We start from the raw sequence: 43,796 nt of genomic DNA, 5'->3' as shown, positions 1-43,796 counted from the left end.
CACAGGCGGACATTACTATTGAGCCATTACAATATGAGTGCGCATAATGTATATTATGTTAAATGCATTGTCTTACTCAATAACGTCGTATGGCTTTTAACAATCACTTCGCCCACTACAGCCTCTTCTCCTGTGTATCAACCAGGCCTTTATCAGCCACAGACGTGATTCTCAAAAAGGCGCCAGCATCGTTTACGCACTCGAATGGCGAGTTCCAATCGTGTCCATAAACAGAAGCGCCAGCTGAAGTTGAATGGTGTACTGAAGATAAATAGCACCTTCGCCCAACGCAGCCGGATTCCATGTTGACAGGTTCTATCGCAACTGCCCTTTCCCTTGTATCTAATAGTTTGCGTTGATTAGCTACCACCAGGGAGCACCTGGCCACAACATATCGCAACTCCGTTCTTCACCGAAAGCATAAATGCTCTCTCGGGCATTTATGCTTTTATATCGCGGTCAAATAGATTTGTTATGTTTAATCTATGAATGATACTCGTTATCCTTTGTGGCCACTATTCATCCAGCTGAATTGCGTATACTTTTACAGATGAATAAAACGCACAGTGGGTTAGCTTTCACGCTTTGCCATCATCAATGCCAGGTCAACGAGACGATTAGAGAATCCCCATTCATTGTCGTACCACGCCAGAATTTTGACCATATTACCGCCAATCACCAGCGTTGATAGGCCGTCGATAATCGACGAGCGTGGGTCTCCCTGGTAATCGCTGGAGACGAGCGGTTCATCGCTATAACCCAGGATCCCTTTCAAAGGTCCCTTTGCGGCGGCTTCGCGAAAAGCATTGTTCACCTCTTCGACCGTCACATCTCGCTCAAGCGTGACGGTCAGGTCAACAATGGACACCACCGGCACAGGGACGCGTAGCGAGTAGCCCGTTAAACGGCCATCCAGCTCAGGAATAACTTTACCCAGAGCCTTCGCTGCGCCGCTGGAGTAAGGAACAATCGACAATGCTGCGGCGCGAGCCCCGCGCAGATCTTTTTCCGGCTGATCGTGCAGCGCCTGACTGTTGGTGTAGGCATGGGTGGTGTTCATCAGACCATGTTTAATACCGAAATGCTGGTGCAGGACCTGCGCAGCAGGTGCAAGACCATTGGTGGTGCAGCTTCCGTTGCTTATCACGTAGTGTTTATCCGGGGAGTAGAGACTCTCATTAACGCCCATCACAATGGTTAAATCATCGTTTTTACCAGGGGCAGAGATAATCACGCGCTTCGCGCCACCGCTGTGGATATGTACAGCCGCCTTTTCACGGTCAGTGAATAATCCTGTAGCCTCAATAACGATGTCAACTTCACGCTGACGCCACGGAATACTCGCCGGGTTGCGTTCACTGAATACGGTAATGGGTTTACCATCAACAACAAGCCCCCCTTCACCAGCGGTGACCTCTGCATCCAGCTTACCGAGCAGCGAGTCATATTTCAGCAGATGCGCCAGCGTTTTGCTGTCCGTCAAATCGTTGATTGCCACAATTTGAATATCCGGATTATCCAGTGCTGCGCGCAGTACATTGCGTCCGATACGGCCAAAACCGTTAATACCGACCTTTACCATAATTAACTCCTTATCTATTATCTCTGGAGTCAGATTAGGACGGATAGGTTTTGGCGTAAATGACAAAAAAGGATCACTTTACGCCATTTTACGGCAGTGAAATCGTTGACGATATTCACCTGGAGTGAGGTTAAGCTGTTTTTCAAACAATCGTCGCAGGTTAATGCTACTGCCAAATCCCGTTTGCTCGGCGATACGATCCAGCGTCTCGTTAGTCTGCTCCAAACGCTGCCGTGCGGCGGCCAGGCGGGCTTCCGCGACGTAGCGCGCCGGGGAAGCGCCGGTTTCCCGGGTAAATACGCGGGTGAAATTTCGCGGACTCATGGCGACTTTTTCCGCCAGCTTATCTACGCTGAGGTCGGCGGTGAGGTTTTCGAGCAACCACGCCAGCAGATCGTTAATCGGCCCCTGGGAGGTGGTCTGCTGCAGGTTATAGCGGCTAAACTGTAGCTGGCCTCCGGGGCGACGCAGATACATGACGAAGTCCTGGGCGATATCGCGCGCCAGGCTGAAGCCGTAATCTTCTTCAACCAGCGCCAGCGTAAGATCAAAGCCGGAACTGACCCCGCCAGAGGTCCAGATATGTTCGTCCTGAATATAGAGCGGCCCGCCCTCGACGCGGACCTGCGGGAATTCCGCCTGCATGGTTTCCAGCAGTTTCCAGTGGGTAGTGGCCCGTCTGCCGTCCAGCAGTCCGGTTTGCGCCAGCAGCATCGCACCGCCGCAAATGGAGGCTATGCGGCGGGCATGGGGAGCGGCAAGGCGCAGCCAGTCAACCACCGCCATCCCTTCCTGCGGGTTTTGACCTCTGCCGGTAATCATGATGGTATCGCGGGGTTCACGCGGGTCAATCTCATGCAGGCGATGATCGGCCAGAAGATTTAAACCGGACTGACCATGGATAACCTGATGCGGTTGAGTTGTCGCTAGCTTGACCTGGTAGCAGATTTCCCGGGCACCTTCCGGGTGCAGGCGGTTGGCCTGCATCAAAATGTCAGCAATACCGGCGGATTCAAACAGCATGCCGCCATCGGGTACAATAATAAGTATCTTTTTCATGTCATGAAAAGTAATCTTTTTACAGAATAAGTCAACACGACAAACTCAAAGAATAAATTTTACTGTCGAAAGCACTGGGTTCTGATGGATGTAAAAATCTGAAGGCTCGGAAAGAGTGGTTTGGATATGGCTCCTTCCATCACCTGCCGCTCTCAATGTGATCCTTTCCCGACAAACCGCACGCCGCGCTTTCTCCGCCCTAAAATGTCCAGATGACAGCTGCTGTCAGTGCCGCCTCGTTACGTCGTAACACGATCGGGCTCTCATTTGCATGCTCCCCAAGCCAGGTATAGTCAGCGCTCAGGAGCGTGCCCCAGTGGGCATCAAACTGGTGACTCCAGGTCAGACTGTTGTCTATGCCATAAAATCCCCCCGGTGCTGAATAGCGGCTATAACCTGAGCGCTGGCTCTGCTGCGGATCCACCCCATACCAGGTATTCAGGTAACGGTTGTCGCCAAACAGGGCCGCCGTCTGAAAGGCGACCGTGTCATGGTCAGTTTGTACAGGGAGCAACGTCAAGGATGCCTGGTAGCTTACCCCCTGGCTGTCCGTTAAAGGCAGCGTCGCTTTACCTTCAACACTGAGCCACGAAAGCGCCTGCCAGCCGACGGCAAGGGCCGTGTTCAGGGAGGCGTCAATGTCTCCCATCCCTTTCAGATTATTTGCCCCTGCCCGCCAGCTGGCGTTTTTATCCGCCCTACCCAGATCGTATCCCAGCGTATGTTCGAAGTACCAGCCGCTGGCGTTCTGCAGGTCATATCCCACCCCTTTCTGCGTATCAATAAAAAATGCGCCGTTACGCCCCTGAAGTACAGGAACCACCTGCCATACCTGCTTGTCTGAACCTGAATATCGCGGAGTGTAGTGGCCTCCCAGCCCAATGGTGAAGGTGCCGGAGGAAGTGTCATCATTTGCTTGTACGCAGGATGTCATGGCCGTCAAAAGCGGTACGGTCATATACAGGGCTTTTTTTATCGCTATCATACTGTTCTCCTCACAGACGCCGGCTTCTCCTGAGGCAGGAGCTGCCACAAAATGTTGGCGCAGTATGATTTGGCAAAATCAATGAATCGTCGGGATAGTGTTAAGAAACGGTCAAGGTGAACGGATGTTGTCCAGAAGAGTGCTGATTATTGAAGATGACGCCGATGCGGCTGGCGTGCTCGAAGCCTATTTACGCCGTGAAAATTACGATGTCGTCATTACCGGAGACGGTCTTTCCGGGCTGGATATGGCGCACCGGTGGAAACCCGATCTGATCCTGCTGGATGTGATGCTTCCGGGGCTTAACGGCACCGAAGTCCTGGCTGGCCTGCGCCGTAAAAATGATGTTCCGGTGATCATGGTGACCGCCATGGGAGATACTCCCGATCGTATTGGCGCCTTGCGCTATGGCGCTGATGATTATGTTGTTAAGCCTTACCATCCGGGAGAAGTTGTGGCTCGGGTGCAGGCGGTACTGCGCCGCAGCAATCAAACAGAAACAAAGGAAGAGATCCTTCGCTGGCAATCGCTTGAAGTGAATGTTACGGCCATCGTGGCGAGCATTGTCGACGGGGACACCACACCGCGCACGTTGGATCTGACCCCAACCGAATTTTCACTACTGACCACGCTTATGCGCTCTCCTTCACGTCCTTTTTCCCGCCAGCATTTACTGGAGAACTGTTTGCCGGAAAGTGAAGCCCTGGAGCGCGTGGTGGATACCCATATTTATAACCTGCGTAAAAAACTCGAGGCGGCGGGTATTTCCGGCGTGCTGGTTAACGTTCGCGGCGTAGGCTACAGGTTCAGACAACCATGACAAAAACCCGCTACTCCTCCCTGTGGCGCTGGATTTGCGCACGTATATTAGCGCTGGCCATCGGAAGCGTAATTGTCATTGCGACCTGTATGTGGCTACGTTATGCGGTGCAGAATTACTGGAACATAGGCAGAATGCCGGCATCGGTCCGACAAGAGTTTCTTGCGCTCAGCCAGAACCCGCAGGCGAACCCGGCGCGCTTCCATCAAATCGTCGATACCTGGTGGGGGTTGAGTTATTCAACCCCATCCATCGCCTCGGCGGACTGGGTCACCGTGGCGTTACTGGTCCTGGTCATGATCCCTTTTATTGTGGTGATGGGATTGAGATACGCCAGGCCACTGGCGCTGCAGTTCAGCCGACTGCGTGATGCGGCAAAGGACGTCGCCGAAGGGCAATTTGGCCGCCAGGCTGAGCTCATCAGGAATGCGCCGGCTGAAATGGTCAGCTTTGCCAGTGACTTTAATGCCATGACGGGGAAACTGGCCCGCTATGAAAAAGAGTTACGTACCTCTCATGTGGCCATGGCGCATGAGCTTCGCTCCCCCCTGACTGCCGCTATCGGACGTTTGCAGGGCATGCTGGATGGTGTGTTTGATGCCAGCCCGGAACAACTGGCAATGGTAATGAAACAGCTTCAGCACCTGAATCGCCTGACCGATGAACTTCATCTGCTCTCGCTGTCTGATGCCGGGAATTTGGTGCTGGAAAACGAACCCTTTCGTCTGGATGAGCTGCTTAAAGAACGGGCGACATGGATCATGCCCCAGGCTGATGCACATCGTTTTACAATCAGGCTTCATCATTCTCAGGCGTGTCCCTTCAAAGGCGATACGTTCCGTATGGGCCAGGTTTTCACCATTCTTATGGAAAATGCCCTCCGTTACGGGCGTGATGGCGGTTATCTTGATGTCACGCTGCACTACGCCAGCGGGCAATATTGCCTCGAATTTCGCGATGACGGCCCGGGGGTATCCTCCCAGTTCCTGCCGGAAATGTTCAACCGTTTTAGCCGGGAGGAGCAGTCGCGTGCCCGCCACTCCGGCGGCAGCGGTCTCGGTTTGTCGATCGCTCGCGCGATTTGTCAGGCCCATGGTGGCAGTATCAGCGCGTCGTTACCTGAAACCGGCGGACTCGCAGTCAGCCTTTTGTTACCCTGGACGTCGTCTGAGATGGAAAATAGCCGTTCTTGATAATACCTTGACGAAACGTCGAATCTTTCTCGACTAAGCACGCATTTAATAACGCCATCACCTTTATGGAGCGGCGTTATGTCAGATGAATTTTTACTCTCCCTCCGCCACAGTCTGCACCATTTGTACGACGTGGCGCGCACCCTTTCCTGGCTGCACTTTCTCCCCCTGACCATTCTTTCGGTAGTGATTTTTCTGCTGCCCGGATGCGGGGACAACCAGGGTAATACGACTGATCCTGTGCGAACGGTGCGCTACGTTGTTGTTGGCTCAGCGCAAACCCTTCCCGCGCTGGAAAGAACCGGAGAGATCCATGCGCACGATGAAACGATTCTGAGCTTTCGTACCGGCGGCCGGATAGTGACGCGTAGCGTCGATATTGGCGATCGGGTCAATGCAGGGCAACTGCTGGCCACGCTTGAAAATACAACCAGTCAGAATCAGCTCGATGGCGCACAGGCTGATTATGAAGGAGCCAAAGCCTCTGCTCAGGTTGCTGCACTTAACGTCAACCGAATGCAAAAGCTCATGCCAACAGGCGCGATTGCCCGCACGCAGCTCGATACTGCCCGCGCAGACTGGCTTGTCGCCCGCGCGCGTTTAAAAAACAGCGAGTCCGCGTTGCGTAATGCCCGGGAAAGCCTTGGCTGGACGCGTCTGATTGCGCCGCGAAGCGGCGTGATCACCGAAGTAAGCGCCTCTGCGGGTCAGGTGGTCAATGGTGGTCAGTCGGTGTTGACGCTGGCGACCGGTGAAGCCCTCGATGTGGTGTTTGATATCGCTAAACCCGAGGCGATCCCGCCACAGGAACAGGCTGGCTTGCGAGTTTCCCTCCTCAGCGACCCGTCGGTGCAAGCGTCCGCCGCGGTAAGAGATATTAGCCCGCAGGCCGATCCTCAGACCCGCACATGGCGCGTCAGGGCGACCCTGCAAAACCCACCGCTGGCAATGGCGCTGGGCGCCAGCGTCACCGTCACGTTACCCGCAACGGGTCCGCATGGATACGCCCTTCCCGCTTCAGCGCTGAGCCGCGTCGACGACAAACCGGCGGTTTATGTGATTAACCCACAGTCGCAGGCGCAGCTTCGCGTGGTGGTACCAGCATACTATACCGCCACCTCGGTCATTATCTCCGGCGGCCTTGAACCAGGCGACCGGGTGATTACCGCCGGCGTGAGTAAATTACGCTCCGGCGAGCCGGTGATTGCCGGGGAGTGCGAATCATGAAACCCGTATTGAATGAGAAATTTAACCTGTCCTCCTGGGCGCTAAATCATCAGCAGATGGTCAGTTTCTTCATGCTACTGATCATTGCTATGGGCGCGTTCTGTTATGAGAACCTGCCACGTAACGAAGATCCGGCGTTTACGATTAAAACGGCCGTTGTTTCTGCGCAATGGCCCGGGGCATCCGTAACGGATACCACCCGACTGCTGACCGATACGCTGGAAAAAAAGCTGCAGGAAACCCCCTGGCTTGATTATCTCGAAAGTGAGACCCGCGCCGGGAGCTCCGTTATTCATGTCAATCTTCGTGACGATACCCCGCCGCAAAAGGTGCCGGATATCTGGTATCAGGTACGTAAGAAAATGCAGGATATTGCCCCCTCTTTGCCAGAAGGCGTTCAGGGCCCCGCCGTCGACGACGAGTTTGATGACACGTACGGTACGATCTATGGCTTTATACCTGAGGGCTATACCCTGCGGGAGGTCCGGGACCGTGTTGAGACAATCCGCCGGGAACTCATGTCGTTACCGGATATCGGAAAAACCAGCCTGCTGGGTGAGCAGCAGGAACAGATAGTTCTCTCTTTTTCTCCAGCGCGTCTGGCAGGTATGGGGTTGAACATCCAGCAGGTAGCGGATGCCCTCAGAGCACAAAATGCGGTTGTCCCGGCAGGTATGATCCGCACCGGACAGGAAAATATGGCGATAAAGGTCAGCGGGGAACTGACTTCTGAAGCGAGCTTACGTGCCGTCACGCTGCATATTAACGATCGTTACCTTCCTCTGACGGATATTGCCACCGTTAGTCGGGAAAACGCCGAGCCTCCCCAGCCGGTTTACCGGGTCAACGGCAAACCCGCCATCGGGCTGGCTATCTCGATGGCGCCGACCGGTAATATGCTGCGTTTCGGCGCCGCGCTGAATGCAAAAATGCAGGCCATCAGCGTCACGCTGCCGCACGGTATTGAGATGGTCAAGGTTGCCGATCAATCAGCGGTGGTCAGCGACGCCGTAAGCGGGTTTATCCGGGTGCTTATCGAAGCCGTGGCGATCGTCCTGGCCGTTTCGTTTGTCTCTCTGGGTTTACGAGCCGGACTGGTAGTGGCTGCGGCCATCCCACTGGTTCTGGCCATGACCTTTACGGGAATGATGCTGGCAGGAATAGGTCTGCAGCGTATTTCTCTCGGCGCATTGATTATCGCGCTGGGTCTGCTGGTCGATGACGCCATGATCACCGTGGAAACCATGGTCTCTGGTCTGGAAGCCGGGGATTCCCGCCGGCAGGCGGCGACCCGGGCTTTTAAAACGACCGCATTTCCGATGCTGACGGGCACCCTTGTGATGATTGCCGGGTTTATTCCCGTGGGATTTGCTGCGTCCAGCGCCGGTGAATATTGCTTTTCCCTGTTTGCCGTGGTGCTCATCGCCCTGCTGTGCTCATGGGTTGTCGCGATCCTGTTTTCACCGTTAACCGGGACGTGGCTGTTATCTGACAACATCAGACAGAAGGCGAAAGGTCCTGGACGGATGGCCCGCGGATACCAGTGGCTACTGCGCAAGGCGTTGCGTCACCGCTTCGCCACCGTGTGTCTTGCTCTCATTGCGCTTGGTCTGTCCGTTTACGGAACAACCTTTATGCAGGGGGAGTTTTTCCCCGCCTCCGACAGGCCAGAATTGCTGGTAAGCCTGACGCTACCGGCAAATGCCTCGCAGTCGGAAACGCAAAATACGGCTGAAAAGCTGGAGAAGGCCCTGGCAGGCAACCGCAACGTTGAGCGCTTTTCGACATACGTTGGGTCGGGAGCGATCCGTTTTTACCTGCCTATGGATGTGCTTCTGGCAAATGAAAATATCGCCCAGATGGTGGTGGTGGCTAAAGATCTTAAAGCGCGGGATCGTCTTCATCGGCAGTTAAACAGGATACTGGCTACGCGCTTTAGCGACATCATCACGCGCGTATCGCCCCTGGAACTTGGGCCTCCCGTCGGCTGGCCAGTCAAATACCGGGTGAGTGGGCCAGATTATCTGAAGGTCAGGTCGATCGCGAACCGCCTGAGCGATGTCATTGGCCGGTCCCCCTCCTCTCGCGAGGTTAATCAGACGGCAGGCGAACCGGAGAGAGTCATTACCCTCAAGGTCAATCAGACCGCAGCCCGGGCTGCGGGCGTGTCGTCAGAAAGTCTGGCCCGGATGCTCAATACCGTCTGGTCCGGCAGTATAGTCACGTCGGTTCGCGATAATGACCGCCTTGTCGATGTGGTGCTCCGGGCCAGGGACAATGAGCGTCTTAACCTTGCCACCTTCTCTTCGCTGACTATTCAGGGGAATGACGGTAAACAAATCCCCCTCAGCGCCTTTGCCACGCCAGTCTGGGGCGTGGATGATCCGGTTATCTGGCGTCGACAGCGTTTGCCTTTCATCACCGTGCAAACTGACCTCGCCCCGGGACTTCGCGCCGAAGCAGTATCCGCAGCGTTGCGACCTGCGGTAGACAGGTTGCGCGCGGAACTGCCTGAAGGCTACAGCATTGAAGAAGGGGGCGCGGTTGCTGAGTCTGAAAAAGGTAATAGTTCGGTCTATGCGATTCTGCCGGTGACACTGGTCATCATGCTCTTGCTGTTGATGCTCCAGTTGCGCAACTATTCCCGTATGGCGTTGGCTATACTGATGGCCCCGTTTGGTTTACCGGGTATCGTGCTGGCTATGTTGCCTGGCGGAACACCAATGGGATTTGTCGCTCTTCTTGGCGTGATTGCGCTCGCTGGCATGATCATTCGTAACGCCGTCATACTGATTAGCGAGGTTGACAGCAATCTTGCTCAGGGAATGGCAAGCGATGCCGCTATTATTGCGGCCGCAGAGCATCGTGCGCGCCCCATCTGCCTGACTGCCTGTGCCGCCATTCTGGGAATGATCCCCATCTCTCATCAGGTATTCTGGGGACCGATGGCCTATGCGATTATCGGGGGACTACTGGTTGCCACGCTGGTTACACTGACCGTTTTACCGGCATCGTTTAGCCTGTTGTTACACCTGAGAATGACGTCCTCAGGCGAGTTTACTGCTTCTTCGGCAGCAGAGAGCGAGGAGAAATGCCGAAGGCTTTGCGGAAGGCATGGCTGAAATGAGAGAAATCAGAGAAGCCGAAATCCAGCGCCGCCTGGGACACGCTACTGACTCGTCCGCGTTCGATAGCCTCTCGGCTCGCCTGCAGCCTCTCCTGCCAAATCACTGCCATCGGCGTTTTTTTATGGCGGGCGAAAGCACGCGTGACGGTGCGAACGGAAACGTGGTGCGCCCGTGCCAGGCTTTCGATGTTCAAATCGGGATCGACAAGTTGCCGCCGGATGTAGTTCATCATCCGGGAATACAGATCGCGCTCAACACCAACGTTGTTCAGGTCCTGTAGCTCCAGGCTCAGTACCAGTAGATCCAGCAACGTCTGGGAGAAGCGGCCGGAGATATCCGCTGTGTTCAGACAGGCGGGCATCGCTGCCGCCTGACGCAGCATTTCGCGCAATGGGATCACGCCCGGGCGGCGGTCGTCGAGCACCATCGCGGTGAGGTGTTCGACCCCAGGTAAATGACAGCTCAGCAAATGGCGGGGGATCCGCACCAGATGATTATCGCGCCCGCCAAGACTGAAGCGGAATGTCTGGGCGGCATCGTAGAGCACCAGACTGTCCGCTGCCAGCGTCGCCTTGCGTCCCCCCTGTTCAAGCTGACCGTATCCATCCTGCATATACCCCAACCACAGATCGTCGTCGGGGCCCTGGCGCAAATAACGTGCCGTGCGATCCCAGCTGTGTAGCGGCGCGGACAGTGAACACATATCCACCAGACCCACTCCACGTACCGTCAGCCGTGCATCAAAGTCGACCCCAGCCAGAGGGGCGCTGGCGGCTGGAATACAGTGGCGTAACACTACGTCGTTCCAGTACTCGAAGCGGCGCGACTCGGTAACGCCAACGGTTGAATAGTGGAGACTGCCCGCAGACTGCATGCTATTCATCATCATTCACCTCGCGCCGGGTATTCCGCCAAAACGACAGAAACGTTTCCGCAGACAGCAACTATCATGCCAACGAGCTAATACACCCTCTTTCAGTTACGCCGATCGGCGCTAAGTTACCGGGAACTATCACTGAAAATCCGCGCCCCCCTTTTCTGCTGGCATATAGGGCGTCGAATAGCGGAACGACAAAACGTGGAACCGCACCCTAAACGTGCGGCGTCTGCACTATGGCGGACCATCACACGACGAGGGGCAGGCCCGCAACCGAATGTCCCTTCCAGCCAAACGACTGTCCTGCTGAAGCAAGTACGCCGCAAATTTCTCCCTAGTATCAGTAAGCGTAAGGTCTTCCGGCCACACCGTGCTCCGGACATAACACGACATCAGACAAGAGGGGGAACGTCATGACTTTCAGTAACGCTACGTTTCGCACCAGCCTGGCCGCCTGCACACTGTGGCTGGCAACCGGCCCGGCCCATGCGGTCGATCTCAATTCGCAGGACCTCATTCCCGCCCCCGCCGGCACCGATGCCGTTCTGGGATATTTCACCTACGCGACGAGAGATAGCTTCACCCCCACCGGGGGCGGTGAACTTAAGCAAGAGACCGGGCTCGACTCCTTCGTCAGCATCTTTCGTTACGTTCACTACATGGACGTCGGTGGCTTTACGGTTGCGCCGCAAGTGCTGCTGCCTTACGGACGCCTTTACAATGGCTCACTAAACGGCGTTCGACTTGATTCAGCCAGCGGCCTGGGCGATCCCATCCTTGCCGCGCCGGTCTGGCTGGTCAACAACCCCAGCACAACCTTTGCCATTGTGCCTTACCTGTACCTCCCCGCGGGCTCCTACGACGCCGGACGCACGCTAAACGTCGGTGAAAATCGCTGGAAGTTCGACCTTCAGCTCGGCGGCGTGCAGCAGCTGGGTAACGGTTTCGCCACCCAACTTTCCACGGACGTGATGTGGTATGGCGTCAACGACGACGCCTCGGGCATCGGCACCGGTCGACTCAAGCAGGACAACACCTATCAGTTTCAGGGCTGGGTGACCTGGACGCCGCCCGCCGATAAGAGCTGGACCCTGGCCGCCGGTTATTCCCAATACTGGGGCGGCAAACAGCAGCTTGACGGTATCGAGAACGGACAGGCGACGCGCGTCGATCAGGTCAGGCTGGAATTATCGAAATTCGTCACCCCCACGGTGCAGGTACAGGGTCTGCTCCAGCGCGACCTCAACGTCGATGGCGGTTTTAAGGAAGATCTACATACCACCCTGCGCGTGATGAAACTGTTCTGATGCGAATCGGCACAGAGACATCCCCAGACTCACTACTCACCCGCAACGGAGAAATCCATCATGACCGATCAGCAGCAAAAACCCACACTTTATGAACGTCTCGGTGGTTATGACGCCGTTTACGCTTTCGCAGGAGAAGTGTTGAAGACCTGTATGAAACATCCCGATATCGGCCATATCTGGGCGCACGTATCCGAATCGTCGTTCCAGAAAGAGCATATCAACTTTGTCGATTTTCTGTGCAAGCACTGGGGCGGCAACACGGTCTACCGGGGACGAGATATGGTGACCGCGCACCGCGGAATGGGGCTGACCGAAGTGCACTGGAAAGCCGTATTCGAGGCTATTGATGAATGCTACGAGAACTTCAACGTTCCGCAGGATATCCGTGAAGAGGTTACCGCATTCCTGACCCAGTTCAAACCCGCCGTCATCGGCAGCCCTTCATACCGGGATGTGGTACTCGCGCACCCTGACATGGACGTCACCAAAGGGATGAAAAGCGTCGGCATTCACTGGCCGAAAACAGATAAACCGTCTTAACCGAGGAAGGACATCCGCGCAACAGGCGGGTGTCCGTCTCAGCCAAATGACTGACCTGCACAACCATGTAGTAATGACATTTCGGGCTTATGTTGAAGGCAGGTTGCATTGGCAAACACCATACAAAGGGAACTCCATGGCTATTGAACGTCCTACCATTGAACAGCTGCAAGCGCTCGCCAGTCGGCTAAACATACGATTGACGCCTGCACAAGCCGAAGAATATCTGGCGCTGATGCAGGCCAATTTCGACGCCTATGATCTCATTGACGCCCTGCCCGACGAGATCCCCGCGGTGCACTACCCACGCGCCGCCGGCTATCGTCCTGAAGGCGACGAAAACCAGCTTAATGCCTGGTATTACAAGACCGAGGTGACAGGTGCAGCAACCGGTAAACTGGCCGGCCGCACCGTGGTGCTCAAGGACAACATCGCGCTGGCTGGCGTACCGATGATGAACGGCGCCTCGACGCTGGAAGGTTTCGTCCCCCTCTACGACGCCACCGTTGCCACCCGACTGCTGGATGCCGGCGCGACTATTCTCGGCAAAGCCACCTGCGAGCACTTCTGCTTGTCGGGAGGCAGCCATACCTCCGATCCGGCGCCCGTGCATAACCCGTTGCGCCACGGCTACTCGGCCGGTGGCTCATCTTCTGGCAGCGCCGCTTTGGTCGCTTCCGGGGAAGTCGATTTGGCCATGGGTGGCGATCAAGGGGGCTCTGCGCGTATTCCCGCCGCATGGTGTGGCCTCTATGGCCTGAAACCGACCCACGGTCTGGTGCCTTATACCGGCATCATGCCGATCGAAGCCACTTTCGACCATACCGGGCCGATGACCCGCAGCGTAAAAGACAATGCCTTAGTCCTTGAGGTCATTGCCGGCGCGGACGGATTGGACCCACGTCAGTATGCTCCCAAAGTGGAAGCCTATACCGAGGCGCTCGGTAAGGGAGTCCGTGGCTTAAAGATCGGCATTATGGCCGAAGGTTTTCAGTTGCCGAACCTGGATGCGCGAGTCGCGGAGAAAGTTCGCGCTGCCGTCGCCCGTCTGCAGGAATTGGGCGCGACGGTCGGCGAGATTTCGGTACCGGAGCATAGCCTGGCGGGGGCGCTCTGGTCCCCTATCGGCTGCGAGGGGCTGACCGCGCAGATGATGCATGGCAACGGCATGGGCTTTAACTGGAAAGGACAATATGACGTAGCGCTGCTGGACAAGCACGCCCAGTGGCGTGACAACGCCGATGCGCTTTCCCCATCGCTGAAGATATGCATGTTCGTCGGCCAGTACGGGCTGGAACGCTACCATGGCCGCTACTATGCCAAGGCGCAGAATATCGCGCGTCGCGCGCGTGCGGGCTATGACCGGGCGCTGGCGGACTTCGACCTGCTGGTGATGCCCACTGTACCGCTTGTCGCTCAGCCATTACCGGAACCTGACTGCTCCATTACCGAATACATCTCCCGCGCATTTGAAATGATCGGCAATACCGCGCCGCAGGATATTACCGGCCATCCGGCAATGACTCTCCCTTGTGGGCTGGTCGACGGCTTACCGGTAGGAATGATGTTGGTAGGACGCCACTTCGCCGAAAGCACCCTTTATCAGGCCGCCGCCGCATTTGAAGCTTCCGGCGACTGGCGGATGTTTTAACCCTTAACCATCGGGAACCATAAAATGAGCCATCAACACGACCACGACCATACTGAACCGCCGGCGGACATCGAGCTACGCGTCCGGGCGCTGGAATCCCTGCTACAGGAGAAAGGACTGATTGACCCGGCGGCACTGGATGAACTGATTGACACTTATGAGCACAAGGTCGGCCCCCGTAACGGCGCGCAGGTGGTCGCTAAAGCGTGGAGTGATCCGGAGTATAAACGTCGGCTGCTGGCGGACGCCACAGCCGCCATCGCCGAGCTGGGTTTCTCCGGCGTGCAGGGTGAAGACATGCAGGTAGTGGAGAACACGCCGGACGTGCACAACGTGACCGTCTGTACATTATGTTCCTGCTACCCCTGGCCGGTGCTGGGTCTGCCACCGGTGTGGTACAAATCGGCCCCCTATCGTTCGCGTATCGTTATCGACCCGCGCGGCGTTCTGGCCGAATTCGGGGTAAACATTCCAGAAAGTAAAGAGGTGCGCGTCTGGGACAGCAGCGCGGAACTGCGCTATCTGGTCCTGCCAGAACGTCCGGCGGGTACCGACGGCTGGAGCGAAGCGCAGCTGATCGAACTGGTCACCCGCGATTCCATGATCGGCACCGGCCTGGTCGCCGCGCCATAATAAGAGGAGAAAACCATGAACGGGATACATGATCTGGGCGGTATGCACGGCCTCGGGCCGATCCTCAACGAGGAAAATGAGCCGTATTTCCATCATGAATGGGAGCGCCGGGTATTTCCGCTGTTCGCCTCGCTGTTCGTCGGCGGACATTTCAATGTGGATGAATTCCGCCACGCCATTGAACGCATGGATCCAGCCCACTACCTGGAGGCGAGCTACTACGAGCACTGGTTGCACGCATTTGAAACGCTGCTGCTGGAAAAAGGGGTGATCACCGCCGATGAACTCTGGGGTGGCTCGACCCCTGCCCCCTGCGCTCCGGGCACGCCTGTGCTGACGCAGGACATCGTGGCGATGGTTGTCAGTACCGGCGCCTCCGCGCGCGTCAGTCACGATATTGCTCCCCGCTTTAAGGCCGGAGACCGGGTTCGGGCAAAAAACATCAACCCAACCACCCACACCCGCCTGCCGCGTTACGTGCGCGGGAATATCGGCCGTATTGAGACCGATCATGGCGTGTTCATCACGCCGGACACCGCGGCGCACGGTCTGGGCGAACATCCTCAGCACGTCTACAGCGTCAGCTTCACCGCGCTGGAACTGTGGGGCACGCCGCGCCCGGACAACGTGTACATCGATCTGTGGGACGACTATCTGGAGGAAGCATGAGCATTGCGACACAGCATGATTACGCCGCCGTCGGGTTACCCCGCGACGAGGAGGGGCCGGTTTTTGATAAGCCCTGGCAGGCGAAAGCATTCTCCCTGATCGTCCATCTGCACCGGGCGGGGCTGTTCCCGTGGGCAGAATGGGTACGGACGTTCAGCGAAGCGATCAAGGCGGCTCCGGCGCAACCCGGCGAAAGTGTGAACGATGCCTACTATCGCCAGTGGGCGACAGCAATGGAGAACATGATCACCGCCCTCCACCTGACCGCACCGGATGACATTGGCCGACGGACCCAGGAATGGCGACTGGCGTATATCAACACGCCGCATGGTCAGCCGATCGTCCTGGCCAATGCCAGCTGTCCGCCGGCGCATAACCACCACTCGCTTCCACTCGGCGTTCCGGTCACGGTGAGCCCGGCACAATCTTCCATCAGCCAAATTAACAACGGAGTCACATCATGAGCGATATCACCCTTACCACCAACACCCCGGCCACTCCGATACCGGTCGCGGCGCTGTTGCCCTGGGCCCTGTTCACCACCCTGCTGGCGCTGTTAGCGATCTATTTCGTCGGTGCGGAACAAGGTGCGACGTCGATGTTTTCCGGCACCCAGGTGCATGAATTCTTCCACGACGCACGCCATCTGCTGGGTTTTCCCTGCCACTGAGGAGGCGGACATGATTGGGAAACTATTATTCAAAGGGATGATAGCAGGCATTCTGGCTGGACTGGTGGCATTTGCCTTTGCACACCATTTCGGCGAGCCGCAGGTCGATCGCGCTATCGGGATTGAAGAAAGTCTGGCCGCTCATTCACACCAACACAGCGCGTCGGCTGACGGCGGTGAAGAAGCGGTGTTTAGCCGTCAAACCCAGTCCGGGATCGGGCTAATGGCCGGCATGGTGCTGTTCGGCGCAGCGCTGGGCGGCGGTCTGGCGCTGAGTTGGGCCTTTAGCTATCAGCGCTTCGGACCATCGAACCCGCGTCTGTTAGCGTTAGGCCTGGCGCTGGTCGGCTTTCTGGTCATGAGCCTGATGCCTGGTCTGAAATACCCACCCAATCCGCCCGCGGTCGGTAACCCGGAGACCATCGGCTATCGTACCGAACTGTACTTCGTCATGATGTTGCTTTCCATCGGCATCGTCATCGCGGCCGCGTGGTTATCACATCAGCTAATACCGCGCCTCGGTAGAGGGAATGCGATGATGTGGGCAACGCTGTTCGCGGTGGCGCTGATGCTCGTGGTTTGTGCCCTGATGCCGACAGTGAACGAAGTGCCCGAACACTTCCCGGCGGACCTGCTATGGCGTTTCCGTATCAGCTCCTTCGGCACGCACCTGGTGCTCTGGAGCGTCATCGGTGTGGCGTTCGGTGCCTTAGCCGAACGCACGCCGGCGACAGGTGTGCAGCGCCCAGCCTTCCGCCGCGGTTAACACATCATGAGAGCGTCGCTAACGTTGATTTGTCAGGGAGAAACGGCAGCGTCCCGAGGTTCACATTTCCCCTGTGATGACCCTCTGGAGGCGCGGGAATGGCAGCGGGCGCGTCAGTTACAAAGCCGTGTCGCCCGTTGTCACCGCGTCTGGATCTCCCCGGAGACCGCCGCCCGACAAACTGCCGCAGCGCTCTCTTTACAGGGTACCCCGGTGATGGAGCTGGCGGAACCCGACTACGGCATCTGGGCCGGTCGGCCAGTACGTGAGGTGATGACGCAAGACGCCGACGCTTTCCTGGCCTGGCTGGAGGGCGATCCGCCGCCGGGCGGAGAGTCACGTGCTCAGTTGCTGGCGCGCTGTGGCCGTTGGCTGGCAAAACACGTCGATATTCCAGGCCGACACGGTGTAATTGCGTCGGCCTCCACTATCCGTGCCATGCTCCTCAACGTTCTCGGCGCCCCACTTCACTCATTTGCACGTATCGACGTTCACCCGCTCAGCATCACCGAGTTGCGCAGTGACGGACGGCGCTGGAATTTTTGTTTATTAAGAGATGATATAAATGGCGAATGTTCGACGGTGTCCCGCTGAAACCGTCAGCCAGTAAGCGCTTGGCCATTGATGGATCCGTCCACTGGTCTTGCATCGCTAAACCCAATGCCATAGAACCGCTCAGCGCGCTTCACGCCCCGTCCTGCGTAAAAAAGTAAATCTCCCTGACCATGTTTATTTATACTCAGAAAACATGTCATTAAGAAAGGAAGCTATGCGTTGAAATGGGTAACCTGGTTAAAACGTATCGTGTTGTCCCTGCTGCTGTTGATCGTTGGCGCTCTGGGACTACGCCTTTATGACATTCAGCGCGGACCCGAGCTGCAGCTCTGGCATACCTGGGTTCCGCATGAGATGGACGCGGATGAAATCGACAATGCTGACTGGAACGATTACATCAACAAAGAGAATGCGCTCTTCAGTGAGGTAAAACGCCAGGTTACCGATAAGCTGGACGCTGAGCAGCAAACCGAACTGAATCGTTACTATAGTCACAGCCCCATCTATCCGGACTCGTTTCCAACCAACTGGAATCGGTCATATATCATGATGCCGGATGGCAAACCGAAAGGCGCCGTGGTGTTGCTGCATGGTCTGACAGATACCCCCTACAGCCTGCGGCATATCGCTGAAAATTACCGGCAACAGGGGTATGTCGCCATCGGTATCAGATTACCGGGCCATGGGACGGTTCCCGCCGGGCTGACCGATGTGGACTGGCAGGACTGGCTTGCCGCCACGCGCCTTGCGGTGAGAGAAGCGAAACGACTGACGGGTAATGATGTGCCCCTGCATATCGTCGGATTTTCCAACGGCGGCGCGCTGGCAATGAAATATTCGCTGGACGCGCTGGATAATGCCGAACTGGCAAAACCCCAGCGGGTGATCCTGATTTCTCCGATGATCGGTATTACCAGCTTCGCGCGTTTTTCCGGCCTCGCTGGCTGGCCCGCGTTTCTTCCCGCCTTCTCGAAAGCCGCATGGTTAAACATCATGCCCGAGTTTAATCCGTTCAAATATAACTCGTTCCCGACGAACGCCGCCCGGCAGTCCTTCCTGCTGACCAAAGCGCTGCAAAAGCAGATAGTGACTGACTCGAGAAATCACAGACTTAACAGCTTACCGCCGGTATTGACCTTTCAGTCCGTTGTGGATTCAACGGTCAGTACGCGGGCGATCGTGACGGCGCTGTATAACCGTTTGCCGGAAAATGGCAGTGAAATTGTCCTCTTCGATTTGAATCATGCCGTCAGGTTTAATTCATTATTACGCCGGACGTCTTACACCGCGCTGGCGCGGTTGCTGCCCGCGCCGCCACGCGCTTATCAGACCACGATCATCACTAACGCGAATTCAGCCAGTACCGATATGGAAATCCGCACAACACCTGCCGGGAAAACAGACACCACAGTGGAAAAGCTGCAGGGAATGCGCTACCTGCCGGACGTATACTCCCTTTCTCATGTCGCGCTCCCTTTCCCGTTAAGCGATTCGCTGTACGGGCGCTATCCCCATCCGCTGAATCAATATGGGATCAGCCTCGGCACGTTTGCTGCTCGCGGCGAGCGTTCGGTGCTGGTTGTGGGTCTGGACTCGCTGATGCGTCAGTCTTCCAATCCGTTCTTTCCCTATATGATCAAGCGCATTGACGAAGGGATCGACACTCGCCCGGCTCTCTCCGGGAAATAACTCTTCTCTGGATAAGTGGCCACCACGGCCACTTTTTCCTGAGGATGCGGTACTACGCTTTCGCCGACGTCGACAGCCACTGATATACCGCTGACAAATCCTCTCCGGCATATCCCGCGTCCGCCGCCTGCTGCCACAGTTCGGCAATGTTATCCAGCCCCGGCATGGTGTGCGGCTCGGCCAGGGATAGCGCCAGCCGGGCATCTTTCAGCGCATGCGCCAGTTGCATCTGCGGCGCGAATTGCTCGCTGGCGATGGCATCCAGTTTCACTTTGACATACGGTGCGGCCAGCGGGCCGCCTTCCAGAGCGCTCCAGAGCTGGTCGGGGGTAAAGCCCAGCGTCTTCGCCAGCTGGGCGCTTTCCGCGATGCCCTGCATCATCGAAATCAGCCAGGCATTGAGGACCAGCTTCATTTTCTGGCTGTTGCCGGCCTCGCCAAACCACTGCGTCCCGCGGGAGATAGCCGCAAACACCTGTTCGGCAGCGGCACACTTTTCACGATCTCCGCTGGCGAGCACCAGGATCTGCGCCTTCTCCGCCGGGGCTTTGGTCCCTGAAACCGGGGCATCGACGAAGGTCATCGCCGGCTGAAGCGCCCGCAGCAAGGCGATAGCCTCCTGCGTCTCCGGCAGGCCAATGGTGCCCATCTGACAATAGATCGCCTGCGGCTGACAGGCAGGCGCTATTTGCGCCAGTACCTCGAGGATAGCCTGACCGTCGGCGAGCATACTGATGATCACCTCGGCATCAGCGACCGCCTGCTGCGGCGTGGTATGCAGGGATAATCCCTGCGCCTGTAAATCTTCGCCGCGTGCTGGCGAACGGTTCCAGCCTGCGACGGTAAAGCCCTTCTTCAGCAGATTGCTGGCAAAAGCATGCCCCATGGCGCCGAGTCCCAGCACCGCGACCTTTGGTAATGTACTCATCTTGTCTGTCCTGATTCGCGTGTTAATAAATGTCGGACGTCTACTATCGCATCTCTGACACGGATGTCAGTAGCAATAACCGCCATAAAAAGTGACACTGTCACTCATGGTCTCACGGCTGTCGGAGCCACGCCAGCAAACGGCGCATCGCTGGCGTCAGCCGGGCGTCATCCTGATAACACAGGCACAAACGGCGCTGCGCCCAGCGGTCCTGTAACCCGATGACGGCAAACCGGTAGCGCTGCTGGTAGCGTTCGGCAATGACGCGGGGCAGGATCGCCCCGCCGGCGCCGTGCGCCACCATCTCGCAAAGCCCTTCAAAATGGCTCATTCGGACCCGGACGTTTAGCGCCTGGCCGAGCCCGGCGGCATGTTGTTCAATATGCTGCTGCAGTGCGCTGGTCTGGTAGAGGGCGACCAGCGGCTCGTTGATGACCGCCGCAAACGCCACTTCATTCGCGCCGGCCAGAGGGTGAGTCGGCGGCACAATCAGCACCAGGGGATCATCGGCGACAGGATCCAGATGCAGCGGCCCGGGGTCGACCGCATCGGACACCACTCCAGCCTGCGCCACACCCGCCAGAATGCTGCTGACGATATCCGCGCTGGTGCGCTCTTCGGTGTCGATCTGCACCGCCGGATGCGCTGCCATCCAGGCGGCGAGCTTGCCCGGCAGAAAAGCCGACATCGCCGAGGTGTTGGCGAACAGCCGCAGCGTCCCCTGCTGACCGCGGGCGAAGGCGCTCATCGCCTGGCGCAGACGCTGCTGCTGCGCAAGAAGCGGGCGTGCATGGCGCGCCAGTACCTCCCCGGCCTCAGTCAGCGTCACGCCGCGAGCATGACGCTGCAACAGGGGAACACCGACCTCTGCCTCCAGCTTGCGCACTCTTTCGCTGGCGGAGGCCAGGGCGAGATGGGCCATGGCGGCCCCACCGGTAATACTGCCGCTATCCACGATGGCGATAAACAGTCGCAGATCGGCCAGATCCATCCGCATCACACCCTCCCCACCCTTCGGTTTTCCCGTAGTCTTAGGGCAACATACCGCATTGTGGCTTTAGCCACCAGTGGTTTCAATGTCCCTTTCTATCCTGAAAAGTGAGCCATGATGTTCGATCTCCACATCTTTTATTTACTGCTGATCTTTATCGCCGCCGGACTGGTCAAAGGGGTGACCGGCATGGGATTACCCACCGTGGCGATGGGCCTGCTTGGTCTGCTGATGCCGCCGCAGGCCGCAGCGGCGCTGCTGGTACTTCCCTCGCTGTTAACCAATCTCTGGCAGTTGCTGGCTGGCCCCGCGCTGGCGCAGATTGTGCGCCGCCTCTGGCTTATGATGACCGGGATTATTATGGGAACGCTGGCGGGGTCGTCACTGCTGATCAACCTCAATCCTCGGTGCTCAGCGCTGGCGCTTGGCACCGTGTTGATAGCCTATGCCGGGTATGCGCTCTGTGGCCCGGCGTTGCAGGTTTCCGCCCGCGTGGAGAAGTGGCTGTCGCCGCTCATGGGCGGTCTGACCGGCGTTATCACCGGGGCGACCGGGGTATTTGTTATTCCGGCCGTTCCCTGGCTGCAGACGCTGGGCTTTCGTCGAGACGAACTGGTGCAGGCTCTGGGGTTGTCGTTTACCCTCTCCACCCTGGCGATGGCGGCCGGCCTCTCCCTGCACGATGGCTGGCATGCTGATTCGCTGCTGCTGTCGGGGCTGGCGCTGTTGCCCGCGCTACTCGGCATGTGGCTGGGACAGTGGATCCGCTCGCGTCTCAGCCCGCGACGCTTTCGTCAGGGCTTTCTGCTGTTCCTGCTGGTGCTGGGAATGGAGCTGATCGCCAGGGGATGGCTGACCTGAATCCGCTAGCGGCGGGTAATGTGCTTCACGTTGTACTTACTGGTGTTCTGGTAGATCTCTGAGAAATCGACGATCGCCCGGTTTTGCGCATAACTCACCGATTGCACCCGCAGCAGGAGGCTGTTTGGCGCCACCTGCAGCAGCTCGGCCTGCTCGCGGGTCGCCAGCACCGGCGTATAGCTGCGGTGGCTCTCGATGATGGTGATATGACACTCTTTTTTGAAATAGTTGAATTTAGACTGCTCGAGGTTACCCACGCTGAGCCAGGGAAAGGTGGCGAATGGAATATAGCTGTTTTCCACGAGGATCGGGACCTCATCAATCAGCCGCAGCCGCCTGACGTAGTAAACTTTTTCCCCCGGCTGGATCTTTAACTGCTGGGCGATGGCCGGAGGAGCATCAAGCAGCGTGAATTCAATGACTTTGTTACGGTAGTTGGTGACGCCTACCACCTGCATCTGGTAGTTAAAGCCCTCCAGTTCTCCGCCGTGATAGTTACTTTTACGCACAATGCAGGTTCCGCTGCCGTGCCGCCGCGCGATCAGCTTTTCCTCCTCCAGTAGCGCCAGCGCTTTGCGCAGCGTCATCACCGAGACCTGCAGCTCCGCAGCGAGCGCTTTTTCGCTGGGCAGCATATCGCCCACGGCATAGTCGTCGCTGTTGATGCGGGCCTTCAGTTCAGTGGCAATCTTTTTATAAATCACTTTTAGATGTCTCGATAAGGTGGCGCTCGTCAAACAGCTAAGCGAATAATTTAATGTAAATAAAAGATTATTTTTACATTTCAGCGAAAATTTCAACACTAACTCATCTATAAATCTCGCCATATTTATATATCTGTCCGACAACAATATATATGACTTTCATCACAGATGGCCCTTTTCCTGCTCGGGATCCCGGTGGTCTGCTCCTAGTCTGATAAGCCTATTCATCAGGTCTGCGAAGACGAGAGGACAACCATGATTGGCGTGAAAAAGCTTCAGGACTTTTCCAGGGCAATGATCGGGCCGGTGCTATATCTGCCGGCTATCGGCCTGTTGATCGCCCTGTTCAGCATGACCACCAACCGGCTGTGGGTGGATGAAAGCAGCGCGCTCTACCTGTTGGGGAAATTCGTCTCCAGCATGCTCTGGGCGCTGATGAACCATCTCGGGTTTCTGTTCTGCCTTGGGCTGGCCAGCGGCCTGGCGAAAACCCGCAAAGCCGAAGCGGCCTTCGTGGCGGCGATGACCTGGCTGGTGTATCTGGCGGCGAACAATAGCTGGCTGACCCTGACCCATCGCCTGGCGTCCGGTGCCACCAACGCGCAACTGTACGGCAGTGGACAAACCTTTATCTTTGGCTTTCAGGTCATTGATATGGGCGTGTTCCTTGGGATTATCCTTGGCTGCGCCGTCGCCTTTGTCCACAACCGCGTGGTCGGCATTGAGTTTCGCGGCGCGCTGTCGATCTACGGCAACAGTAAGCTGGTGCTGATCGTGATGCTACCGCTGGTTGGCCTGTTTGCTATCGCCACCGTCTATCTCTGGCCGGTGGTTGAGCTGGGCATTTCGGCGCTGACCGGCTTTATGAAATCCTTTGGCGCCATCGGGGTCTTCCTGTACGGTTTTCTCAACCGGTTCCTGATCCCGACCGGGTTGCATCATCTTATCTGGTCGCCGTTTGTCTTTACCTCCATCGGCGGACAGCTGCTGATTGATGGTCAAACGGTTATTGGCGCCAAGCCTATTTTCCTTGCCGAAATCGCCCGTCATCCCATCGGGGCGCTGAGTGATTCCGCCCGGTTTTTAACCTACGGGATGGTGAAGATCTTCGGCACCGCCGGCATGGCGCTCGCCTTCTACCGTACGGCGAAACCGGAGAATAAGCAGCGGCTTAAAGTCACGCTGATCCCCTTAATTGTGACCTCCGTTCTGGTGGGGATCACCGAACCTTTTGAGTTTCTCTTTATCTTCACCGCCCCGCTGCTGTGGCTTATCTACTCCCTGCTGGACGGTTTGTTCCAGATGCTGGCCTGGCTGCTTCACGTGCGGGTCTGCGCCACCAACGGTCTTATCGATTTTGTCGTCTATAACCTGCCCGCCGGCGCCAGCGTGACGCGCTGGCCGGTATTTGTCGCCCTCGGCCTGCTGGAGACCGCCACTATGTACCTGGTCGGCACCTTCTGTATTACCCGTCTGCGGATGCTCACCCCTGGCCGTGAAGCGGCTGCCGATGCGGAGCCTTCCGAGCAGACGGGCCAGGCAAGCGAGATTGCCGATAAAGGTACGCTGGTGATTGCGGGACTGGGCGGAAAAGAGAATGTCTGCGTAGTGGAAAACTGTTTTACCCGTCTGCGGGTCGATGTGCGCGACCCCGCCCTCATCCAGCAGTCGCTGTTGAAAGAGAGCGGCGGGAGCAGCGTGCTGATTAAAGGCAACCATGTCCAGGTGATCTATGGCCTGGGGGTTAACAAAATTCGAACGGCGGTCAACGCCAGTCTGGGTGTTACTGAATAACGAGGTGGTAAATGAAAGATAACTTTGTGGTCACGATTGCCGGCGGCGGCAGTACTTATACCCCTGGGATTGTGATGATGTTGCTGGAAAATATGTCGCGCTTTCCCCTGCAGGAGATCCGTCTGTACGACAACCATCACCAGCGTCAGAAAACGATCGGCGACGCCTGCGCTATTCTGGTGGCAGAACGCTTCCCGCAGGTGCAGTTCAGCTATACCACCGATCCGCAGGCGGCCTTCACTGACGTCGATTTTGTGATGGCGCATATTCGCGTCGGTCTGTATGAAATGCGGGAAAAGGATGAAAAGATCCCGTTAAAATATGGCGTGCCGGGACAGGAGACCTGCGGTCCGGGTGGGATTGCCTACGGCATGCGCTCCATTGCCGGGGTGCTGGAGCTGGTCGATTATATGCAGCAATACGCTCCGAACGCCTGGATGCTCAACTATTCCAATCCGGCGGCCATCGTCGCGGAAGCCACCCGTCGCCTGCGACCCGACGCGCGCATCATCAACATCTGCGATATGCCGGTGGCTATCGAGGGGCTGTTTGCCGACATCCTCGGCCTGCCGTCGCGCAAGGCGCTGAACGTCCGCTACTATGGCCTGAACCATTTCGGCTGGTGGACCCGTATCACCGATAAAGCCGGTAACGATCTGATGCCGGCGCTGAAGCGTCACGTGGCGGAACAGGGATACAGCAGTCCAAAAGAAGATTTTCAGCATAAAGCGCCAAGCTGGATCGAAACCTTTAAAAAGGTGAAGGATGTGTTTGCCCTCGATCCGTCGACACTGCCTAACACCTATCTGAAATACTACCTCTATCCTGACTATGAGGTGGCGCACGCCGATCCAGACTTTACGCGGGCGAACGAGGTGATGGCCGGACGTGAAAAAGAGGTCTTCGATATGGCCCGGGAGATTACCCGTCGGGGCACGGCGGAAGGCGCGCATTTTCATGCCGGGGCCCATGCCACCTTTATCGTCGACCTCGCCTGCGCCATCGCTTTTAACACCCAGGAGCGGATGCTGTTGATCGTTGAGAACAACGGGGCGATCGCCAACTTTGATGAGACGGCGATGGTGGAAGTCCCCTGCCTGGTGGGCGTCAATGGCCCGGAGCCGCTGGCGATGGGGAAAATCCCGTCGTTCCAGAAAGGGTTGATGGAGCAGCAGGTGGCGGTCGAAAAGCTGGTGGTTGACGCCTGGGTTGAGGGTAGTTACCAGAAACTGTGGCAGGCCATTACGCTATCGAAAACGGTGCCCAGCGCCGCGGTGGCGAAAGCCATCCTCGATGAACTGATCGTCGCCAACGAAGGCTACTGGCCCGCACTGCACTGATCTTTTTCGTGATGGGTAAAATGCAGAGGATCCCCCTTCTCTGCATTTTTACCCAGCGTTCCCGCCGGCCACACATTCATCCTATAACCTCCCCCACGGGCTTTCTTCCCCTCCAGACCGTTGCCAGAAGGCCGCCATCCTCGTTTTACCCTGATCACAGTAATGAAATATAAATTCTATTCCAGGATATTATGGCGTAAAAATGTGATCTGCGTTGTATTCTTTGATTTACATTAACCTACTGAAAACAACATCATTATTACCGGCCTGTAAATTTAACCTGGTTTTCATGGGGATATGCTCCCTCCATCCTTTGTGATTGGCTTCATGCATTTACCATTCTGCAACACCAATTTGAAATTAAATTTTCATAATGTGATCTTGTAGCATGCTCATTCCATTTCTTTGTGCCATATTCTTATCACGATAAATCGCCGCAACGACAGCAACGTGCCACACCAGGGCGCTGTCCACCGGCAGACGTCGGCGCTGCCGACGCACTGAAGACCGCTAACCCGAAAAGGAGAACGGATATCGACTACATCCATGTCAACACCAAGCCGTAAACCTCTTTGACCGCCATTGCTGAGCGTACCCTGCCATGTGCTGAGCAATTACACAAAGAAGAAAAATCATTTAGTTCAGTTAGATACGACAACACAGGCGTAATAAATCCTGACTGGGGAGATGTATTTTTATCTTGTGTCGTTCAATAAAATAAAGGGACTACCATGTCATTTATAACAAACCTGAACCAGCAACAGAGAAAACGACTTCATCAGATCACCTTAGTGGCCACCTTCGGCGGCCTGCTTTTCGGTTACGACACCGGCGTTATCAACGGCGCTTTTTCCTCACTGAAGCAGTACATGGCGCTGACCCCGACTACCGAAGGGCTGGTGATGAGCGTCCTGCTGATCGGCGCCGCGCTGGGCAGCGTGTTTGGCGGCAAGTTTGCCGACTTCTTCGGCCGGCGCAAATATTTACTCTTCCTCTCTTTTATTTTTCTTATCGGCGCCCTGCTTTCCGCCGCAGCTCCCGATATCACCACCCTGCTGATTGCCCGCGCCCTGCTGGGCTACGCCGTCGGCGGCGCGTCGGTCACTGCCCCCACTTTTATTTCGGAAGTGGCGCCTACCGAGATGCGCGGTAAGCTGACCGGCCTGAATGAAGTCGCCATTGTCATTGGCCAGCTGGCGGCGTTTGCCATCAACGCGATCATTGGCATCATCTGGGGCCATCTGCCGGACGTCTGGCGCTATATGCTGCTGGTACAGGCCATTCCCGCTGTCTGCCTGTTTGTTGGCATGTGGCGCGCGCCGGAAAGCCCGCGCTGGCTGATCAGCAAAAATCGCCACGAGGAAGCGCTGCATATTCTCAAACAGATCCGCCCGGCGGAACGCGCGCAGAAGGAGTATGACGACATCTCCACCCTGATCAAAATTGAAGCCGGCAATAAGTACAGCGCTCAGGGCACCTTCACGACTATCCTCAAAACGCCATGGATCCTCAAAATTTTGCTGGTCGGTATTACCTGGGCCGCGTTGCAGCAAACTACTGGGGTTAACGTCATTATGTACTACGGCACGGAAATTCTGAATGCTGCCGGCTTCTCAGAGCGTACCTCGCTGATCTGTAACGTGCTGAACGGTGTCTTCTCCGTCGGCGGTATGCTGATTGGCGTGCTGTTCCTTGTCGACCGTTTCAAACGTAAGACGATCATTATCTACGGCTTTGCCATTATGGCCACGCTGCACCTGATTATCGCCGCTGTCGATTACACCCTGGTGGGCGATCTGAAAGCCACCGCCATCTGGCTGCTGGGCGCGCTGTTCGTCGGTGTGATGCAGGGTTCCATGGGCTTTATTACCTGGGTGGTATTAGCTGAGCTGTTCCCGTTGAAATTCCGCGGGCTGTCGATGGGGATCTCGGTATTTTTCATGTGGATCATGAACGCGGTGGTCAGCTACCTGTTCCCGCTGCTGCAGGCGAAACTGGGCCTTGGGCCGGTCTTCTTCATCTTCGCAGCCATCAACTACTTAGCGATTCTGTTCGTGGTCTTCGCCCTACCGGAGACCTCCAATAAATCGCTCGAGCAGTTAGAAGAAGAGCTGTCAGCGAATCATGAGGGTAAAAAATCTACGCGTCTCACCAGGGAGATTGGCTATGATCGATAACATCACGCTGGATAATCTGCATATCGGCTGCAAGGCCAGTAATAAAGCGGAAGTGATCGCTATGATTGGCGCGGAGTGTAAAGCCAAAGGATATGTGAATCAGGAGTGCGTTCACTTTCTGCTGGAGCGTGAACATCAGGTTTCCACTTTTTTGGGGAATGGCATCACCTTGCCACATTTGCCGAAATCCGCGACGGATATCATTCTCAAAACCGGCATTGAGATCTTTCAGTTCCCTGATGGCGTTATCTGGGATCGCAGCAACGTGATGTTTATTGCCATCGGCGTCATCGCGAAAGAAAAAGAGCATATTGATGTGCTCAAAGAAATTGCCTCGATATTTAGCGATGAACTGATCGCTAACGCGCTGTCATTAATTTCAGACAAAAAGGACTTCCTGAAAATTCTGCAACATAATGCCTTGCCTCATTAGGTATGACGCCAGCCGGAGCCTTGGCTCCGGCTGTTTCAGACCACTCCCGCAAGCGGCCAGCGGTGAATAGTGAATAGGTTTTAATTTAGCTGGTGATAGAGCCACATAAAATAATAACAATGGAAATTACCGTCATATTGTTAAATGGGCCATGGAGAATATTTCACTGCCACAATAAATTTTAAAAAACACCTATAAAAACAAGTGATTTCGTTTTTTTTACCCACCATTCTCTACGCCTTTCCATTGCCATGCTGCGATCGCTGCATGCCAGTGATTACTGCGCTATTTCATAAATTTTGATTTATATCAATACCTCGTCGGGCATTAAACTGCATTTTACAGCGCGATTATTTTGGCAAGGTGTATACGACATTGGTTTTACGACTTGGATATTTCTTTAGCCGTCCCTCAAGCCTGTGGGGATGGTTGATGTGTAACGCGCTTAACGGCATCGCGATTGTGCTTTGCTTTCGCGCGATAAGCATCGTGACGGGCTTTAGCGAAGTGGTCTGGCAGGTCATCATCACGCTGGCTATTATTATATCAACCTGGTACAGCGCTAATTATTTCGCTGCGCTGGAAGCTCGACGCGATAAACGACGCTTTATGCTGCTGGCCTGGGTGGTCATCACCATTCTGTTAAATTTCATTCACCTTGGCGGTGGTTAACGCTGTTAATGCAAGGATCATCTCATGACGCTGGCGATGCTGTGGGTGCTTATCAGTCATCATAAAGGGCTGACGCTGTTACTGATCGTGGTTATTGCGCTGGTGCTTATTGCGCTCATCCCGCTGGTAAAAAGGCTGTTGCGTAGCATCAACGGCGATCCCTGACCGTGTCCTGATGGCCGCCGACAGGCGGCCATGTATCCTGCGTTTTCGCTTCGCCCCCCCACCAGCCCCGTCCGGTATCCCACGCAGATCCAAAGCGCACAAAAGAAATGAGAACCATTATCAAACAAGCTGTGTTACCGTGTCAGCCCAACAAAATGACAGCTCAAAGAATACAGGGGGTTAGACAAGGTGAAGCGGAATTCAAGGAGCATCCGGGCGCGCGGGCTGCTGACGCTGGCGGTTGGCGTGCTCTTCTACAGTAGCGGTAGCACCGCCCGACCGGATCTTCAGCCGCTGGGGCCAAACATCGCCGATAAAGGGTCAGCGTACTATCATTTTACGCAACGTCAGTATGACTCCGCCGATGGCGAACGCCACTACCGGGTGTGGACTGCCGTGCCGGACAAAGCCCCGCCCGCCGCCGGCTATCCTGTGCTGTATATGCTGGATGGTAACGCGGTGATGGATAAGCTTAACGACGCCCTTCTGCAGCAGCTCTCCGCCGGCTCCCCGCCGGTGATCGTCGCTATCGGTTACCAGACAACGCTGCCCTTCGATACCGCCGCCCGGGCCTGGGATTACACTCCTCCGCTAAAGGCCTTCAAACCGCAAGTCGGGAAACCCGCGCTGCCGCCGCGAAAAACCGGAGGTAATGACCTGTTTCGTCAGTTGCTGACCGAAACAATGGTGCCGCAAACGGAAGCTCACCTGAAAATAGATCCCCACCAGCGCGCGATCTGGGGCCACTCCTACGGCGGGCTGTTTGTGCTCGACGCGTGGCGGAAGACCTCGCTGTTTCATCTCTATTATTCGGCCAGCCCGTCACTGGGCCAGGCGCAGGAATCTCCTCTGAAGGGCAGCGAAGCCTTAAGCGCCACCGCCTTCTCCGGGAAATCGCTGTATCTGCTGGAAGGTGATGGCAAAGCTGCCCGGGAACCCACCGGCCACGTGGCTTCCCTGAGTCTGTTGCGACACACTCAGCAGCAGCTGGCCGACAAAGGCCTGACGGTGGCTTTCTGGCGCTACCCTGGTATGACGCACGGTCAGATGTTTGACGTCTCGCTGCAGTCGGCTCTGCTGCATCTTTCCGGGCAGGCTCCGCTGGCGCATCAGTAATGACGCAGCGCCCACCCGCAGCCGGTGGGCGTATCAGGACGACGGAGGCAGGTGTTTAATATCCACCGGCTCGCCGAACAGAAAGCCTTGCATCTCGTCACACCCTTCCTCTTCGAGGATCTGCAGTTGCCCGGCGGTTTCCACACCCTCGGCGATAAGCGGCGTATTAATTGAATTTCCCAGCGAAATGATGGCCCGCACGAATGAGCGGACCTGGGGATTACTCTCCACATCAAGCATAAAACTTCGGTCGAGTTTAATCACGTCGAAATGGAAATCGCGCAGCATGCTCAGGGAGGAGTAGCCGGTACCGAAGTCATCGAGTGCGATGCTGATCCCCATTTTTTGCAGATGATGCAGGACGCTAAAGGCCAGCTGCTTATTGATGATGAACGCCGTCTCCGTCACTTCAAACTCAAGCAGGCTGACCGGATAGGCGGTACGCATCAGGATCTCGCGGACTTTTTCAATAAAGCTGCGGTGACGCAACTGCACCGGCGAGATATTGACCGAAACTTTTCTGTTGAGACCCTTTTCCAGCGATTCGTTACACACCTGCTCGAGCACCCAGTAACCTAAGGGCACGATGGCGCCGCTCTCTTCGGCGATGGGAATAAACACGTCAGGCGGGATCGGCCCCAGCTGCGGATGCTGCCAGCGCAGCAGCGCCTCGTAACCGGTGATCCGGCGATCTTTGATGTTGCGGATAGCCTGATAGTGGAGCGAAAATTCTCCAGCGTGAATACCGCGCCGGATGTCGGCGGCCATCATATTGCGCTGCCGCGTCTTGTCATCCATTTCACGTTCGTACCAGCAAATCTTGTGGTCGAGACTGCTCTTTGCCCGATACATGGCCAGATCGGAATTGCTCAGTACCGTGTTAATATCCGTACCGTCCTCCGGGTAGACCGAGATGCCAATGCTGGCGGAGAGAACCACTTCCGTCGCGGCAAACGTCTGCTTACCGCTGAAGCAGTGCCAGAGGCGCGCAGCAAAGGCATCCACTTCACCCTCATCGGCAAAAGGTTTAACGGCCACAAACTCATCGCCGCCAAAGCGCGCGACCATCTCCTCCTTCTGCAGCGTTTTCAGCACGGCGCCTGCCACACGCTGCAGCAGCTGGTCACCAATCAGATGGCCCTGCAGGTCATTAATCTCTTTAAACTTGTCTAAATCGATGGTGAAAATGGCAAAGCGGCGGGCATCATTACCGGTGATCAGCTTTTCCACCCGCTCAAAGAACTCCACCCGGTTAGGTAAACCAGTCAGCGCATCGTAGCGCGCCATCCATGCGATGCGGTCATTAATCGCTTTTTGTTCACTGATATCGCGGGTGATTTTGGCAAAACCCAGCAGGGTGTTCTGCTCATCGCGGATGGTATCGATCATGACATGCGCCCAGAATCGGGAGCCGTCTTTGCGGTAACGCCAGCCTTCCCCTTCGAACTGCCCGCTACGCAGGGCGATTTCCAGGTTTTTCGCCGGTACACCGGAGAGTTGCTCAGCTTCGCTATAGAAGAGACCGAAGTAGCAACCGATGATCTCGTCGCTCAGGTACCCTTTTGCCCGGCGGGCACCTTCGTTCCAGCTGATGACCGTACCGTCAGTGCTCAGCATGTATATGGCATAATCTTTAACACTTTCAATAAAGTGACGATAGGCGATATCCGTCAGGTGATCGTTACTCATGGTACAGCGCTCTCTGTGGCTCGGTCGTGGCAAAACGCACTAGATATAGCAGAACAACGCCCATGATGAATACAAGGTTAAGACGTTTTGTTGCCGCCTTTCTGGCCCTGGCAACCGCAGATAGCGCACCAGACAGCTCTGTTAAGCGTAGTGGAATCCACTGCGCCGGGTAATGACAATCTGACGATTTTTGCACTTAGGTCGCCCACTAATAGTTACTTTTATTGATTAAAAAGTTTGATTGAAAGAATAAATAAAAGGAGTAATGTTAATAATACTTTCTATGGAGGTTAAATATGTTGCGTGATTATTTAAAAGTGGAAAAAGAAGACCAGCTTGTTGAACAACAGAGCCGTCATGACAATAGCCAGCATTATTCTGCGGTGACTGAATGGGTTATTTTGAGTAAAGATGGTCAGCGTAAAGGTCGGGTATCCCTGTTCGACCGTTTCACCACCCGCCGCTCCTGGAGCGACAGCTTTCGCATTACGCAGTTCGATAATGCGGGTAAAGTGGTGGTGGATAAACTCACTGACGCGCTGTAACTCCCCCGGATTCCCGGCCTGACGGGAGAATATTCATACGCAAAATTAACACCTGCATTAAATATATTGATGCGCCGCGCTTCGCCGCCGTCATGTTATTTTCATTCTGCATACCGATAATCTAATGGGTATTTTCGCCATGGTGAATGGCGCGAATGATTAACCCGAAAAAAATGCTGAAAATAAGCCCGCTGGTCGGGCTTTTTTGCGTGGGCCTCTCGCCTCCCCCCCGGTCACGACACAAAATGCCCATGACATCCCGTGCCGGTCTGTATACGATGCATATACGAATCATATATGGACTGTCTCTATGGGAATCGTCAAAATCTCCGATCTATTGCACGATGATATTCGTGATGCCAGCAAAGCTATGTCCCGCTCCGTCAATGCCCAGGCGGAATACTGGATCCGTCTGGGCATGATGAGCGAGCTCTACCCCGAGCTTAACCACCAGCAGATCAAACTGCTGATGCTGAAATCCGGCTCTGACCGTCTGCTGGAGGTAATCAATGCCATCAATAATCATTAAAACCGCCGATGAACTCGCACGTCAGCGCCATGCCGGCCAGCTGCTGGCGTCGGTGTTTGATATGCTGGATACCTTTATCGTTCCCGGCGTAACGACGATGGCGATTAACGATCGAGTGGAAGATTTTATCGTCAACCAACTGCATGCCCGCCCGGCCAGCAAGGGGCAATACGATTTTCCCTATGTGTTGAACACCTCCATTAACGATGTGGTGTGCCACGGGATCCCCAAAGCGACCGAACATCTGCGCGCCGGGATGATTGTTAACGTCGATATCACCCTGGAGAAAGCGGGCATGATTGCCGACTCCAGCAAGATGTACCTGATAGGCGACGTCTCCCCGCTGGCCCGCCGGCTGGTAAAGACCACCTATGAAGCGATGTGGAAAGGCATTGAGGTGGTGAAACCTGGCGCGACGCTGGGCGATATTGGCCACGCTATTCAGCGCTGGGTCGAGGACCATGGCTACAGCGTGGTCAGAGAATATTGCGGTCACGGCGTCGGCCAGGAAATGCATGAGGAACCGCAGGTGCTGCATTACGGCCGCCCCGGAGAAGGCGCCGTGTTGCGCGAAGGAATGGTGTTCACCATTGAGCCGATGGTGAACCAGGGCGACAGCCGCATCAAAACCAAAAAAGATGGCTGGACGGTCGTCACCCGCGATAAAAAACTCTCCGCGCAATGGGAGCACACCGTGGCCGTCACCGCCAACGGATTTGAGGTGCTGACGCTACGCGACGACGAGCAGTCGCGGATCCGCTAAGTTTTCTTCTCCCGGCATAGCCGACATTTCTCGCTGGCGAGTACCTCTCTTCGTCAGCGCACTTTATTCCCTGGCCTCTATTGCCCCCCGCGTTCTCCACACCGCGCCGGGAGTGTCTGCTTTACTCCTCATAAAGTTAATCATAAAACGATAAATATTTATTGTAAAACGATAAACACCAGGCTAACCTGCGCTCACTTTAACACCAGGGAGAAGCGGTATTCCCTCACCTAGATGTCGTACCGCGTTAAGGAGAAAACATGCGCTGGAACCGCTATCGCCGGGACAGACAGATCATTGCCGCCGTGCTGGTTTTTACCGTCATCGTGGCGGCGGGGATCGCCCTGCAGCCCGGCTTTCATCCCCCCAGCTCCCGGACGACGGGGGATAAACAGCTGGTCTCGATATTAACGCCCCTGCTTCATGGTGCCCGCGGACAGGTCGCCGCAGCGCTGATTACGCCTCAGGGGGTGCGCTACGGTCTGTGGGGGAGCGAGTATACGACACAGTATGAGATCGCCAGCCTGAGCAAAACCATGACCGCCAGCCTGCTGCTGGAGGCTATTCGCCGCGGCGAAGTCACCGCGCAGACGCCGGTGTCGGCGCTGGTCCCGGAGATTGTCAGCCCGGTGCGGGATGTTACCCTGGAGCAACTGGTTTCTCACCGTTCAGGACTGCCACCGCTCACCGCGTCGGTTGGGCAGCGGCTGGCTATTCTGAGCGATATTGCCCGGCGGCAGAATCCCTGGCGCTACGATCGACCCGCGCTGATCGCGATGATGAACCAGGCCACCCTGCAGCCGACGAAATGGTTTGATTATTCCAACGCCGGGTTTGCCCTGCTCGGACTGGCGCTGGAGCGGGCGTCCCATCGCGATTTTGCCACACTGATGGCGCAACGGGTCTTTACCCCCGCCGGAATGCAGGGCGCGGAAGTGGCCCGGCACAATACTCCAGCCTCGCCGACGTTTACCATGGGCTGGTCAGCCTCTGGTTTCCCTCAGCAGCCATGGGTGATGGACGCCTTCGCCCCCGCCGGCGGCGTCCGCGCCACGATTGTCGATATGGCGAAATATGCCCAGGCGCTGCTGGCAGGAAACCTGGCGGGCAGTGAAGGTATGCACTCCCTGTTCGCCACCGATGATCCCGATTCCCGGGTGGGTTATGCCTGGTTCACTACCCGCGTCCGCGGACGGGAGATCGTCTGGCATGACGGGCAGAGTGGCGGCTTTGCGGCAATGATGGCCTTCGACCGACAGCGACAGACCGCGGTAGTGATCCTCTCCGATACCGCCTGGCCGGTGATCGGACCTGCCATCAAGCTCTTACTGGCTGCCACCCCTGATGAACAGGAGGCGCGTAATGAACGGAATTGACATCCTCTGGGCGCTGTTAACGCTGTTGTCGGTGATCCTGTTTATTTCCGGCGACTGGCTGGCGCAGCGAAAAATACGCCTGCTCAATTATGTTTTGCTGGCGACCGGGGTTATTTATCTCGCCGAGGTTTTCCAGACCCTGCAGAATCTCGGCAAAATGGGCTACCTGTTTCGGATGCTGACCTGGACCATCCAGTCGTCGGTCATCACCCTCAGCCTCTACCGCGTCTGGACCCGTCCGTGGTTTGCCAGCCGTCGTCGCGGCGTCCGGGCGATGAGCGTTGTCTTCGCCGTGGCCCTTATGTCATGCTTGGCGCGGCTGGTGCTTTAATTATTCTCATCAATCAGGAAGGTAAATTGTGAAGCAATCCAGAACCCGGCTGAGTCTGGCTATTATTAGCGGCATACTGCCCCTCTTTTTTATGCTCGCCCTGATCGTGCCGCTGTGGATTTTCTTTACCGGCGAACGATATTTTCTTTCCACCCTGCTGCACTTTGCTGAAGTGCCGTTAACCGACAACCCGGCCCAGGCGCCGGGGATGGCGAGACGTTTGCTGCTGCTGGCCCTGCTGTATCTTCCGGCCGGGCTGTTCGCGTTCGCTATCTGGCAGGGCATGAAGGTAACCCGTAGCGTCCGCCAGCGCAGCGTGCTCAGCCTCTCCCTGGCGCACAGCGTTCGTTACATCGCTCTGGCCATGGTGGGCATGGGGATCCTGTTGCCGGTGTGCCGCTTTCTGATCCCGCTGCTCGCCTGGTGGCCGCAGCCTTATTATCAGGTGGTGTTTCTGCTCAGCGACGGGGTGCTGCTTCTGACAGGAAGCTTGCTGTTTGTGACATTTCACGCCATGCTCCACGGGATCCGTGCTGAAGAAGAGAATAAGGAGTTTATTTAACGATGGCTGTGGTGGTGAATCTGGACAAACTGCTGGTGGAAAAAAAGATGACGTCCAGGGCGCTGGCGGCCTTTGTAGGCATTACCGAACAGAACCTGTCGCTGCTCAAGTCGGGAAAAGTCAAAGGCATCCGTTTTGATACCCTGTCCCGCATCTGCGAGGCGCTGGAATGTCAGCCCGGTGATATCCTCGCCTGGGAACCCGACTGAGGCGATACTCTGCTGTCGGACGACGGCAAGGATTGTTTTCATGAAATGTACTCTACGTGCGCGTCACCCCAGTAGTCACTGCTGACGCGCGCTGAAACCGCCCAACGCGTTACCCTTTACGTCCTGCATCCGCTTACCCTTCACCGCGTTTTTCTTACCTTAGCGATAGCGAATAATGACATCCGCTTCACTGTGCTGTGCATTTCGCCAGTGGAGACTGACCTCACCGCGATCATCCGGCATGGCATAGCGAGGGGGGTTGTCTGTCAAGGCGACCTGTTCCGGTGAACGGTGCTGGCACGAAACATCGATACGATTGCGCTGCGGCGCGATAAGACAAGCCGGATTGATGACACGTCCCGAAAAATGAACCTGACCGGAGAGCGCAGCAGACGACGCCAGCGGCGCCAGACACAGACATATTAGAGCGAGACGGAGCGGAGACATAGCAATCTTCCTTGATAGCGAGTGACACTGCGCGGCACAGAATCGTTCTGTGCCATCCAACCTGCGGCTTCCTGCCGCGATCTTCACGCTACGGCAAAATAGCGGCAGCGTAAACGATTATTCTGCCCTCTCCGGTCAACTGCCGGGAATAACAGCAATTTTTTGCCAGAACTTTGCCAAAACAGGCGTTCCCGGGAAATAATACATTCTGTATATAGAACCCAATTACAATATTAAATGAGATTATACTTACACCAAAAAATAAAGATTGTTACAGCTTAACACACCTTATCCATGGGCCTTTACGACGTTCTCCGTATAATCCCGCCCCCGACGGCAAGATACATTAGTGATGCTTACCGTTTTTTGTGAACAGAAATAAAAAACATGCTTTAAAAATGTTAAACGATTTAATTAACTTGTGATTATTTAATAAGGTTTGAGTATGAAAGAAAAAGGCACCCTGCTGGTTGTGGGTTCACTGCTGGCCTTCAGTCTGGCTACTGTGATCCCCGCCCGCGCGGCGGGCACACTGAATTTCACCGGTAAAATTATTAACGAGTCGTGCCAGATCGCCAACAACGGTGGCGATGTGAATGTCGATTTTGGCAACGTCGATATGTCGGCGCTGAAATCACATGAAGCGAAAACCGCAGAAACACCTTTTACCATCAACCTGACCGGCTGCCCGCTGGCGCAGAATATCAGCATTAGCCTGGAGGGTACCCCGGACACCAATGCTAACGGCACCAGCGCCGCCGTGCTGGCGCTCTCCGACGCCGCGGATACCGCCAAAGGCGTGGGCATTGAAGTCTTCTCTTCCCCTGACGGCTCAACGGAAGGCACTCAGTTGACCTTTGACAAGCAGAGCAAAACGGCGGTTTCGCAAGCCGACGAAAACGGTGATATTGCCTTTAATTTTATTGCCGATCTGAAGAGCGATTCCTCCCTGGATGTCACCGCCGGCAATATTAATGCCACAGCCAATATTGATATTGTATATGAATAGAATGTGCTGATTGCCGCTTTTACCGAGGGCAGCATCCCCTGCCCTTATTTTCATTCCTCGTGACCGGATCCTCAATTATGCAGTGTTATAAAATGGCTTTTTTCCTGAGCCTTCTCTTTTGTCCGCTCCTGGCGTCTGCTGCCGGGGTTGCCATTGCCGGCACGCGTGTCATTTATAATGAACAAAGTCATGAGGCCGACATCACGGTAAAAAACACCAATCCTCACGATCCGGTACTTATTCAGAGCTGGGTAGACGATCTGGCTGATAATAATAAATCACCGTTTATCGTCACCCCGCCATTGTTCCGTCTGGATGCTGGAGACAGCAACGATCTGCGCGTGTTATTAACCTCGGCGAAACTGCCAAACGATCGGGAAAGTTTGTTCACCCTGAATATCAAAGTGATTCCTGCCAATACCGCACCGGCTGGCGAGAACATTCTGCAATTTGCTATTAAGAATCAACTTAAGCTCATTTATCGCCCGGCAGGACTCCCCGGCTCGGCGCTCGACGCGGCGCAGCACCTGCGCTGGCACGTCAGTGGCAACCACCTGCAGGCGGAGAATGCCTCCCCCTATTATGTGACTATCACCACGCTCACCTGCGCGGGCCAGAACCAGAAAACACCGCTTGAGCACAGCGTGATTGCCCCTCACAGCCGTGAAGAGTACGCCCTGCCCGGCGAGGCCTGCACCCGCCAGGTGAGCTGGCGCATTTTGGATGATTTTGGCGCTGTGCAGACGTTTAGCGCTCCCGTTTCGGCGCACTAAAAGCCTGATGTCGCGATGCGCCACGGCCCGGCTCATACCGTTACCGTCGTCAGCCTCTCCATCCTGCTGGGCGGACAGAGCGCGCCCTTGCACGCCCAGGCGACCTTTAATATGGATCTGCTGGAAAAAAACGACCATTTGCCGGCGGTGGATCTGCAGCGCTTCAATCAGCAAACGAGCCAGCCGCCTGGCGACTATCCGGTCAGCTGGCAGGTCAACGGCGTCACCCTGGATGCCCGTAAGATCATCACGTTTCGCCAGAATGACCGCGGGCAGCTGACGCCCTGCCTTAAGCCGGAAGATCTGCTGCAGGCCGGTGTTAATCCGGCCGTGCTGTCCCAGGCGTCCGGCGCAACCTCCCGCTCATGTCCCGAACTCGCCACGCTGCTACCGGGCAGTACGGTCAATTTCGATTTTGCCCATCAGCGGCTGGCAATGACCCTTCCCCAGGCGCTGATGACGCGCCAGGCGAGGGATAATGTTCCTTCTGCGCTGTGGGATGAAGGTATCAGCGCCTTTCAGAGCAATTACCGCTATTCAGGCGCCAGCCAGCGAACCCGCGAGGGCAACACTGAGCGCGATAACTATCTGATGTTGAAAAGTGGCGTGAACGCCGGCGCCTGGCGCCTGCGCGCCAGCAACAGCCTGACCGCCAACAGCGACGATAAGCCCCACTGGACCACCAGCGGCGCCTGGCTTGAGCGCGATCTGACGCGCTGGCGGAGTGAACTGACGCTCGGGGATACCTTTACGTCGGGCGATGTATTCGACGCGGTACAGTTTCAGGGAATTGCCCTCGCCTCCAGTGATGCGATGCTCCCGGACTCGCAGAAAGGTTTTGCCCCGACCATCCGTGGGATAGCCAGAACTAACGCCCAGGTCACGGTTCGGCAAAATGGCTACGTGCTGTATCAAACCTACGTCACCCCTGGCGCGTTCGTGATTGACGATCTTTATCCCACCGCCAGTAGCGGCAATCTTGAGGTTGCCGTCAAAGAGTCGGATGGCGAAATCCGCCGCTTCACCCAGCCGTATGCATCGGTCACCAGCATGCAACGCGAAGGCAGCCTGAAATACAACCTGGTCGCCGGGCGCTATCATAGCGACGATGCCAGCCAGCGTCCGCTGATGATGCAGTTGTCGCTGATGCGCGGGTTCGCCCACAACCTGACGCTGTTTGGCGGACTGCAGAGCGCGGCGCAATATCATAACCTCTCGTTCGGCGCGGGACAGGGGCTGGGTGATGCCGGGGCGCTCTCGCTGCAGCTGTTAAACGCCCGCGACCGGCACCAGCAGGATCCGATCGATGGCCGGGCCTGGCAGCTCCAGTACAGCAAAGGTTTTGATCGTCTTGGCACGCAATTCACCTTCACCGGCTGGCGTTATTCGCATCAGCGCTATGCCACGCTGAGCGAGGCGTATTCCAGCCCGGATCCCGACGCCGACTCGCGGGATAACGACAACAAAAAAGCGACCCTGCAAATCACCGCCAGCCAGAGCCTGCCGTACGATATCACCCTCTATCTGAGCCTCGACCAGGACAGCTACTGGTCAGAGGGCGCCCCACAGCGTACCGCCAATATGGGGATCAGCAGCCAGGTTCACGGTATCGCGTGGTCGCTCAGCTACAGCGATGCACACAGTAGCGACGGTGACGAGGAGAATGACGAGCCGCACTCCGATAAAGTGGTGACATTGTCACTTTCAGTAGCGCTGAACCACCTGCTACCGGGGAGCTATGCCGGCTATACCCTGACCTCCTCCCGCCACAGCGCCGACAGTCAGATGGTCAGTCTCAATGGCACCATGCTGGATAATCACGCGCTCAGCTACGCCGTCAGCCAAACCCTCGATCAGCAAAACGGGCACAGCGGCAGCCTGACGGCCGGCTACAGCAGTGGAAGAGGCGATCTGAATCTCGGCTACAGCCGTGACTCGCAGGCCACTCGCCTGAACTACGGCGCCAGCGGGGGTATCCTGATTCACCGCCACGGGGTGGTCTTTACGCCGGAAATGAATGGCGCTGTCGTTCTGATTGACGCCGGTGGCGCCGGCGGTGTGACCCTCGCCAACCAGAGAACCATCGCCACCAATCGCGATGGATATGCCGTGCTGCCCTTCGCTACCGCCTATCACCGCAACGACGTCGCCCTCGACAGCCACTCGCTGCCGGAGAATGTGGATCTGGCCAACAGCACCGTGACGCGGGTTCCCACTAAGGACGCGGTGGTGCTGGCGCGTTTTCACACCCACGTTGGTTATAAGGCGCTGTTTACGCTGCAGTCGCAGGGACAACCGCTGCCCTTTGGCAGCGAAGTGCGCGCCAAAGACACCAGCAGCATCGTTGCCAGCGAGGGTCAGGTGTACCTCGCCGGCCTGGCGCCGAAAGGCACCCTGTATGCACAATGGGGGCCAGGCCCTCAGCAGCACTGTACTGCCCGCTACGATCTCACCCCGACGCTGGCGCAGACACCCCATCCACTCATTTTACAGCAGACGTTAACATGTCCTTTTTAACTCTCCTGCGTCGGGCCACCCTGACGCTGTTACTCGCCCTGTTACCCCCCGCCAGCGGATGGGCCTGTACGCCGGTGTTTGTCCGCGGCCAGGCCACCACCCTTCGGCTGAACGTAGGGCAACTCACCGTGCCGGCTGACGCCAGACCGGGCACCCCGCTGTATCACAAAAGTTTCGCCTGGGATCGCCTTAGCGACGGCGGCGAACAGTGGATCCGCTGCGCGGACGACCCGCATGGGCTGTCGCCGCTACAGCTGAACAGTTTGCTATCCGGGGGAGCGACGCGACCGACGGTTTATCAAACCAACCTCGCCGGCATTGGCGTTCGCGTATCGCTGCGCGTTATCGGCGGTTATGGCGGCTTCCCTGACCGGCCGACGCCCTCGCCGTTTAGCCAACGGGTGAACAATCCGGCCATATTGCCTGATGCGGTGTGGAAACTGGGCTATTTCCGCCTGACGATTGAGCTTATTAAAACCGGTCCCGCGGCGACACCGGGCGAGCTTGAGTATCACAGCGAGCACTTTTTAATGGCAGAGCATACCCCGCTGGCCGCGTTAGACTTAAGCGGCAGGGTCAACACCGCGGGATGTTCCGTGAATGACGCCACGCCAGCGCTGATTAAGCTGCCCGCCGCGATGCTTGACCACTTCGGCGGCGTCGGCAAAACCACCGGCGACACGCCTTTCGCGCTGCAACTGGATTGCAACAGCGCTGTGACTATTTCCCTGCGTGTTGACGGCGCGGAGCCCCTCACCGCCCGGGGGCATGGCGTTCTGCGCAATGACGCCACGGACGATCGGGCGCAGGGTATTGGTGTGCAACTGCTTTACCATCGCCAGCCGGTTTCCCTGAATCATGAGATGACGCTGGGCAGCGCGAGTGCGGGCCGGTTTATCCTGCCGCTCACGGCCCGCTACTACCAGACCCGTCCCCGGATCACCGCCGGTCAGGTGTCGGCCGTCGCGACCTATACCTTACATTATGACTAGGTGATGGCGAACCGACGGATGAAGGAATTGCTCTGACCCACGAATCGTAAGAGAATAGCCGCTACACGCGACGATCTGATTACACGGGAGTTCATCATCAGCCATTCTCGTCGATTCCCCTTAGCCAGCAAAGTGGCGCTGGCCGGTGCGGCCGTCATTGCCGTGGGCATGCTGTTCAGCTGCACCAGTAAGGCCCCTAAATCCCTTGTCACGACACCGAACACTACCGCCGTCAAAGCCAGCCAGACGCACCGGGAGCCGGTACGCGGCGTGTGGCTCACCACCGTGTCGCGCCTTGACTGGCCGCCGGTCGGGTCGATTATCGCCAGCACGCCGGAAAGCCGCATCACGCAGCAGAAGCTGGCGCTGATCGCCAAACTCGATAACCTGCAGCGCCTGGGTATCAACACCGTCTTTTTCCAGGTGAAACCCGACGGCACGGCGCTCTGGCGGTCGGACATTCTGCCGTGGTCCGATATGCTGACCGGCAAAATCGGCGAATACCCCGGCTACGATCCGCTGCAGTTTATGCTGGATGAAGCGCACAAGCGCGGTATGAAGGTTCACGCATGGTTTAACCCCTATCGTGTCTCAGTTAACACCAAACCGTCGACCGTTGCCGAGCTGAATAACACCCTCACGCAGGTGCCGGCCAGCGTGTTCGTCCTGCACCGTAACTGGATCCGCACCGCCAGCGATCGCTTTGTCCTCGACCCGGGCATTCCCGAAGCACGGGACTGGATCACCAGCATCGTCGCTGAAGTGGTGCAGAACTACCCGATTGACGGCGTGCAGTTCGACGACTATTTCTACACCGAAACCGCCTCTTCACCGCTTAACGACAATGAAACCTTCCGCCGTTACGGACAGGGTTACGCCTCGAAGGGCGACTGGCGCCGGCATAACACCCAGCAGCTCATTGCCCAGGTTTCCACTACTATCAAAAAGCTCAATCCGAACGTCGAGTTTGGCGTGAGCCCGGCCGGGGTGTGGCGCAACCGCTCGCACGATCCGGCGGGGTCGGATACCCGTGGCGCGGCCGCCTATGATGAGTCCTATGCCGATACCCGCAGCTGGGTGCAGCAGGGACTGCTCGACTACATCGCCCCGCAGATCTACTGGCCGTTTGCCCGCGATGCCGCGCGCTATGATGTGCTGGCCAACTGGTGGGCCGAGGTGGTTAAGCCGACGCATACCCGGCTGTATATCGGCGTGGCGCTGTACAAAGTGGGTGAGCCGTCCAAAAATGAGCCTGACTGGACGGTGGATGGCGGCGTGCCGGAGCTGAAAAAGCAGCTCGACCTCAATGAAACTCTGCCGCAGATCCAGGGCACGATCCTGTTCCGCGAAAACAATCTCAATCAGCCGCAAACCCGGCAGGCGGTCAACTATCTGCGCAGCCGCTGGGGGCAACCGCAGAGCTAACCGCCAGCCGGCTTCGCTATAACGCCTGCAGCCCTTGCTGCAGGCGGGCGTGCAGCTTCAGCATATTTAATGAGATGGTCACTCCCTCCTTCCC

The 43,796-nt window shown here is 56.6% G+C and carries 43 protein-coding genes; 34 read left to right on the top strand and 9 right to left on the bottom strand.

Going from position 1 to position 43,796, the window contains the following annotated elements:
- Positions 1–571 precede the first annotated feature (571 nt).
- The 3 genes from gap to HMPREF3096_RS23490 all read right to left on the bottom strand — a co-directional run bounded on the left by gap (position 572) and on the right by HMPREF3096_RS23490 (position 3,626).
- Positions 572–1,582 carry a type I glyceraldehyde-3-phosphate dehydrogenase gene (gene gap, locus HMPREF3096_RS23500; RefSeq protein ID WP_032730367.1) on the bottom strand — a complete coding sequence of 337 codons (1,011 nt, stop codon included), beginning with the start codon at positions 1,580–1,582 and terminating at the stop codon, positions 572–574.
- A gap of 78 nt (positions 1,583–1,660) precedes the next feature.
- Positions 1,661–2,641 carry a GlxA family transcriptional regulator gene (locus tag HMPREF3096_RS23495; RefSeq protein ID WP_012541721.1) on the bottom strand — a complete coding sequence of 327 codons (981 nt, stop codon included), beginning with the start codon at positions 2,639–2,641 and terminating at the stop codon, positions 1,661–1,663.
- A gap of 199 nt (positions 2,642–2,840) precedes the next feature.
- Positions 2,841–3,626, bottom strand: a complete 786-nt coding sequence (locus HMPREF3096_RS23490) for a MipA/OmpV family protein (protein ID WP_012968225.1) — start codon at positions 3,624–3,626, stop codon at positions 2,841–2,843.
- A 124-nt stretch (positions 3,627–3,750) separates the two neighbouring features.
- Here HMPREF3096_RS23490 and HMPREF3096_RS23485 point away from each other — a divergent pair, with 124 nt between their 5' ends.
- The 4 genes from HMPREF3096_RS23485 to HMPREF3096_RS23470 all read left to right on the top strand — a co-directional run bounded on the left by HMPREF3096_RS23485 (position 3,751) and on the right by HMPREF3096_RS23470 (position 9,988).
- On the top strand, positions 3,751–4,446 hold the full coding sequence (locus HMPREF3096_RS23485; RefSeq protein WP_022064721.1) for a response regulator: 696 nt from the start codon (positions 3,751–3,753) through the stop codon (positions 4,444–4,446).
- Entirely contained in the window at positions 4,443–5,639 is a 1,197-nt protein-coding gene (locus HMPREF3096_RS23480) for a sensor histidine kinase (protein WP_032730364.1), read from the top strand. Before HMPREF3096_RS23485 ends, HMPREF3096_RS23480 begins: the two co-directional genes overlap by 4 nt.
- A 78-nt stretch (positions 5,640–5,717) precedes the next feature.
- Entirely contained in the window at positions 5,718–6,866 is a 1,149-nt protein-coding gene (locus HMPREF3096_RS23475) for an efflux RND transporter periplasmic adaptor subunit (protein WP_008804884.1), read from the top strand.
- Positions 6,863–9,988 (top strand): efflux RND transporter permease subunit, encoded by a 3,126-nt coding sequence (locus HMPREF3096_RS23470; protein WP_032730362.1) that lies wholly within the window; start codon positions 6,863–6,865, stop codon positions 9,986–9,988. The genes HMPREF3096_RS23475 and HMPREF3096_RS23470 overlap by 4 nt, the downstream gene beginning before the upstream one ends.
- Here HMPREF3096_RS23470 and HMPREF3096_RS23465 read toward each other — a convergent pair.
- Positions 9,924–10,877 (bottom strand): helix-turn-helix domain-containing protein, encoded by a 954-nt coding sequence (locus tag HMPREF3096_RS23465; RefSeq protein WP_032730996.1) that lies wholly within the window; start codon positions 10,875–10,877, stop codon positions 9,924–9,926. The genes HMPREF3096_RS23470 and HMPREF3096_RS23465 overlap by 65 nt on opposite strands.
- A 407-nt stretch (positions 10,878–11,284) precedes the next feature.
- Here HMPREF3096_RS23465 and HMPREF3096_RS23460 point away from each other — a divergent pair, with 407 nt between their 5' ends.
- From HMPREF3096_RS23460 to HMPREF3096_RS23415, 10 genes are all read left to right on the top strand, one after another.
- Entirely contained in the window at positions 11,285–12,178 is an 894-nt protein-coding gene (locus tag HMPREF3096_RS23460; RefSeq protein WP_012541726.1) for a transporter, read from the top strand.
- Between the two features lie 60 nt (positions 12,179–12,238).
- Entirely contained in the window at positions 12,239–12,721 is a 483-nt protein-coding gene (locus HMPREF3096_RS23455; RefSeq protein WP_008804888.1) for a group I truncated hemoglobin, read from the top strand.
- Positions 12,722–12,857: 136 nt separating this feature from the next.
- Entirely contained in the window at positions 12,858–14,372 is a 1,515-nt protein-coding gene (locus tag HMPREF3096_RS23450) for an amidase (RefSeq protein WP_023297616.1), read from the top strand.
- A gap of 24 nt (positions 14,373–14,396) precedes the next feature.
- Positions 14,397–15,005, top strand: coding sequence for a nitrile hydratase subunit alpha (nthA, locus tag HMPREF3096_RS23445; protein ID WP_008804890.1), 609 nt, complete (start codon positions 14,397–14,399; stop codon positions 15,003–15,005).
- A 15-nt stretch (positions 15,006–15,020) separates the two neighbouring features.
- On the top strand, positions 15,021–15,674 hold the full coding sequence (gene nthB, locus HMPREF3096_RS23440) for a nitrile hydratase subunit beta (RefSeq protein ID WP_032730361.1): 654 nt from the start codon (positions 15,021–15,023) through the stop codon (positions 15,672–15,674).
- Positions 15,671–16,138: a nitrile hydratase accessory protein gene (locus HMPREF3096_RS23435; protein WP_023322614.1), complete on the top strand. Its 468-nt coding sequence runs from the start codon at positions 15,671–15,673 to the stop codon at positions 16,136–16,138. The genes nthB and HMPREF3096_RS23435 overlap by 4 nt, the downstream gene beginning before the upstream one ends.
- On the top strand, positions 16,135–16,344 hold the full coding sequence (locus HMPREF3096_RS23430) for a CbtB domain-containing protein (RefSeq protein WP_008804893.1): 210 nt from the start codon (positions 16,135–16,137) through the stop codon (positions 16,342–16,344). Before HMPREF3096_RS23435 ends, HMPREF3096_RS23430 begins: the two co-directional genes overlap by 4 nt.
- A 10-nt stretch (positions 16,345–16,354) precedes the next feature.
- Positions 16,355–17,110 carry a CbtA family protein gene (locus HMPREF3096_RS23425; protein WP_032730358.1) on the top strand — a complete coding sequence of 252 codons (756 nt, stop codon included), beginning with the start codon at positions 16,355–16,357 and terminating at the stop codon, positions 17,108–17,110.
- 6 nt (positions 17,111–17,116) lie between these two features.
- Positions 17,117–17,704, top strand: a complete 588-nt coding sequence (locus tag HMPREF3096_RS23420) for a histidine phosphatase family protein (RefSeq protein ID WP_032730356.1) — start codon at positions 17,117–17,119, stop codon at positions 17,702–17,704.
- A gap of 180 nt (positions 17,705–17,884) precedes the next feature.
- Positions 17,885–19,354 (top strand): alpha/beta hydrolase, encoded by a 1,470-nt coding sequence (locus HMPREF3096_RS23415; protein WP_012968232.1) that lies wholly within the window; start codon positions 17,885–17,887, stop codon positions 19,352–19,354.
- Between the two features lie 52 nt (positions 19,355–19,406).
- On the opposite strand, the gene HMPREF3096_RS23410 is transcribed toward HMPREF3096_RS23415, so the two are convergent.
- A complete protein-coding gene (locus HMPREF3096_RS23410; protein WP_070544653.1) occupies positions 19,407–20,282 on the bottom strand; it encodes an NAD(P)-dependent oxidoreductase in 876 nt (291 codons plus the stop codon).
- Between the two features lie 112 nt (positions 20,283–20,394).
- The gene (locus HMPREF3096_RS23405) at positions 20,395–21,279 is read right to left on the bottom strand and encodes a LysR family transcriptional regulator (RefSeq protein ID WP_032730355.1); all 885 of its coding nucleotides are present in this window, start codon (positions 21,277–21,279) and stop codon (positions 20,395–20,397) included.
- A 111-nt stretch (positions 21,280–21,390) separates the two neighbouring features.
- Between HMPREF3096_RS23405 and HMPREF3096_RS23400 the strand changes: the two genes are divergently transcribed.
- Complete coding sequence (locus HMPREF3096_RS23400) at positions 21,391–22,134, top strand: sulfite exporter TauE/SafE family protein (RefSeq protein WP_070544654.1); 744 nt, start codon at positions 21,391–21,393, stop codon at positions 22,132–22,134.
- A gap of 5 nt (positions 22,135–22,139) precedes the next feature.
- Here the strand turns inward: HMPREF3096_RS23400 and HMPREF3096_RS23395 are convergent, their stop codons facing one another.
- Complete coding sequence (locus HMPREF3096_RS23395) at positions 22,140–22,838, bottom strand: GntR family transcriptional regulator (RefSeq protein ID WP_012541735.1); 699 nt, start codon at positions 22,836–22,838, stop codon at positions 22,140–22,142.
- A 255-nt stretch (positions 22,839–23,093) separates the two neighbouring features.
- Between HMPREF3096_RS23395 and HMPREF3096_RS23390 the strand changes: the two genes are divergently transcribed.
- From HMPREF3096_RS23390 to HMPREF3096_RS23365, 7 genes are all read left to right on the top strand, one after another.
- Entirely contained in the window at positions 23,094–24,632 is a 1,539-nt protein-coding gene (locus HMPREF3096_RS23390; protein WP_032730354.1) for a PTS transporter subunit EIIC, read from the top strand.
- Positions 24,633–24,643: 11 nt separating this feature from the next.
- Positions 24,644–25,972 (top strand): 6-phospho-alpha-glucosidase, encoded by a 1,329-nt coding sequence (locus HMPREF3096_RS23385; protein ID WP_032730353.1) that lies wholly within the window; start codon positions 24,644–24,646, stop codon positions 25,970–25,972.
- Between the two features lie 731 nt (positions 25,973–26,703).
- Positions 26,704–28,149: a sugar porter family MFS transporter gene (locus tag HMPREF3096_RS23380; RefSeq protein WP_032730352.1), complete on the top strand. Its 1,446-nt coding sequence runs from the start codon at positions 26,704–26,706 to the stop codon at positions 28,147–28,149.
- Entirely contained in the window at positions 28,139–28,582 is a 444-nt protein-coding gene (locus HMPREF3096_RS23375; protein ID WP_032730351.1) for a PTS sugar transporter subunit IIA, read from the top strand. Before HMPREF3096_RS23380 ends, HMPREF3096_RS23375 begins: the two co-directional genes overlap by 11 nt.
- A 432-nt stretch (positions 28,583–29,014) precedes the next feature.
- Positions 29,015–29,254, top strand: coding sequence for a hypothetical protein (locus tag HMPREF3096_RS23370; RefSeq protein WP_012541738.1), 240 nt, complete (start codon positions 29,015–29,017; stop codon positions 29,252–29,254).
- A gap of 24 nt (positions 29,255–29,278) precedes the next feature.
- Positions 29,279–29,419 carry a hypothetical protein gene (locus HMPREF3096_RS31085; RefSeq protein WP_012541739.1) on the top strand — a complete coding sequence of 47 codons (141 nt, stop codon included), beginning with the start codon at positions 29,279–29,281 and terminating at the stop codon, positions 29,417–29,419.
- Positions 29,420–29,608: 189 nt separating this feature from the next.
- Positions 29,609–30,535 carry an alpha/beta hydrolase gene (locus HMPREF3096_RS23365; protein WP_022066172.1) on the top strand — a complete coding sequence of 309 codons (927 nt, stop codon included), beginning with the start codon at positions 29,609–29,611 and terminating at the stop codon, positions 30,533–30,535.
- A gap of 33 nt (positions 30,536–30,568) precedes the next feature.
- On the opposite strand, the gene HMPREF3096_RS23360 is transcribed toward HMPREF3096_RS23365, so the two are convergent.
- On the bottom strand, positions 30,569–32,224 hold the full coding sequence (locus HMPREF3096_RS23360) for a putative bifunctional diguanylate cyclase/phosphodiesterase (RefSeq protein ID WP_008804907.1): 1,656 nt from the start codon (positions 32,222–32,224) through the stop codon (positions 30,569–30,571).
- A 296-nt stretch (positions 32,225–32,520) separates the two neighbouring features.
- Here HMPREF3096_RS23360 and HMPREF3096_RS23355 point away from each other — a divergent pair, with 296 nt between their 5' ends.
- The 7 genes from HMPREF3096_RS23355 to HMPREF3096_RS23325 all read left to right on the top strand — a co-directional run bounded on the left by HMPREF3096_RS23355 (position 32,521) and on the right by HMPREF3096_RS23325 (position 36,539).
- Positions 32,521–32,769, top strand: coding sequence for a hypothetical protein (locus tag HMPREF3096_RS23355; RefSeq protein WP_008804908.1), 249 nt, complete (start codon positions 32,521–32,523; stop codon positions 32,767–32,769).
- A gap of 310 nt (positions 32,770–33,079) precedes the next feature.
- Positions 33,080–33,298, top strand: a complete 219-nt coding sequence (locus HMPREF3096_RS23350; RefSeq protein ID WP_002904808.1) for a ParD-like family protein — start codon at positions 33,080–33,082, stop codon at positions 33,296–33,298.
- Positions 33,279–34,061 carry a type I methionyl aminopeptidase gene (gene map, locus HMPREF3096_RS23345; RefSeq protein ID WP_008804909.1) on the top strand — a complete coding sequence of 261 codons (783 nt, stop codon included), beginning with the start codon at positions 33,279–33,281 and terminating at the stop codon, positions 34,059–34,061. The genes HMPREF3096_RS23350 and map overlap by 20 nt, the downstream gene beginning before the upstream one ends.
- A 260-nt stretch (positions 34,062–34,321) precedes the next feature.
- A complete protein-coding gene (locus HMPREF3096_RS23340; protein ID WP_032730350.1) occupies positions 34,322–35,437 on the top strand; it encodes a serine hydrolase domain-containing protein in 1,116 nt (371 codons plus the stop codon).
- Positions 35,424–35,768: a hypothetical protein gene (locus tag HMPREF3096_RS23335; protein WP_032730349.1), complete on the top strand. Its 345-nt coding sequence runs from the start codon at positions 35,424–35,426 to the stop codon at positions 35,766–35,768. Before HMPREF3096_RS23340 ends, HMPREF3096_RS23335 begins: the two co-directional genes overlap by 14 nt.
- A 28-nt stretch (positions 35,769–35,796) precedes the next feature.
- A complete protein-coding gene (locus HMPREF3096_RS23330; protein WP_004205916.1) occupies positions 35,797–36,330 on the top strand; it encodes a DUF2975 domain-containing protein in 534 nt (177 codons plus the stop codon).
- Between the two features lie 2 nt (positions 36,331–36,332).
- Positions 36,333–36,539: a helix-turn-helix domain-containing protein gene (locus tag HMPREF3096_RS23325; RefSeq protein WP_004205917.1), complete on the top strand. Its 207-nt coding sequence runs from the start codon at positions 36,333–36,335 to the stop codon at positions 36,537–36,539.
- A gap of 159 nt (positions 36,540–36,698) precedes the next feature.
- On the opposite strand, the gene HMPREF3096_RS23320 is transcribed toward HMPREF3096_RS23325, so the two are convergent.
- Positions 36,699–36,986 (bottom strand): type 1 fimbrial protein, encoded by a 288-nt coding sequence (locus tag HMPREF3096_RS23320; protein ID WP_008804913.1) that lies wholly within the window; start codon positions 36,984–36,986, stop codon positions 36,699–36,701.
- A 445-nt stretch (positions 36,987–37,431) separates the two neighbouring features.
- Here HMPREF3096_RS23320 and HMPREF3096_RS23315 point away from each other — a divergent pair, with 445 nt between their 5' ends.
- From HMPREF3096_RS23315 to HMPREF3096_RS23295, 5 genes are all read left to right on the top strand, one after another.
- Positions 37,432–37,995 carry a fimbrial protein gene (locus HMPREF3096_RS23315; RefSeq protein WP_008804914.1) on the top strand — a complete coding sequence of 188 codons (564 nt, stop codon included), beginning with the start codon at positions 37,432–37,434 and terminating at the stop codon, positions 37,993–37,995.
- Between the two features lie 77 nt (positions 37,996–38,072).
- Positions 38,073–38,768: a fimbrial biogenesis chaperone gene (locus HMPREF3096_RS23310; RefSeq protein WP_032730347.1), complete on the top strand. Its 696-nt coding sequence runs from the start codon at positions 38,073–38,075 to the stop codon at positions 38,766–38,768.
- Between the two features lie 15 nt (positions 38,769–38,783).
- Positions 38,784–41,285: a fimbria/pilus outer membrane usher protein gene (locus HMPREF3096_RS23305; protein WP_022066169.1), complete on the top strand. Its 2,502-nt coding sequence runs from the start codon at positions 38,784–38,786 to the stop codon at positions 41,283–41,285.
- A complete protein-coding gene (locus tag HMPREF3096_RS23300) occupies positions 41,273–42,277 on the top strand; it encodes a fimbrial protein (protein WP_032730346.1) in 1,005 nt (334 codons plus the stop codon). The genes HMPREF3096_RS23305 and HMPREF3096_RS23300 overlap by 13 nt, the downstream gene beginning before the upstream one ends.
- Positions 42,278–42,409: 132 nt before the next feature.
- Positions 42,410–43,702, top strand: a complete 1,293-nt coding sequence (locus tag HMPREF3096_RS23295) for a glycoside hydrolase family 10-like protein (protein ID WP_012968243.1) — start codon at positions 42,410–42,412, stop codon at positions 43,700–43,702.
- Positions 43,703–43,796: the final 94 nt, after the last annotated feature.

This window comes from Klebsiella sp. HMSC25G12, assembly GCF_001807705.1.
In the GTDB taxonomy this organism is placed as follows: Bacteria; Pseudomonadota; Gammaproteobacteria; order Enterobacterales; family Enterobacteriaceae; genus Klebsiella; species Klebsiella variicola.
This window is presented reverse-complemented; position numbering and strand designations above follow the sequence as displayed.

What these genes read in the sequence shown, in the direction of transcription:
- gap (WP_032730367.1), bottom strand. Translation starts at nt 1,582, where the DNA reads ATGGTAAAGGTCGGTATTAACGGTTTTGGCCGTATCGGACGCAATGTA.
- HMPREF3096_RS23495 (WP_012541721.1), bottom strand. Translation starts at nt 2,641, where the DNA reads ATGAAAAAGATACTTATTATTGTACCCGATGGCGGCATGCTGTTTGAA.
- HMPREF3096_RS23490 (WP_012968225.1), bottom strand. Translation starts at nt 3,626, where the DNA reads ATGATAGCGATAAAAAAAGCCCTGTATATGACCGTACCGCTTTTGACG.
- HMPREF3096_RS23485 (WP_022064721.1), top strand. Translation starts at nt 3,751, where the DNA reads ATGTTGTCCAGAAGAGTGCTGATTATTGAAGATGACGCCGATGCGGCT.
- HMPREF3096_RS23480 (WP_032730364.1), top strand. Translation starts at nt 4,443, where the DNA reads ATGACAAAAACCCGCTACTCCTCCCTGTGGCGCTGGATTTGCGCACGT.
- HMPREF3096_RS23475 (WP_008804884.1), top strand. Translation starts at nt 5,718, where the DNA reads ATGTCAGATGAATTTTTACTCTCCCTCCGCCACAGTCTGCACCATTTG.
- HMPREF3096_RS23470 (WP_032730362.1), top strand. Translation starts at nt 6,863, where the DNA reads ATGAAACCCGTATTGAATGAGAAATTTAACCTGTCCTCCTGGGCGCTA.
- HMPREF3096_RS23465 (WP_032730996.1), bottom strand. Translation starts at nt 10,877, where the DNA reads ATGAATAGCATGCAGTCTGCGGGCAGTCTCCACTATTCAACCGTTGGC.
- HMPREF3096_RS23460 (WP_012541726.1), top strand. Translation starts at nt 11,285, where the DNA reads ATGACTTTCAGTAACGCTACGTTTCGCACCAGCCTGGCCGCCTGCACA.
- HMPREF3096_RS23455 (WP_008804888.1), top strand. Translation starts at nt 12,239, where the DNA reads ATGACCGATCAGCAGCAAAAACCCACACTTTATGAACGTCTCGGTGGT.
- HMPREF3096_RS23450 (WP_023297616.1), top strand. Translation starts at nt 12,858, where the DNA reads ATGGCTATTGAACGTCCTACCATTGAACAGCTGCAAGCGCTCGCCAGT.
- nthA (WP_008804890.1), top strand. Translation starts at nt 14,397, where the DNA reads ATGAGCCATCAACACGACCACGACCATACTGAACCGCCGGCGGACATC.
- nthB (WP_032730361.1), top strand. Translation starts at nt 15,021, where the DNA reads ATGAACGGGATACATGATCTGGGCGGTATGCACGGCCTCGGGCCGATC.
- HMPREF3096_RS23435 (WP_023322614.1), top strand. Translation starts at nt 15,671, where the DNA reads ATGAGCATTGCGACACAGCATGATTACGCCGCCGTCGGGTTACCCCGC.
- HMPREF3096_RS23430 (WP_008804893.1), top strand. Translation starts at nt 16,135, where the DNA reads ATGAGCGATATCACCCTTACCACCAACACCCCGGCCACTCCGATACCG.
- HMPREF3096_RS23425 (WP_032730358.1), top strand. Translation starts at nt 16,355, where the DNA reads ATGATTGGGAAACTATTATTCAAAGGGATGATAGCAGGCATTCTGGCT.
- HMPREF3096_RS23420 (WP_032730356.1), top strand. Translation starts at nt 17,117, where the DNA reads ATGAGAGCGTCGCTAACGTTGATTTGTCAGGGAGAAACGGCAGCGTCC.
- HMPREF3096_RS23410 (WP_070544653.1), bottom strand. Translation starts at nt 20,282, where the DNA reads ATGAGTACATTACCAAAGGTCGCGGTGCTGGGACTCGGCGCCATGGGG.
- HMPREF3096_RS23405 (WP_032730355.1), bottom strand. Translation starts at nt 21,279, where the DNA reads ATGCGGATGGATCTGGCCGATCTGCGACTGTTTATCGCCATCGTGGAT.
- HMPREF3096_RS23400 (WP_070544654.1), top strand. Translation starts at nt 21,391, where the DNA reads ATGTTCGATCTCCACATCTTTTATTTACTGCTGATCTTTATCGCCGCC.
- HMPREF3096_RS23390 (WP_032730354.1), top strand. Translation starts at nt 23,094, where the DNA reads ATGATTGGCGTGAAAAAGCTTCAGGACTTTTCCAGGGCAATGATCGGG.
- HMPREF3096_RS23385 (WP_032730353.1), top strand. Translation starts at nt 24,644, where the DNA reads ATGAAAGATAACTTTGTGGTCACGATTGCCGGCGGCGGCAGTACTTAT.
- HMPREF3096_RS23380 (WP_032730352.1), top strand. Translation starts at nt 26,704, where the DNA reads ATGTCATTTATAACAAACCTGAACCAGCAACAGAGAAAACGACTTCAT.
- HMPREF3096_RS23375 (WP_032730351.1), top strand. Translation starts at nt 28,139, where the DNA reads ATGATCGATAACATCACGCTGGATAATCTGCATATCGGCTGCAAGGCC.
- HMPREF3096_RS23370 (WP_012541738.1), top strand. Translation starts at nt 29,015, where the DNA reads ATGTGTAACGCGCTTAACGGCATCGCGATTGTGCTTTGCTTTCGCGCG.
- HMPREF3096_RS31085 (WP_012541739.1), top strand. Translation starts at nt 29,279, where the DNA reads ATGACGCTGGCGATGCTGTGGGTGCTTATCAGTCATCATAAAGGGCTG.
- HMPREF3096_RS23360 (WP_008804907.1), bottom strand. Translation starts at nt 32,224, where the DNA reads ATGAGTAACGATCACCTGACGGATATCGCCTATCGTCACTTTATTGAA.
- HMPREF3096_RS23355 (WP_008804908.1), top strand. Translation starts at nt 32,521, where the DNA reads ATGTTGCGTGATTATTTAAAAGTGGAAAAAGAAGACCAGCTTGTTGAA.
- HMPREF3096_RS23350 (WP_002904808.1), top strand. Translation starts at nt 33,080, where the DNA reads ATGGGAATCGTCAAAATCTCCGATCTATTGCACGATGATATTCGTGAT.
- map (WP_008804909.1), top strand. Translation starts at nt 33,279, where the DNA reads ATGCCATCAATAATCATTAAAACCGCCGATGAACTCGCACGTCAGCGC.
- HMPREF3096_RS23340 (WP_032730350.1), top strand. Translation starts at nt 34,322, where the DNA reads ATGCGCTGGAACCGCTATCGCCGGGACAGACAGATCATTGCCGCCGTG.
- HMPREF3096_RS23335 (WP_032730349.1), top strand. Translation starts at nt 35,424, where the DNA reads ATGAACGGAATTGACATCCTCTGGGCGCTGTTAACGCTGTTGTCGGTG.
- HMPREF3096_RS23325 (WP_004205917.1), top strand. Translation starts at nt 36,333, where the DNA reads ATGGCTGTGGTGGTGAATCTGGACAAACTGCTGGTGGAAAAAAAGATG.
- HMPREF3096_RS23320 (WP_008804913.1), bottom strand. Translation starts at nt 36,986, where the DNA reads ATGTCTCCGCTCCGTCTCGCTCTAATATGTCTGTGTCTGGCGCCGCTG.
- HMPREF3096_RS23315 (WP_008804914.1), top strand. Translation starts at nt 37,432, where the DNA reads ATGAAAGAAAAAGGCACCCTGCTGGTTGTGGGTTCACTGCTGGCCTTC.
- HMPREF3096_RS23310 (WP_032730347.1), top strand. Translation starts at nt 38,073, where the DNA reads ATGCAGTGTTATAAAATGGCTTTTTTCCTGAGCCTTCTCTTTTGTCCG.
- HMPREF3096_RS23305 (WP_022066169.1), top strand. Translation starts at nt 38,784, where the DNA reads ATGCGCCACGGCCCGGCTCATACCGTTACCGTCGTCAGCCTCTCCATC.
- HMPREF3096_RS23300 (WP_032730346.1), top strand. Translation starts at nt 41,273, where the DNA reads ATGTCCTTTTTAACTCTCCTGCGTCGGGCCACCCTGACGCTGTTACTC.